51 protein-coding genes and 2 tRNA genes are annotated in these 51,050 nt (G+C 36.2%); 27 read left to right on the top strand and 26 right to left on the bottom strand.

Annotation, left to right across the window (positions count from 1 at the left end):
- Nucleotides 1-16: 16 nt before the first annotated feature.
- Complete coding sequence (locus tag IRZ80_RS18895) at nt 17-910, bottom strand: 1-aminocyclopropane-1-carboxylate deaminase/D-cysteine desulfhydrase (protein WP_194643586.1); 894 nt, start codon at nt 908-910, stop codon at nt 17-19.
- 125 nt (nt 911-1,035) lie between these two features.
- The gene (locus tag IRZ80_RS18890) at nt 1,036-1,362 is read right to left on the bottom strand and encodes a hypothetical protein (RefSeq protein WP_194643584.1); all 327 of its coding nucleotides are present in this window, start codon (nt 1,360-1,362) and stop codon (nt 1,036-1,038) included.
- A gap of 92 nt (nt 1,363-1,454) precedes the next feature.
- Here IRZ80_RS18890 and IRZ80_RS18885 point away from each other — a divergent pair, with 92 nt between their 5' ends.
- From IRZ80_RS18885 to IRZ80_RS18860, 6 genes are all read left to right on the top strand, one after another.
- Complete coding sequence (locus tag IRZ80_RS18885) at nt 1,455-1,631, top strand: DUF5522 domain-containing protein (RefSeq protein ID WP_194643582.1); 177 nt, start codon at nt 1,455-1,457, stop codon at nt 1,629-1,631.
- 296 nt (nt 1,632-1,927) lie between these two features.
- Complete coding sequence (locus IRZ80_RS18880; protein ID WP_194643580.1) at nt 1,928-3,946, top strand: urocanate hydratase; 2,019 nt, start codon at nt 1,928-1,930, stop codon at nt 3,944-3,946.
- Nucleotides 3,947-4,071: 125 nt separating this feature from the next.
- The gene (locus IRZ80_RS18875) at nt 4,072-4,614 is read left to right on the top strand and encodes a DUF4136 domain-containing protein (protein ID WP_194643578.1); all 543 of its coding nucleotides are present in this window, start codon (nt 4,072-4,074) and stop codon (nt 4,612-4,614) included.
- A 340-nt stretch (nt 4,615-4,954) separates the two neighbouring features.
- The gene (locus IRZ80_RS18870) at nt 4,955-5,374 is read left to right on the top strand and encodes a hypothetical protein (protein ID WP_194643576.1); all 420 of its coding nucleotides are present in this window, start codon (nt 4,955-4,957) and stop codon (nt 5,372-5,374) included.
- 33 nt (nt 5,375-5,407) lie between these two features.
- The gene (gene ilvA / locus IRZ80_RS18865) at nt 5,408-6,652 is read left to right on the top strand and encodes a threonine ammonia-lyase IlvA (protein ID WP_194643574.1); all 1,245 of its coding nucleotides are present in this window, start codon (nt 5,408-5,410) and stop codon (nt 6,650-6,652) included.
- Between the two features lie 74 nt (nt 6,653-6,726).
- The gene (locus IRZ80_RS18860; protein WP_194643572.1) at nt 6,727-7,119 is read left to right on the top strand and encodes a group III truncated hemoglobin; all 393 of its coding nucleotides are present in this window, start codon (nt 6,727-6,729) and stop codon (nt 7,117-7,119) included.
- 63 nt (nt 7,120-7,182) lie between these two features.
- Here IRZ80_RS18860 and IRZ80_RS18855 read toward each other — a convergent pair whose 3' ends face one another.
- Nucleotides 7,183-8,280, bottom strand: a complete 1,098-nt coding sequence (locus tag IRZ80_RS18855) for a polysaccharide lyase family 1 protein (protein ID WP_194643570.1) — start codon at nt 8,278-8,280, stop codon at nt 7,183-7,185.
- A 255-nt stretch (nt 8,281-8,535) separates the two neighbouring features.
- On the opposite strand from IRZ80_RS18855, the gene IRZ80_RS18850 reads away from it, so the two are divergent.
- The gene (locus IRZ80_RS18850) at nt 8,536-10,293 is read left to right on the top strand and encodes an aromatic amino acid hydroxylase (RefSeq protein WP_194643568.1); all 1,758 of its coding nucleotides are present in this window, start codon (nt 8,536-8,538) and stop codon (nt 10,291-10,293) included.
- Between the two features lie 128 nt (nt 10,294-10,421).
- On the opposite strand, the gene IRZ80_RS18845 is transcribed toward IRZ80_RS18850, so the two are convergent.
- The 5 genes from IRZ80_RS18845 to alaS all read right to left on the bottom strand — a co-directional run bounded on the left by IRZ80_RS18845 (nt 10,422) and on the right by alaS (nt 16,706).
- Nucleotides 10,422-11,051 carry a DUF4230 domain-containing protein gene (locus IRZ80_RS18845; RefSeq protein ID WP_194643566.1) on the bottom strand — a complete coding sequence of 210 codons (630 nt, stop codon included), beginning with the start codon at nt 11,049-11,051 and terminating at the stop codon, nt 10,422-10,424.
- Between the two features lie 73 nt (nt 11,052-11,124).
- Nucleotides 11,125-12,075 (bottom strand): GSCFA domain-containing protein, encoded by a 951-nt coding sequence (locus tag IRZ80_RS18840; protein WP_194643564.1) that lies wholly within the window; start codon nt 12,073-12,075, stop codon nt 11,125-11,127.
- A 111-nt stretch (nt 12,076-12,186) separates the two neighbouring features.
- Nucleotides 12,187-12,927, bottom strand: a complete 741-nt coding sequence (locus tag IRZ80_RS18835; protein ID WP_194643562.1) for a hypothetical protein — start codon at nt 12,925-12,927, stop codon at nt 12,187-12,189.
- 191 nt (nt 12,928-13,118) lie between these two features.
- Nucleotides 13,119-13,874, bottom strand: a complete 756-nt coding sequence (locus IRZ80_RS18830) for a hypothetical protein (RefSeq protein WP_194643560.1) — start codon at nt 13,872-13,874, stop codon at nt 13,119-13,121.
- A gap of 201 nt (nt 13,875-14,075) precedes the next feature.
- The gene (gene alaS / locus IRZ80_RS18825) at nt 14,076-16,706 is read right to left on the bottom strand and encodes an alanine--tRNA ligase (protein WP_194643558.1); all 2,631 of its coding nucleotides are present in this window, start codon (nt 16,704-16,706) and stop codon (nt 14,076-14,078) included.
- 330 nt (nt 16,707-17,036) lie between these two features.
- Here alaS and IRZ80_RS18820 point away from each other — a divergent pair, with 330 nt between their 5' ends.
- The 5 genes from IRZ80_RS18820 to IRZ80_RS18800 all read left to right on the top strand — a co-directional run bounded on the left by IRZ80_RS18820 (nt 17,037) and on the right by IRZ80_RS18800 (nt 20,469).
- Entirely contained in the window at nt 17,037-18,014 is a 978-nt protein-coding gene (locus IRZ80_RS18820; protein WP_194643556.1) for a M23 family metallopeptidase, read from the top strand.
- Nucleotides 18,015-18,108: 94 nt separating this feature from the next.
- Entirely contained in the window at nt 18,109-18,441 is a 333-nt protein-coding gene (locus IRZ80_RS18815) for a MerR family transcriptional regulator (RefSeq protein WP_194643554.1), read from the top strand.
- Between the two features lie 80 nt (nt 18,442-18,521).
- Nucleotides 18,522-19,109, top strand: coding sequence for a LemA family protein (locus IRZ80_RS18810; RefSeq protein WP_194643551.1), 588 nt, complete (start codon nt 18,522-18,524; stop codon nt 19,107-19,109).
- A 92-nt stretch (nt 19,110-19,201) separates the two neighbouring features.
- On the top strand, nt 19,202-19,639 hold the full coding sequence (locus tag IRZ80_RS18805; protein ID WP_194643550.1) for a TPM domain-containing protein: 438 nt from the start codon (nt 19,202-19,204) through the stop codon (nt 19,637-19,639).
- A complete protein-coding gene (locus tag IRZ80_RS18800; RefSeq protein WP_194643548.1) occupies nt 19,639-20,469 on the top strand; it encodes a TPM domain-containing protein in 831 nt (276 codons plus the stop codon). The genes IRZ80_RS18805 and IRZ80_RS18800 overlap by 1 nt, the downstream gene beginning before the upstream one ends.
- A gap of 72 nt (nt 20,470-20,541) precedes the next feature.
- Here IRZ80_RS18800 and IRZ80_RS18795 read toward each other — a convergent pair whose 3' ends face one another.
- A complete protein-coding gene (locus IRZ80_RS18795; RefSeq protein WP_194643546.1) occupies nt 20,542-20,688 on the bottom strand; it encodes a hypothetical protein in 147 nt (48 codons plus the stop codon).
- Between the two features lie 361 nt (nt 20,689-21,049).
- On the opposite strand from IRZ80_RS18795, the gene IRZ80_RS18790 reads away from it, so the two are divergent.
- From IRZ80_RS18790 to IRZ80_RS18750, 9 genes are all read left to right on the top strand, one after another.
- A complete protein-coding gene (locus IRZ80_RS18790; RefSeq protein ID WP_194643545.1) occupies nt 21,050-21,463 on the top strand; it encodes an RrF2 family transcriptional regulator in 414 nt (137 codons plus the stop codon).
- Nucleotides 21,464-21,719: 256 nt separating this feature from the next.
- Entirely contained in the window at nt 21,720-24,293 is a 2,574-nt protein-coding gene (locus tag IRZ80_RS18785; protein WP_194643543.1) for a TonB-dependent receptor, read from the top strand.
- Nucleotides 24,294-24,385: 92 nt separating this feature from the next.
- Nucleotides 24,386-25,333, top strand: coding sequence for a PstS family phosphate ABC transporter substrate-binding protein (locus IRZ80_RS18780; RefSeq protein ID WP_194643540.1), 948 nt, complete (start codon nt 24,386-24,388; stop codon nt 25,331-25,333).
- Between the two features lie 151 nt (nt 25,334-25,484).
- Nucleotides 25,485-26,498: a phosphate ABC transporter permease subunit PstC gene (gene pstC / locus IRZ80_RS18775; RefSeq protein ID WP_228520956.1), complete on the top strand. Its 1,014-nt coding sequence runs from the start codon at nt 25,485-25,487 to the stop codon at nt 26,496-26,498.
- A 4-nt stretch (nt 26,499-26,502) separates the two neighbouring features.
- Entirely contained in the window at nt 26,503-27,348 is an 846-nt protein-coding gene (gene pstA / locus IRZ80_RS18770) for a phosphate ABC transporter permease PstA (protein WP_194643539.1), read from the top strand.
- Nucleotides 27,345-28,106 carry a phosphate ABC transporter ATP-binding protein PstB gene (gene pstB, locus IRZ80_RS18765; RefSeq protein ID WP_194643537.1) on the top strand — a complete coding sequence of 254 codons (762 nt, stop codon included), beginning with the start codon at nt 27,345-27,347 and terminating at the stop codon, nt 28,104-28,106. Before pstA ends, pstB begins: the two co-directional genes overlap by 4 nt.
- A 70-nt stretch (nt 28,107-28,176) precedes the next feature.
- Nucleotides 28,177-28,932 carry a DUF2490 domain-containing protein gene (locus IRZ80_RS18760; protein ID WP_194643535.1) on the top strand — a complete coding sequence of 252 codons (756 nt, stop codon included), beginning with the start codon at nt 28,177-28,179 and terminating at the stop codon, nt 28,930-28,932.
- 90 nt (nt 28,933-29,022) lie between these two features.
- A complete protein-coding gene (locus IRZ80_RS18755; protein ID WP_194643533.1) occupies nt 29,023-30,192 on the top strand; it encodes a chromate transporter in 1,170 nt (389 codons plus the stop codon).
- Between the two features lie 110 nt (nt 30,193-30,302).
- Entirely contained in the window at nt 30,303-30,503 is a 201-nt protein-coding gene (locus tag IRZ80_RS18750; protein WP_194643530.1) for a hypothetical protein, read from the top strand.
- A 129-nt stretch (nt 30,504-30,632) separates the two neighbouring features.
- Here IRZ80_RS18750 and IRZ80_RS18745 read toward each other — a convergent pair whose 3' ends face one another.
- The 4 genes from IRZ80_RS18745 to der form a co-directional block, all read right to left on the bottom strand.
- Nucleotides 30,633-31,142, bottom strand: a complete 510-nt coding sequence (locus IRZ80_RS18745; protein ID WP_194643528.1) for a Spy/CpxP family protein refolding chaperone — start codon at nt 31,140-31,142, stop codon at nt 30,633-30,635.
- A gap of 120 nt (nt 31,143-31,262) precedes the next feature.
- The gene (locus tag IRZ80_RS18740; RefSeq protein WP_194643526.1) at nt 31,263-34,055 is read right to left on the bottom strand and encodes an outer membrane beta-barrel protein; all 2,793 of its coding nucleotides are present in this window, start codon (nt 34,053-34,055) and stop codon (nt 31,263-31,265) included.
- 218 nt (nt 34,056-34,273) lie between these two features.
- Nucleotides 34,274-35,167 carry a hypothetical protein gene (locus IRZ80_RS18735; protein ID WP_194643524.1) on the bottom strand — a complete coding sequence of 298 codons (894 nt, stop codon included), beginning with the start codon at nt 35,165-35,167 and terminating at the stop codon, nt 34,274-34,276.
- 280 nt (nt 35,168-35,447) lie between these two features.
- On the bottom strand, nt 35,448-36,758 hold the full coding sequence (der, locus tag IRZ80_RS18730; protein WP_194643522.1) for a ribosome biogenesis GTPase Der: 1,311 nt from the start codon (nt 36,756-36,758) through the stop codon (nt 35,448-35,450).
- Between the two features lie 72 nt (nt 36,759-36,830).
- Between der and IRZ80_RS18725 the strand changes: the two genes are divergently transcribed.
- Nucleotides 36,831-37,394: a hypothetical protein gene (locus tag IRZ80_RS18725; RefSeq protein WP_194643520.1), complete on the top strand. Its 564-nt coding sequence runs from the start codon at nt 36,831-36,833 to the stop codon at nt 37,392-37,394.
- A 166-nt stretch (nt 37,395-37,560) separates the two neighbouring features.
- Here IRZ80_RS18725 and era read toward each other — a convergent pair whose 3' ends face one another.
- Complete coding sequence (gene era / locus IRZ80_RS18720; RefSeq protein ID WP_194643518.1) at nt 37,561-38,442, bottom strand: GTPase Era; 882 nt, start codon at nt 38,440-38,442, stop codon at nt 37,561-37,563.
- A 117-nt stretch (nt 38,443-38,559) separates the two neighbouring features.
- On the opposite strand from era, the gene IRZ80_RS18715 reads away from it, so the two are divergent.
- Together IRZ80_RS18715 and IRZ80_RS18710 are read left to right on the top strand one after the other, a co-directional pair.
- Nucleotides 38,560-38,632, top strand: a tRNA-Met gene (locus tag IRZ80_RS18715).
- Nucleotides 38,633-38,667: 35 nt separating this feature from the next.
- Nucleotides 38,668-38,740 (top strand) — tRNA-Met (locus tag IRZ80_RS18710).
- On the opposite strand, the gene IRZ80_RS18705 is transcribed toward IRZ80_RS18710, so the two are convergent.
- The 6 genes from IRZ80_RS18705 to mobA all read right to left on the bottom strand — a co-directional run bounded on the left by IRZ80_RS18705 (nt 38,700) and on the right by mobA (nt 44,472).
- Nucleotides 38,700-40,256, bottom strand: a complete 1,557-nt coding sequence (locus tag IRZ80_RS18705; protein ID WP_194643590.1) for a recombinase family protein — start codon at nt 40,254-40,256, stop codon at nt 38,700-38,702. The genes IRZ80_RS18710 and IRZ80_RS18705 overlap by 41 nt on opposite strands.
- The gene (locus IRZ80_RS18700) at nt 40,253-40,423 is read right to left on the bottom strand and encodes a hypothetical protein (RefSeq protein ID WP_194643516.1); all 171 of its coding nucleotides are present in this window, start codon (nt 40,421-40,423) and stop codon (nt 40,253-40,255) included. The genes IRZ80_RS18705 and IRZ80_RS18700 overlap by 4 nt, the downstream gene beginning before the upstream one ends.
- Nucleotides 40,424-41,056: 633 nt before the next feature.
- On the bottom strand, nt 41,057-41,713 hold the full coding sequence (locus IRZ80_RS18695; protein ID WP_228520955.1) for a hypothetical protein: 657 nt from the start codon (nt 41,711-41,713) through the stop codon (nt 41,057-41,059).
- A gap of 4 nt (nt 41,714-41,717) precedes the next feature.
- Nucleotides 41,718-42,281 (bottom strand): hypothetical protein, encoded by a 564-nt coding sequence (locus IRZ80_RS18690; RefSeq protein WP_194643514.1) that lies wholly within the window; start codon nt 42,279-42,281, stop codon nt 41,718-41,720.
- 457 nt (nt 42,282-42,738) lie between these two features.
- Nucleotides 42,739-44,034: a conjugal transfer protein MobB gene (gene mobB, locus IRZ80_RS18685; RefSeq protein ID WP_194643512.1), complete on the bottom strand. Its 1,296-nt coding sequence runs from the start codon at nt 44,032-44,034 to the stop codon at nt 42,739-42,741.
- Nucleotides 44,035-44,472 (bottom strand): conjugal transfer protein MobA, encoded by a 438-nt coding sequence (gene mobA, locus IRZ80_RS18680; protein ID WP_194643510.1) that lies wholly within the window; start codon nt 44,470-44,472, stop codon nt 44,035-44,037.
- A gap of 158 nt (nt 44,473-44,630) precedes the next feature.
- Here mobA and IRZ80_RS18675 point away from each other — a divergent pair, with 158 nt between their 5' ends.
- Nucleotides 44,631-44,948 (top strand): DUF6922 domain-containing protein, encoded by a 318-nt coding sequence (locus IRZ80_RS18675; protein WP_194643508.1) that lies wholly within the window; start codon nt 44,631-44,633, stop codon nt 44,946-44,948.
- Nucleotides 44,949-44,953: 5 nt separating this feature from the next.
- Here the strand turns inward: IRZ80_RS18675 and IRZ80_RS18670 are convergent, their stop codons facing one another.
- The gene (locus tag IRZ80_RS18670) at nt 44,954-45,427 is read right to left on the bottom strand and encodes a hypothetical protein (RefSeq protein ID WP_194643506.1); all 474 of its coding nucleotides are present in this window, start codon (nt 45,425-45,427) and stop codon (nt 44,954-44,956) included.
- A gap of 992 nt (nt 45,428-46,419) precedes the next feature.
- Between IRZ80_RS18670 and IRZ80_RS18665 the strand changes: the two genes are divergently transcribed.
- Complete coding sequence (locus IRZ80_RS18665; protein WP_228520954.1) at nt 46,420-47,499, top strand: IS110 family transposase; 1,080 nt, start codon at nt 46,420-46,422, stop codon at nt 47,497-47,499.
- A 419-nt stretch (nt 47,500-47,918) separates the two neighbouring features.
- Here the strand turns inward: IRZ80_RS18665 and IRZ80_RS18660 are convergent, their stop codons facing one another.
- Genes IRZ80_RS18660 through IRZ80_RS18645 form a run of 4 tightly spaced genes read right to left on the bottom strand, consistent with a single transcriptional unit; the run spans nt 47,919 to nt 49,907 of the window.
- Complete coding sequence (locus tag IRZ80_RS18660) at nt 47,919-48,260, bottom strand: hypothetical protein (RefSeq protein WP_194643504.1); 342 nt, start codon at nt 48,258-48,260, stop codon at nt 47,919-47,921.
- Nucleotides 48,261-48,271: 11 nt separating this feature from the next.
- Entirely contained in the window at nt 48,272-48,652 is a 381-nt protein-coding gene (locus IRZ80_RS18655) for a hypothetical protein (protein ID WP_194643502.1), read from the bottom strand.
- An 11-nt stretch (nt 48,653-48,663) separates the two neighbouring features.
- Nucleotides 48,664-49,035 carry a hypothetical protein gene (locus IRZ80_RS18650; protein ID WP_194643500.1) on the bottom strand — a complete coding sequence of 124 codons (372 nt, stop codon included), beginning with the start codon at nt 49,033-49,035 and terminating at the stop codon, nt 48,664-48,666.
- Nucleotides 49,036-49,040: 5 nt separating this feature from the next.
- On the bottom strand, nt 49,041-49,907 hold the full coding sequence (locus IRZ80_RS18645) for a hypothetical protein (protein WP_194643498.1): 867 nt from the start codon (nt 49,905-49,907) through the stop codon (nt 49,041-49,043).
- 171 nt (nt 49,908-50,078) lie between these two features.
- On the opposite strand from IRZ80_RS18645, the gene IRZ80_RS18640 reads away from it, so the two are divergent.
- The gene (locus IRZ80_RS18640) at nt 50,079-50,492 is read left to right on the top strand and encodes a helix-turn-helix domain-containing protein (protein ID WP_194643496.1); all 414 of its coding nucleotides are present in this window, start codon (nt 50,079-50,081) and stop codon (nt 50,490-50,492) included.
- Between the two features lie 92 nt (nt 50,493-50,584).
- Here IRZ80_RS18640 and IRZ80_RS18635 read toward each other — a convergent pair.
- Nucleotides 50,585-51,050: transposase (locus tag IRZ80_RS18635; protein WP_194643494.1), on the bottom strand; the 466-nt coding region annotated here is incomplete at its 5' end.

Here is a 51,050-nt window from a genome sequence, read left to right as displayed (position 1 = left end):
TTGATTTTTGCCATTGTTATTGAAATTGAATTAATGTGCTGTTTTTCTTTTTCAAAAGCGTATTCATTCCCTGAATCCCTTGTAATCCTCCTGTATGAATCAGCAGAATTTTAGCATTATCAGGGAAATAGTTCTTATGAATCAAATCCATAACGCCAAAAACCATCTTTCCAGTATAAACGGGATCCAAAGGCACTTGAGTTACTTTGTAAAACCGATTAATAAACTGAACCAATTCTTCATTTACCTTTCCGTATCCGCCAAAATGATAATCAGTTACTAAATCCCAATTTTCGCTGCGGGCAAATTTACGAATTTCATCTTTTAAAAAGTCGCCTTTTAGCGCCGGAAATCCCAAAACTTTTTGGTGTGGCAATACGCTGTTGATAATCCCCGAAATGGTTCCGCCTGTCCCCACCGCCAAGCAGACATAATCAAAATTAGCATCTTCTTCGGTCAAAATTTCTTCACAGCCTTTTATCGCATATTCGTTAGTTCCGCCCTCTGGAACAAGATAAAATAAACCAAATTTCTGTTTCAAACCAGCAATAAAATCAAATTCGGTTTTGTGCCGATAAGCTTCTCTGGTTACAAACTCGAATTCCATGCCACATTCCTGTGCGAACTTTAGGGTTGGATTTTCAGTAATTTTATCTCTCAGTTCATCACCACGGATTATACCAATAGTTTTAAAACCTTGCTCTTTTCCCGCATAAGCCACCGCAGCAATATGGTTAGAATAAGCGCCGCCGAAAGTGAGCAAGGTTTCCTGATTTTCGGTTTTTGCCTGAAGCAGATTGTACTTCATTTTCCTGAATTTATTTCCAGAAATAAAAGGATGGAGCAGATCTTCTCTTTTTATTTCAAGAGAAATTCCATTGGGTAATTCAAGTGGAAGTATTTGATTCAAAATTTTATTTTTTTTGATTTATGAGATGAAGATTAACCGCAAGGTTCGCAAAGAGAAAACGCTAAGAACACAAAGCTTTGCGAACTTTGCGTAAAACTTTGTGAACCTTGCGGTTAAAAAAACTTTTATACATACTTTAAAAAACTAAAAAGAGTTCGGTTTTTCAAATAATCAACATGCTTTTCATTAGCATACGCTTCCCTTTCAAAACTGATATTTTTATATGCTAAATTAGTATTCCTGTACTGCAGCAAACGTACCGCATATTCGACAAAATACCAAACAAAAAAAGGCAGAACAAGCAGTTCCAGCTGTTGCCGAATGTGGATTCTTTCGTGGTTTACCAATACTTTATTTTCAGAATCGAAGCGGTGTTTTATAATCACAAACGGAAAGACCGTGAGACCGCGATATCCTTTTGGAATTAAATATTTGGCAACGATAATATACATTGATTATAAAATTTATAGATTTGTAGAAGCAATATAGCCAAATTCAAAGAAAAACACAATCGCCTTTCGGCAGATTTCAGCATAAAAACAGAATGACAGAACAAAATAATGAAAATAAATTAACTGAGGGCGAAGATTTTTATTATACGCCCGAAGGATACAAGTGCTTTACCGAAAAATATCATTTGAAACGTGGGTACTGCTGTAAAAGTGGCTGCCGTCATTGTCCATATGGATTTGATAAAAAGACTGGGGAGATTAGAAAATAGATTACAGATAGCTGAGTTTAGACCGCAGAAAATAATTTTTAAAATAGTTCAATAGTAACAATGGACATTCTTTCTTTAAAATATAAAATTAAAATTCACAAGTCCTACCATAGGTCGGATATACGGTATCCTTAGTTTATTGTTTTAATTTAAAAATGAGTATTCGAATTTTAGATTATTCGACTGTTCGAAGAAATCTAAAAAAGTACAACCAAAACAGATTAACAGATATGCTTATTGAATTGATAAAATTCTAATAATCCAGCAATCTGAAAATCTAAAAAATCTATTTAAAAATGACTTTTCAAGAACAGATACAACAAGGAATTCCTGCTATATTACCACAGCCAAAGCCGTATAAGGCGAATATTAACCACGCTCCCAAGCGAAAAGAAATTTTGACGGACGCCGAGAAAAAACTGGCACTTCGTAATGCTTTGCGCTATTTTGAACCGCAGCATCACGTGGAGTTAATTCCTGAATTTCGATACGAACTGGAAATGTACGGACGTATTTATATGTACCGTTTTCGTCCTGATTATAAAATGTATGCTCGCCCAATTTCGGAATATCCAGGGAAAAGCGAACAGGCAAAAGCCATTATGCTGATGATTCAGAACAATCTGGATTATGCGGTGGCACAGCATCCGCACGAATTGATTACGTATGGAGGGAATGGCGCAGTTTTTTCGAACTGGGCGCAATATTTATTGACGATGAAATACCTTTCGGAGATGACCGATGAGCAGACACTGACGATGTATTCCGGGCACCCGATGGGATTGTTTCCTTCACATAAAGAAGCTCCAAGAGTTGTGGTGACCAACGGAATGGTGATTCCGAATTATTCTCAGCCTGACGATTGGGAAAGAATGAACGCTTTGGGGGTTTCGCAATACGGGCAAATGACTGCAGGCAGTTATATGTACATAGGTCCGCAGGGAATTGTGCACGGAACGACCATCACGGTTCTGAACGGTTTCAGAAAAATAAAACGTTCTCCAAAAGGCGGATTATTTGTTACTTCGGGGCTTGGAGGGATGAGTGGCGCGCAACCCAAAGCGGGAAATATTGCAGGCTGTATAACGGTTTGCGCCGAAGTTAATGCCAAAATCACCCACATTCGCCACAGTCAGGGCTGGATTAATGAAGTTGTTGAGAATCTTGACGAATTGGTGCAAAGAGTGACTTTGGCGAAAGCCAATAACGAAACCGTTTCTATCGCCTACCTCGGAAATGTGGTGGACGTTTGGGAACGATTTGACGAGGAGAACCTGTATATCGATTTGGGTTCCGACCAGACTTCGCTTCACAATCCTTGGGCTGGCGGGTATTATCCAGTTGGCATTTCATTTGAAGAAGCCAATGATTTGATGGCTAATAATCCAGTTTTATTCAAAGAAAAAGTACAGGAAACTTTGCGTCGTCATACAACTGCTATTAACAAACATACTGCGAAAGGAACGTATTTCTTTGATTATGGAAATGCCTTTTTATTAGAAGCTTCCCGTGCGGGAGCGGATATTCTAAAAAAAGAAAACCTTTCTTCTCCCTGTCCTTCGGGGAGGACTGGGGTGGGGATTGATTTCAGATACCCGAGTTATGTTCAGGATATTATGGGACCAATGTGTTTTGATTACGGATTTGGTCCTTTCCGCTGGGTTTGTACTTCAGGAAAACCGGAAGATTTAGCTAAAACAGATGCAATTGCCTGTCAGGTTTTGGAAGAAATGGCCAAAACTGCTCCTGTAGAAATTCAGCAGCAAATGCAGGATAATATTCAGTGGATAAAAGGTGCTCAGGAAAATAAACTGGTTGTAGGTTCACAAGCCCGAATCTTATACGCTGATGCCGAAGGCCGTGTAAAAATTGCCGAAGCTTTCAATCAGGCGATTGCTAAAGGCGAAATTGGAGCAGTTGTCTTGGGGCGTGACCATCACGATGTTTCGGGAACTGATTCGCCTTACCGCGAAACTTCAAATATTTATGACGGTTCCCGATTCACAGCTGATATGGCCATTCATAATGTAATAGGCGACAGTTTTCGTGGTGCGACCTGGGTGTCTATTCACAATGGCGGCGGTGTAGGCTGGGGCGAAGTAATCAACGGCGGTTTCGGAATGGTCCTTGACGGTACTCCCGAAGCTTCGAGACGTTTGGCTTCTATGTTATTTTGGGATGTCAATAACGGAATTTCAAGACGAAGCTGGGCACGTAACGAAGGAGCTGTTTTTGCGATAAAAAGAGCTATGGAAGCAGAACCTTTATTGAAAGTTACACTGCCAAATCTGGTTGATGACAAACTATTAAACTAATCTCATTCCATAAATAATACAATTTGTTAAAAACTTTGTACAGTACAAATAAATCATCTAACTTTAAGACAGTAAACTTGGTACGGTTTTTGTGCCAGTTTATTCGAACATAAATCACATAAATCATGAAAACATTTAGATTCCTGCCCCTATTATTACTTTTCATAGTTGCCTCTTGTGACTCCGTACAAGTATATTCTGATTATGATAAATCAGCCGATTTTAAGCAGTACAAGACTTTCGCCTTTATGAAATCGGGTATAGATAAAGTTGAAATTTCCGATTTGGACAAAAAAAGAATTCTCAATGCTATTGATCAGCAATTGCAAGCCAAAGGATTTACCAAAAGTGATAATCCTGATTTATTAGTGAATATTTTCACTAAATCCCGCAAAGAAGTGAGTGTAAACCAATTCAACGCAGGCTGGGGTTATGGCTGGGGTTACGGCTGGAATCCGTATATGATGTATGGAGGCCACACGACCGTTAGCTCATCTACCGAAGGAACATTATACATTGACCTTATCGATGCCAAAAAGAAAGAATTGATCTGGCAGGGTGAGGGAACTGGAACACTTAGCAAAGATATGAATAGAAAAGATGAAATCGTTAACAATATCGTTGGTCAAATTTTAGCGCAATATCCACCAGCTGCAGCTAAAAAATAACAGTTTATTTTCTTAGTCCCTTCAAAAATGAATACATTTGCAGTATAAGCACAAAAAATGAAGAACTTAATTTACATCATCATTGTCATTATTATAATTATCATTCGATAATTATGGCGGGGTGTTATATAAAAGAGTAATCAATATACAATTTATAAAACCTCCCACGTCGGGAGGTTTTTTATTTTAAGCAAACATGAAAAATTCAGCAGTAATTATTAGCATCGTAATTATCATTATTCGTATCACATGACGAGTCAGGATTCTATTTTCTAATACAGCCTTTCTCAGTTCAAATGAAGAAAGGCTTTTTTTTATTCAAAAAACAAACTATTCAATAATGAAACAAGAATTTACAATAACACTTTTCAGTGAAAAACAGGAAGGCTTAATCAATAAAACAGCCTTTATTTTGACTCGGAGAAAAATAAACATAAACAGCTTCTCAGTATTTTTTTGTAAAACAGTAAATTTATATCGTTTTACGATTACGCTTATTGAAACCGAGAAGGCAGTTCAAAACATCGTATATCAAATGGAAAAAATAATTGAAGTTTTTAAATGTTATCTGCAGACCGAAACCGAACTTTCTACTCACCAGATTCTACTATTAAAGTTTCTGGATTCTGATGAAAAAGCAAAGCAGATCACATCAATTATAAATGCTGTTCCGATTATCCGGGAAAATGATTACTGCGTTTACACCAGTAAAACAGACAACGAAACAATCCAGCAATTAAACCTGATAAACTCTTTTTAATTCAAAAATTTTAAAATCCGAAATACAGCAAAAATGACTTTATTTACAGCAATACAGCAAGCACAAAAACAGCTTCAGGGCGTAATCTCTCCTACCCCGCTGATAGAAAACCTGAATTTATCCGAAGAGTTTTCATCAAGAATATTATTAAAACGTGAAGACCTGCAGGTAGTCCGTTCCTATAAAATAAGAGGCGCCTACAATAAAATGTCTACCCTGACCGATTCTGAAAAAAAACAGGGGGTCATCTGCGCCAGCGCAGGAAATCACGCTCAGGGAGTTGCTTATTCCTGTAATCTTTTAAAAATAATGGGTAAAATTTACATGCCCAAAACCACTCCCAAACAAAAAGTAAAACAAGTACAGCTGTTTGGCAAAAATTATGTTGAAATTGTACTAACAGGCGACACTTTTGATGATGCTTACGCAAAATCTGTAGAAGATGCCGCTCAAAACAACAAAGCTTTCATCCACCCTTTTGACGATTTAGAAGTGATCGCAGGACAAGGAACAGTTGGTTTAGAAATATTGGACGATTACCACGAGCCTATTGATTATGTTTTCATTCCAATTGGTGGCGGCGGACTGGCTTCCGGCTTATCAACCGTGTTCAAACAGCTGAGCCCAAATACAAAAATCATTGGAGTAGAACCCCAAGGTGCTCCGTCGATGAAAACCTCAATTGCTAATCACAAGAATATTCCATTAGACACTATCGATAAATTTGTCGATGGCGCAGCGGTAAAGCAGGTTGGCGACCTGACTTTTGACATCTGTCAAAAAAAACTGGATGATATTATTTTGGTTCCCGAAGGAAAAGTATGCACTACAATACTGCGCCTGTACAATGAAGAAGCCATGGTAGTCGAACCCGCAGGAGCATTAACTATAGCCGCACTGGATTTTTACAAGAAAGAAATAAAAGGAAAAACCGTAGTCTGCATTGTAAGCGGCAGCAACAATGACATTGAAAGAACCGCCGAAATAAAAGAACGCTCCCTGCTGTATGAAGGATTGATGCACTACTTTATGATTCAGTTTCCGCAGCGTCCCGGAGCTTTAAAGGAATTTGTAAACGACATTTTGGGACCTGATGATGATATTACTTATTTTCAGTTTGCCAAAAAAAACAGCCGTGAAGTAGGATCGGTAGTTGTGGGACTGGAATTGAAGAATCCAAATGACATTCACGCCATCAAAAACAATATGAATTCCAAAGGGTTTGAATATCGTTATCTTAATGAAAGACACGACTTGTTCACTCAATTGATCGGATAAATTAACAACTCTTTTTCTGCCGCATTTTTAATTATACCGTATCTTTGAAAGAGTATTTTTCACATTAAAACATCATGACAAACAAAGACATTTCAAATATAGAAGACATACAATTATTAGTCAATACATTTTATTCCAAAGTACAAAAAGACGATTTGATTGGTGCCATTTTCAACGAAAAAATCGGCGATCGCTGGACCGAACATCTGGAAAAAATGTACCGCTTTTGGCAGACTATTCTGCTCGAAGAACACACCTATTCCGGAAGTCCTTTTCCTCCTCACCGACAGCTTCCTGTCGAAAAACATCATTTTACCCGATGGATGGAAATTTTTTCCGAAACAGTTGATACTCTTTTTGCTGGTCCGCTTGCCGAAGAAGCTAAACTTAGAGCAAAAAATATGGCCGAAATGTTCAACTATAAAATTGAATATTTCAGGCATGAAGGAAAGCATCCGCTTTTATAAAATAAACGGCATTAATTTCAAAAAAAAATAATTTGAGATTAATGCCGTTTAAATTTAAAAAAACTACTTGGCACTTAATTTTCCAACGCCCGAATACCTTTCAACAATTTTTTCTACATCTGAAGTTTTATTGGTCAGTACTGAGGAATAATCATATGGAATAACTGCGGTACAAGCTGCAGGATAAGATTCTTTATTGTTACAATTGACCTCCTTGTTATCAATTATTTCTGCATTTCCTGAAATTTTACTATTCTTAGAATACACCGTGTTTTTGGAGTTTTCAAAATAATTTTTCTCAACACGTATGCAGGCATTCACACGGGAATTGACGATTCCTCCATAAATATCCTCACAATAGTTATTAAAGAAATGCGCCGTTGCTCCTCTATACAAAGGCACGCGCTCCTGAATCGTTTTGTAATAATTATGATGAAAAGTAATCTTTCGATCCGTAAACAAATCTTTATCAGAACTGCCAATTAAACTGCATTTATGGTGATCGTGAAAATAACACCATGAAATCGTTATGAAACCGCTGCTATCTTTTACATCAACCAAACCATCGTACAAATCCTGATTTTTTTGTTCGTATGGGTTTTCCTCAAAAAACTCGCAATGGTCAATCCAGATATTAGTACTGGCACCAGATATAGAAATTAAATCCCCTGAATTCACCAATATTTGAGGTCTTCCTTCGTCCCCCAGTTTACTGTATATTTTTGGAATATCTTCAGAACCAGCAGGAATTACTTTCCCCACGGAAACCAGCGAAAACCTAACATTTTGGACAATAATATTTTTGGCATCTTTAATCGTAAAACCTGCTCCGTCCAGAAAAGCTTTATTGCCAATACCAATAATACTTTTATTGGAAGCAATTTTGATAGAACCCGCATAATTTTTATCGACAATACTGCCTGTTCCTGTTATGGTACCCGCTACTTTGATTACATACTTCGTATTCTCAGTTTCTGCATATTTTTTCAGCTCTGCAAACGTAGTTACTGTTACTTCTTCGCCTCCTTGCCCGCCAGTAGTACCGCCATTTTCGGTGGCAAAACCAACAATTGAAAAATTTGGGTTTTGAGAATATGAACGTATTGTTACAGCAAATAAGAATAATGCTGAAATGATTACTTTGAAAATTTTATTATTCATAATTTACTATATGGTTTTATCAAAGAAAAAAAATGTAATCGATTACAAAAAACCAAAAGTATGATATTATTGAAAACGAAATGCTATTTTAACATTATTTACAGCATTTCGTTATTTTGAATTTAATTATCATACAATAACTGTTAACTAGAGACTGAATTCAAAACAGATTGTTACTAAAATAAAATAGTAAAGATAATTTCCAAAAAAACTTCTGAAAATTGTAATTTTGTAACATACTATATCGTTTTCGTTATGAACCCAAAAATCAAAAGTAATCCTTTATTGGATCGTTTACCAAAGCATTTGAAGCAATTTATCAAACCTCAGGATTACAGTGAATACACTCCTGTAAATCAGGCTGTATGGAGATATGTAATGCGGAAAAATGTGGATTATCTCTCAAAAGTGGCTCACAGTTCCTATCTGGAAGGTCTAAAAAAAACGGGGATTGAGGTAGATAACATTCCAAGTATGTACGGAATGAACCGCATTCTCAGTGAAATTGGCTGGGCTGCGGTAGCTGTGGACGGATTTATTCCGCCCAATGCTTTTATGGAATTTCAGGCGTATAATGTCTTGGTAATTGCTTCAGATATTCGTCAGCTTGAACATATCGAATACACTCCTGCTCCCGATATTATTCATGAAGGTGCTGGCCATGCTCCTATTATCGCGAATCCTGAATATGCTGAATATCTGCGCCGTTTTGGAGAAATTGGCTGTAAAGCTATCTCATCCCACAAAGATTACGAAATGTACGAAGCGATTCGGTTGCTTTCTATTTTGAAAGAAGCTGAAGGCACTCCGCAAAGCGAAATCGAAACTGCCGAAAAAGCGGTAGAAGATCTGCAAAACAATATGGATGAGTTATCTGAAATGGCTCAAATCCGAAACCTGCATTGGTGGACGGTAGAATATGGCTTAATAGGCACATTGGAAAACCCAAAAATATATGGTGCCGGTTTATTATCATCCATTGGCGAAAGTGCCTGGTGCATGACCGATAACGTGAAGAAAATCCCTTATGATTTTTCGGCTGTACATCAAAGCTTTGATATTACCAAATTACAGCCACAGCTCTATGTAACTCCCGATTTTGCTTATTTGAGCCTTATTCTCGAAGAATTTGCCAATACCATGGCTTTGCGCACAGGCGGATTATCAGGAATGGAAAAACTTATCCATTCCAAAGCTTTAGGAACTGCTGAATTGAGTACGGGTTTACAGATTTCGGGTGTATTTACGAATGTTATTGAACACGAAGGCAAACCGATTTATTTTCAAACCACAGGAAAAACGGCTCTAGCCTACCGCGAAAAAGAATTGGTCGGTCACGGAACCAGTACGCATCCGGATGGTTTTGGAAGCCCAATTGGCAAATTGAAAGGCATCAATCTAGCCATCGAAGATATGAGTCCTCGCGATTTAAAGGCATACGATATTTATGAAGGACAGACTGCCACACTGAAATTTGAAGGAGACATAAAAGTAGTTGGAGAAATCATTACCGGAAAGAGAAATCTACACGGGGAAATCATTTTAATCTGTTTCAAAAACTGTACGGTAACACACGGAGATACTGTCTTGTTCAGACCCGAATGGGGGAATTATGATATGGCGGTGGGCAAAAAACTGGTTTCAGCTTTCTCGGGTCCAGCCGATGTGAATAGTTTTGATTTGATTTCGCACGTTCCTTCGAGCAAGACTATTAAAGCGAAACAAACTGCCGAGAGAGATGATCTGGAAGTGTTATACCAAACGGTAAGAAGCATTCGGGAATCGAGTGATACAGGTGCTTCATTGGAACCTATTTTTACAAAACTCCAAAATAATCATCCGAACGACTGGTTACTTTCTGTAGAATTGGCTGAACTTCTGCACAATCGAAACGAAACAAACTTGATGGAGCAAGTACTTCTGCATTTGGAAAACTTAAAAAAACAACGTCCCGAACTTGAAAAATTGATTTCGAATGGATTAGAATTGATTTTTGAAAATGAGATTGTATAACACGGAAAATATTTGACTCCATTTAAACGCAAGGTTCGCAAAGTTTTACGCAAAGAGCGCAAAGCTTTGCAAACCTTGCGCTTTTTACAATCTTATTTTCTTTGCGATCATTGCGGTAAAATCAAATTCTACAACTTCAGATCCTGCTGAAGGTCTTTTTCGTTTGAGATTTCTTTACCGTTGTACTGCAGTTTCCAACCCATGGTATTCGTTAGAATCAAGATTTTGGAGAGTTCGCTTATCAGTCGGTTCTGTGCATTGGATTTCAACGATGATTTTTCTATTTTCTTGGCAAGATTGGCCTTTACCGATTTATTGATTTTATTATAATCATCTCCAGTAAAGGGATTCATCTGACTTTGTTCTACATCATAAAACTTGATGTCTGGACTTATCTTTATTTCTTCTTTTGGGATGCTTAGAATAGTGATGGTTTTATTAGCTTCGTCGATATCGTATTTCATTTGATGCAGATCGTACGATACCGTAACATCGGCATTGACAATCACAAGAGCTTTCTTCTCAAACGAAAGCATGTCCATCATGTATTTCTGCTGGTTTTTATAGGTCACCACTTCGGAGAAATGTCCTTCTGTTACTACCAATTTCCCAACATTGACAATTTGCTGTTGTATCAAATTGGTATTGTAATCTAATGAGGAATTGTCACTTTTTTTGAACTCACAAAATTTGAAAGCCAAAATTATTATGACTACAACTACAAATGCAGCTATTATTCTTTTAAGTAAGTTTTGCATTCCATTATATTGTTTAGTCCAATTTACTTCTTTTTTTTCAAAAGACAAATTAAGTATTTTTTAAATGAAGTCTTTAAAACTTTATGTGTGGAAATTTTTCTGCCAAAACATCAATTTTCTGATTCAGTTTTGATAAGAATTTAAGATGCTGTTCTGATTCTGGATTAAAACTTCGATGATTTAATCCTTTTTGAATTTCTGAAACTTCTTTCATTGTTTCGAAACTATTTTCAGCAATACAGCTTTCGCTAAAACGTTCCCAAATATAATCAATGGCGGTTTGGCTCGGATGCAGCATATCCGCGGCATAAAAACGATAATCCCGAAGTTCGTCCATCATGATTTCGTAGCTTGGAAAATAGTTTATTGTTTGTTGTTTATTGTTTATTATTTTATAAATCGCAGTAATCAAATTGGCTTTACTGACATGATTTTCAACAAAGCCGTCTTTGAGATGTCGCACTGGCGAAATGGTAAAAATAAAACCGCAGTTTGGGTTTCTTTTTTCGATTAAACCAAACGTATTTTGAATTGATTTTTCTATAATTTCAGCAGAAAGTAATTCTTTGGTAAACTGCTTTTGGGGTACTTTATGGCAGTTGGCAACTATGTCATTTTTTTCGATATTGCGATACACCCAAGAAGTTCCATACGTAATAATAACATGGCTTGCTTGCTGTAATTGTTTCTTGGTCTCCGCCAAAATTTGATTAAGATTCGCAACCAATTCCGTTTTATCCGAATGGCTCAAATCCGAATGCACCTCAAAACAATGCCAGCGCTCGTTATGAAAAAAAACATCTTCCTCGGTAAATAAAACTTCATTGACAACTCGATCAATAATTTTCTCAATAGAAACTGGATTGAAAATAATTCCGAATGGGTTTGTATTGCTTTGAAATTTAAAATAGTCGAATTTATTGCCCATATTTTCTGCAAAGCAAGAACCTAAAGAGACTATTTTGGAGTTGTAGTCTATTGGGTTTTGGTTTTTAGGAATGGGTATTGGGGTAGTGAAATTCATTATTTATATTTCCAGTAAATTTCGACAATTTTTAGAAATAAAAAAACCAGATACATTATGCATCTGGTTTTGTAAATATTATAAATCTAAAGCTAAGACTATTTACGTTATCTAGTAGAAATATTCTGTAGTAGCTGGGCTGTCACTTCCTTTATCAATACCCTTAGTAGGATAACCATTTTCATTATATGTAAAAGTAGTATTTTCCCATAAATTATTACCCACTGAATCTGTCAACATATTATGTATAATTCCATCACTAGCTTCACCATCAGTAAATGCAATTTTGTCAATTCCCAATACATTTTTCGCTGGATTATTTTTAGTATCATAAGTATATTTATGGCTTGGAGAATTTGTTGATATAATTTCACTTATTTCTCCATTTAAAAACTTAATAGTAGATGTCCCGCTTACAATGGTTTGTGAAGTACTATCACCTGAATATGACTTAACCGAAATTGTACCATCTGTATTATATGTATAAGTTTCTTTATATCCATGATCATCTTCATGTTCAACTCTTATAAAAGTTACTAGTTTTCCATCTCCATTATAAGTATATATATGTGTTTCTTCAACTGTTCCATCAGCACTTTTAGAATCCACTTTGGTAATCAAATCGCCTGTGTAGGTATAATAAAGATTTAAAAATCCAGTATCATCTATTACACTTACAATCTTATTACCAGTATATGTGAAATTAGTAGTAACTTTTTCACCATCGGAATCAGTTGCAATTGTTTTTTTTAACAATACCGAATTAGTAGATTCAGAATTGTTATCGTCACTAGAGCAGGAAGAAATTAGCACTAAAGTTAAAGCACTAAAAAGGCATAAAATTTTTTTCATTTTTTGAATTAAATTATATTAATATATTTTGCAAATATATAAGAAAATACAGCCGATAACCTAATTAAAATTTAACAATTTTAACAAAAAAAATCCCAAACACATTATTTACAACATATCTGGAATTCTTAATTATGTATTCTATTTATTACCAAACAAATAGAATTATTTGAATAAAATAAAGCTACAAATTAATATGTGTATTCAGTTATATATAGTATTGTTTTTCTATCGCTCGCATAGTTCATCACTTTTGTAGGATACCCATTATCACCATAAATGTAATTACCGATATAAACAAATAGATTTGATAAACTGCTACCACTAGTTATATTATTATTTCCAATACTAACCCCATTTAACAATAAGTTATAACCTAAAATATTTTTGAATGGAGCATTTTTATCATCATACTCATAAACCCTTGTGTCGCGATAAATAATGTTAAAAGTAAGCTCTTCTTCCTTAACGAGATTTCCATCTTTGTAAATTAAAACCCCTTGATGATCTTTTATTTCTACATTTGTTTTAGAATCTACCGAATAAAACATATAAGTTACTTCATTATCTGAAACATGCGTATAAACTGTTTTGTAAATTAACTGCCCATTCGGATATTCTGTAGAAAATTCTTCTCTTAAGGTTCTTGTTTTTAGTTTTCCATTTTCATAAGTATAAGAGACTTCAGCATCTTTAACCTCATTTCCTTTATAATCTATATCAAATTTTACTTGCTTAACTATAAAATTCCCATCATAAGTAAAAACAGTTTTTGAATATTCATCTACTGACGTTAAAATTTTATTTCCATCATAAGTCATTACCGTTCTTCTATTATGAGACGAAAATTCAGGATTAGGATAAGTTATAGTTACTGTTTTAGGCAATACCATATTAGTACTTGAATCCGATGATGAATCATCACTTGAACAAGATGAAATTAGCACTAAAATTAAAGCCAAAAGAAAGTTTGAAAATTTTTTCATTTTAAAAAATTACGTATTAATATTTTTACAAATATAAAAAAAACAAAAACTAATTACCTCTATTAAGCTTCTATAAAAAATCCCAAGCGAGCTATTACTATAACTCACTTGGGATGCATATTATGAAATCTATTTTATAACGAAAGGCTGCTTATAATAAAACTACTTCACAAACTCAACAGCTTTCTCCAAAGCTTCTCCAATTCCATCAGCATTTTTACCTCCTGCAGTAGCAAAGAAAGGCTGACCTCCTCCACCGCCTTGGATGTATTTCCCTAATTCACGAACTACTTGGCCTGCGTTTAGTTTTTTATCAGCAACTAATTCTTTAGAAATATAGCAAGACAACATTGGTTTTCCAGCATCGGCAGTAGCTAATACTAAAAATATATTGGTTCCTAAAGTTCCTAATTCATAAGCTAAATCTTTTGCTCCTTCCGGACTCAAATCAACTTGTTTGGCAAGGAAACGAATTCCGTTGATTTCCTGCAGTTCCTGAGCCAATTCTCCTTTCATATTTTTAGCTTTATCTTTCAATAAAACTTCCAATTGTTTTTTAAGCGAAGTATTTTCATCCTGCATTGCCTGAATGGCTTTTACAGGATCTACCGCATTTTTCAAAACTTCTTTTATTTCTGCAAAAGTAATCAGCTGCGATTCGAAGAAATCCTTTGCAGCTTCACTTGTAATCGCCTCAATACGTCTGATTCCTGATGCAACTGCACCTTCCGAAGTGATTTTGAAGTGCCAGATATCACTTGTATTTGGCACATGAGTACCTCCGCATAATTCCACTGAATCACCGAATTTAATCATTCGGACAACATCTCCATATTTTTCACCAAACAAAGCAATTGCACCTTCCTGCAACGCCTGATTTTTTGGAATTCCTCTTTTTTCTACCAAAGGCAGACTCTCACGGATTCTTGCATTCACAAAATCCTCTACTTCTTTCAGTTCATCATCGGTTACTTTAGAAAAATGCGAGAAGTCAAAACGCAAAGAAGCATTTCGAACCATTGATCCTTTTTGCTCAATATGTGTTCCCAATATTTTTCTCAGTCCTTGATGTAACAAGTGAGTAGCCGAGTGATTTGAAGATGTTTTTGCTCTTTGGATTTCATCTACAACAGCCACAAAACTATCGGTCAGATTATCCGGAAGCGATTGTGTAAGATGTATCGTTTGGTTGTTTTCTTTCTTGGTATCAATAATATAGATGATATCTCCGTTTGACGCTTCAAGATATCCTTTATCACCTGTTTGTCCTCCGCTTTCTCCATAAAATGGTGTAGCATTGAAAACCAGCTGATAAATTTCACCATCTTTCACGCTGTCAACTCTGCGGTATTTAGTGATTTTCACATTGTGTTTCAATCGGTCGTAACCCACAAATTCCTGAATATCATCTTCAGCCAGAACATTCCAGTCTCCAGCCGTTACTTTTGAAGCCGCACGGGAACGTTCTTTTTGCAATTGCAATTGCTCCTGGAATCCTTTTTCATCCAGTTCCAATCCTTTTTCAGAAAGAATCAAAGCTGTTAAATCAATTGGGAAACCGTAAGTATCGTACAATTCAAATGCTTTTTTACCATCGATTACTGAGCCCAAGTTCGTACTGATTACAGCATCCAGCAGCACCAATCCCTGATCCAAAGTCCTTAGGAAAGAACTTTCTTCCTCACGGATTACATTGGAGCATAACGCTTTTTGTGAACGAATTTCCGGGAATGAACCACTCATTTGTGCACTCAAAGTCTCAACCAATCGGTATATAAAAGGTTCTTTAGTATTCAGAAAAGTAAAACCGTAACGGATAGCACGACGTAAAATTCTACGGATTACATAACCAGCTCCGGTGTTAGATGGTAATTGGCCATCAGCAATAGCAAAAGCTACTGCACGAACGTGATCTGCAATTACACGAATCGCAATATTTATTTTTTCCTCGGCTTCGTCTTTTGCTTTGATAGTATATTTAGTGCCGGTAATCGTTTCGATTTCTCTGATTAGCGGTGTAAAAACATCAGTATCATAATTAGACTGAACTCCCTGCAAAACCATACAAAGGCGTTCAAATCCCATTCCTGTATCCACGTGCTGCGCAGGCAATTTTTCCAATGAACCATCGGCTTTACGGTTGAACTCCATAAATACGTTGTTCCAAATTTCCACCACATGCGGGTGATCAGCATTCACTAAAGATTTACCGGAAACCAAAGCTTTTTCTTCAGCAGAACGAATATCAACATGAATTTCAGAACAAGGTCCGCAAGGTCCTTGATCCCCCATTTCCCAGAAATTATCTTTCTTGTTTCCTAAAATAATTCGGTCTTCATCGATTAATGTTTTCCAGATGTCCCAAGCTTCCTGGTCAAAAGGCACATTCTCAGCAGGATTTCCTTCAAAAACCGAAACATATAATATGTCTTTCGGGATTTTATACACCTCGGTCAATAATTCCCAAGCCCAATGAATTGCCTCTTTTTTGAAATAATCACCAAATGACCAGTTCCCCAGCATTTCAAACATAGTGTGGTGATAGGTGTCAATCCCTACTTCCTCAAGATCATTATGTTTTCCAGAAACACGAAGACATTTTTGCGTATCGGCAATTCTGTTGCTTTTTGGAGTTCCAAGACCAAGAAAATATTCCTTAAACTGCGCCATCCCGGAGTTGTTAAACATCAATGTCGGATCGTCCTTAAGAACAATCGGAGCCGATGGAACAATTAAATGCCCTTTACTTTCAAAAAAATCTAAAAATTGTTTGCGTACGTCTTGTGATTTCATTTTTATTGTTTAATCGGTTATTTGTTAATTGTTTAATCGGTTGTTTCGTATTAACGAATAACCAAATCAACAAATCAACTTTTTTGCCCCAGATAGCAGTGGAAAGCTTCGAGATTTAGAAACTTATTTTTTCTTGAGATGGCAGAGCGACCAAAGGAAGCTCCTGCCGGCTCATTAGAAAAAAAAGTTTTCTAAACGAGAACTTGCAACGGATAGCTGGATTAGGCACATTATATTTATTATTAAAAAAAAGAGCCGAACATCTGAAACATTTATTAAATTTGTTCGACTTACCTTATACTAATTTGCAAAAATAGGGTATTTTAAAATATGGCGAAAGTAAAATATTATTACGATTCAGTAAATCTGGCCTATCGGAAAATAAAAATCAGAAAAAGAAGAAAAGTCGGCTATGCTGTTCTGTTTTTATTGTCCTCGGCATTGTTTGGATTTTTGACGTTCATAATACTATTGAATACTCCTTATTTTAACACTCCAAAAGACCGTTTACTGGAAAGACAAGTTGAAAATTTAAAATTGAATTACGCCATTTTAAACAAAAAAATGGATCAGATAGATGATGTCATTGAAGATATTGAAGACAGAGATAATAATTTATACCGAGTATATTTCAACACGGCGGCCATTCCGGAAGAAGAACGAAAAGCGGGTTACTCCAAAATAAATCGTTATGCGGCTCTGCAGGGATATGACAATTCAAGATTGGTAACCAGCACTACCGAAAGAGTCGATGCTTTGAGTAAAGAACTCGCGATTCAGTCCAAATCATTGGACGAAATTGTGAAATTAGCCAAAGCCAAAGGCAAACTGCTTTCAGCAATTCCTGCAATACAGCCTGTAAAAAATGAAAATTTAAAACGAATGGCCTCTGGTTTTGGATACAGAACAGACCCTTTTACCAAAGCAAGAAAAATGCATGAAGGCATGGATTTCACATCCAAATCGGGTACTCCAATTTATGCCACAGGCGATGGAGTCGTAGCAAGGGCAGACAACAGTGCTTCGGGATTTGGGAATCATATTGTAATCAGACACGGTTATGGTTACGAAACTCTTTATGCTCATTTGAGCAAATACAACTGCAGACCGGGAAAATCGGTTAAACGCGGTGATATTATTGGATATGTAGGCAGTACAGGACGTTCAGAAGCGCCGCACTTACATTATGAAGTGCACAAAAACGGAAAAGTGGTCAACCCTCTTAATTTTTATTACGGCAATATTTCGGCAGTGGAATACGTTGCCATTTCAAAAATAGCGAATCAGGAGAATCAATCGTTGGATTAGAATTATAGATTAAAGAAAATAGAATATAGACAAAAAATAATTAGCGATTAGTGATTAGCTAACAACTAAGGACTAACAACTAAAAAACTAAAGCATGCATATTGAACTTCCAAAAGACAAAAGATACTACAGTATAGGCGAAGTTGCCAAAGCATTTGGCGTAAACGCTTCTCTGATCCGTTTTTGGGATGGTGAATTTGATATTCTGAAACCAAAGAAAAACGCCAAGGGAAACAGAATGTTCACACCCGAAGACATCAAGAATTTAAAACTTATTTATCATTTGGTTAAAGAAAGAGGATTCACTTTGGAAGGTGCCAAAACCCATCTGAAAGAAGGCCAGAAGAAAACTATGGATAAATTTGAAATTATCAGTAAATTAGAAACCATAAAGACGCAGCTGATTAGTATTAAAAACGAACTTTGACAGTTTCAATGTCAATATCAAAAAACAACAAATACTTATACTTTTAAACACATAAATATTAAACTTTAAATTAGACAAACATGAAAAGATTTTTGCCTTGGATTATCGGAGCAGTTGTAATTATTGGAATATACAGCTGGGTTAAAGGAATAAACAATACAGCAGTTACTTTAAACCAGAACATTGAGGAGTCATGGGGTAATGTACAGACTGCTTATCAAAGAAGAAATGACCTTATCGGGAATTTAGTAAACACTGTAAAAGGTGCCGCCGATTTCGAAAAAAGCACTTTAACTGCGGTAATCGAAGCTCGTGCCAAAGCAACATCAGTAACTGTTGATCCAACTAATATTTCTCCAGAACAATTAGCCGCTTTTAATTCAGCGCAAAGCGGAGTAAGCAGTTCTTTGTCAAAATTACTTGTTTCTGTGGAAAAATATCCAGATTTAAAAGCTAATGAGAATTTCTTAAAACTGCAAGACGAATTGGCAAGTACGGAGAATCAGATTCTAACAGCAAGAACAAGATTTAATGAGGCTGTCAAACCTTATAACAATCATATCGCAACCTTTCCAAACTCAATATTTGCCGGCATGTTTGGATTCCAGAAAAAAGCATACTTTGAGGCGGTTGCTGGTGCTGAAAAACCTGTTGAAGTAAAATTCTAGAAAGATTTCAGATTTTTGATTAACGATTTTTGATTGTAGAATGAATACTTCTACAATCAAAAATCGTTAATCTTCATTCAAAAATAATTCCCATGTCAAAAGTAGAAGATTTTTTAAGCACAGAAGACGAACAAGAAATTGTTGAAGCTATTCGTATAGCCGAAAAAAATACTTCTGGCGAAATTAGAGTTCACATCGAAAAAACAACCGCACTGGATGCATATGACCGTGCGATGGAGGTTTTTCACGAATTGAGAATGGATGAAACTGAGCTGCAAAATGGTGTTTTAATCTATTTGGCTGTTGAAGATAAAACTTTTGTGATCTGCGGAGACAAAGGCATCAACGATATTGTTACCAATACTTTTTGGGACAGCACACGCGATGTCATGGCTGCTTATTTCAAATTGGGAAATTTCAAACAGGGATTAATCGACGGCATATTGAAAGCCGGAGATGAACTTAAAAAACATTTCCCATGGCAGGAAGGTGACACCAACGAATTATCAAACGAAATATCAAAAGGATAATGGAAAAAAGGCAAAAGGCAGAAGGCAGAAAGCAGACAACTGGATGGAAATTATTTCTTTATGTTTTCCTTTTCTTAAACAGTGGATTTTTATTTGCACAATTTACCATTCCTGAGAAACCTAGTTTTCAAACTTCAGTTTATGATTATGCAAATATTCTTAGTCCTGATGAAAAATCACAGCTCGAAGAAAAACTCATCAAATATTCTGATTCCACTACAACTCAAATTGTGGTTATAACGATAGAAAGCCTGAAAGGCGAAGATATTGGAATTTTAACTCCAAAATGGGGACAGACGTGGGGAATTGGCGGAACTGAAAAAGACGATAACGGCGTCCTTATTTTATTGGCAAAAGCCGAAAGAAAAATATGGATATCGCCAGGTTATGGATTAGAAGACCGGCTTACCGCAGGGATTGGCGGAGAAATCACAAGAAACATCATTATTCCCGAATTTAAAGCAGGAAGTTATTACCGCGGTCTGGACAAAGGAACCGATGCTATTATTGATGTTTTCAAAGGTAAATACAAGGGGGAACGAAAACAGACAAAAGGAAATGATTTTCCAGTTTTTCCAATTATTATAATAGTTATCATTGTTTTGATACTGCTATCGAAAAACAAAGGTGGCGGAAGCGGTAATTCCGGCAACCGTGGCGGCGGCGGTCCTAGCCTAATGGACGTTATCCTTCTCAGCAGTCTTGGAAGAGGCGGGGGAGGCGGTTTCGGCGGATCATCAGGTGGTGGCTTTGGTGGCGGAGGCGGAGGCTTTGGCGGTGGTTTCGGCGGAGGCGGATTCTCGGGCGGAGGCTCTGGCGGAAGCTGGTAAAACAATTTATACTTTCTTTTGGTACAAAATTATAAACAGAAATACCTTCATTATCTGAAGGCATTTCTGTTTTTAGAACCGCATCATTCCGTTTGATTTTCTCTCTTTACCAGCAAATTTTTCAATCTTATAGGTCAATGAGAACATGACGTAACGCTTTAATACTGTATTTTCCTCATCTCTAATTGTTGTCGGAGTTATCGTTCTTACAGCTCTCACATTTTGATTCAGGAGATCATTACAATGAACAATTAAAAATAGAATTAGAAAAGAGAATCAAAGAATAAGATAAAAATTCATTAAAGATAAAAAAGCTGTTTTCTAAGTTGATGACAGCTCTTTTTATTATTTACAACACTATGCCAAGCAGCGAGAACGAAATAATGTCTTATATTTTTGATCTATGTATAGTATAATTTTAATTATTTTAGTAATTACATGCTTCCAGCTAGTCTAAGTAATTAAGGAAGTGTTTCTGAAATTAAGTTTTTTATAATTTAAAAAAATAACTATATTTGGTTTATAATTACATCTTGAAATGCCATCCGAATTCATATTCAACTAAAACTTTTATCCAAGAATGCTGTCACACAAATCCAAATACGCCCTTAAAGCATTACTCTACTTAGCAGAGCAAGATGAAAATCATATTTCAAGAACCATCGAAATTGCTGAAGAAGCATCAATCCCTAAAAAATTTCTAGAACAGATTCTTTTGGATTTAAAAAGAGGCCATTTTGTAGGGAGTAAACAAGGAAAATTTGGCGGTTATTATCTTTTGAAAGACAAAGCAACGATTACTTTGGCCGATATTTATCGATTATTTGACGGAGCAATCGCACTTTTGCCTTGTGCCTCATTAAATTTTTACGAACGCTGTTCAGACTGCAAAAGTGAGTCGGAATGCTCACTGCGCCACGGATTGATTGCCATAAGAGAAGAAACCCTTAAAGCAATGCAGGGCATCACTATCGCCTCATTGATAAAAAAATAAAAAAATATATAATTAATTCTACTAATTTTATAGAATTAATTATATATTTGCATCAAAATTAATCAAGACTAACAATCAAATTTTAACTTATGCAGACTATTACCAGTAAAAAACGTGAAGTCAGGAAAAACATTGAAACAATAATTTTTTCAAATTTTGAAAAAAAAGCATCCATTTTGATGTGTATGTGTATATGCTAGAAAATAAAAAAAATTTAAATTTAAATTCTACTAATTACATATAATATATTAAAATAATGAAAAATACATTTATAAAAACAATTGCAGGCTTATTCTTTTTACTAATTTTCTCGAATTCATATGGTCAAAACCTTTTACAAGGAGCTGTAAAAACCGATGACGACTCTCCTATAGAAGGCGTTAATATCGTTGTAAAAGGAACTACTAATTCATCAACTACTGATGCTAATGGCAATTTCAGTATTGAATCCAAAACACTTCCATTTACAATCATTGTGCAATACTTAGGTTACACAACCAAAGAAATTAAAATAAACGAACTGCCAACTGCTGCTAAACCTTTACAGATAACTATTAGCACTGGTGAAGAAAAAGTATTATCTGAGGTAGTTGTAACATCCAGACGCCGAATAGAAAAAGCACAAGATATTCCTATCGCAGTATCTGTTGTTACAGGCAAGCAAGCTGTACAAACAGGCGCTTTTAACGTGAACCGTATCAAAGAATTGGTTCCATCGGTACAGCTTTATTCATCAAACCCAAGAAACACCGGGATTAATATTCGCGGTCTTGGATCACCATTTGGTCTAACTAATGATGGTATCGATCCAGGTGTTGGTTTCTATGTTGACGGTGTGTACTATGCCCGCCCTGCTGCAACTACTCTAGATTTTATCGATGTAGAAAGAATTGAAGTATTACGCGGGCCTCAAGGAACATTGTTTGGTAAAAACACAACTTCAGGTGCTTTTAACATCACTTCGCGCAAACCAAGCTTCAACTCAGGTGCAGACTTCGAAGTGAGTTATGGTAACTATGCATATCTTCAAGCTAAGGCATCGGTTACTGGAGCATTGAGTAAAAAAATTGCTGGCAGATTGTCATTTTCAGGTACCCAGCGTGATGGTATAATCGATAATGTTAAAACAGGAAAACCAACAAATACATTAAACAACCAAGGTATTAGAGGTCAATTGCTTTTTACTCCAACAGAAAACACAAATATTACGTTAGCAGGAGATATCACAACACAGCATAATGACGGATATGCTCAGGTAGTTGCAGGTGTTGCTCCAACAAATAGAGTTCCACAACGCCAATTTAATGCAATTATCGCTGATTTAAACTACCAATTGCCAAGCTTAAATGCTTTCGATCGTAAAATTGACCATGACACTCCATGGCGTTCAGGACAGGATTTGGGCGGAGGATCACTTAATGTGGACACGAAAATTGGAAACGGAACACTTACCTCAACAACTGCATGGAGATTCTGGACTTGGGATCCATCAAATGACAGGGATTTTACAGGATTACAGGTACTTGCAAAATCGCAAAATCCTTCCAGACAAACTCAATTTACTCAAGAGGTACGTTACGCAGGTCATATTACATCTAAATTAAGCGGTGTTGCCGGTGTGTTTTATATTGACCAGACATCAAAAACAAAAGGTACAGAAGAATCCGGTAACGCACAATGGAGATTTTCACAAGACTCATTTACCCCAGCAAATACGGCATTATGGAAAACTCCAGGTCTTTTTGAAGGATATGGAATAAAAACCAATGCTCAGATACATTCAACCAGTGCGGCAGTATTTGGTCAATTAGACTGGGCTGTAACAGATAAACTGCATGTATTACCTGGTTTAAGATACAATTATGACAAGAAAAATGCAGATTATGACCGTAAAACATACGGAGGACTTCAAACTACTGATCCTGCATTAATTGCACTGAAAAAGAAAGTGTATACAGATCAAAATTTCTCATCAGATAATGACGATACCGACTTCTCTGGAAACATAACTGTATCATACAAAGCATCAGATAAAATCAATGCTTATGGAACTTTTGCAAAAAGCTACAAACCTATTGGAGTGAATGTGGCAGGACTTCCTACTCCGCCAGCGGGACAAACTTTAGGAGATCTTGCAACAGTTAAGCCAGAAGATGTTACTCATTATGAATTTGGAATAAAAACTTCACCAGTTACAAATTCAATATTAAACTTGACATACTTTAACACCAACATCAAAGATTTCCAAACCAATGTTCAGGCTGCTGAATTGGGAGTAAACCGCGGTTATCTTGCAAATGCAGATGAAGTGAGTGTACAAGGTGTAGAACTAGATTTCAGTTTCATCTTAAATAAGCATTTCAACTTTTACGGAGCAGGAACTTATAGCGACGGTAAGTATGTTAAATTTACAAATGCACCGCTGCCTCTAGAAGAAACTGGATCTTCAGTGTCATTTAAAGATGTATCAGGTTCTAATTTACCTGGAGTATCAAAATGGGCAGGAAGTTTAAGCGGAGAATATACAAAAAGCGCAAAATTCTTTGCTAACGCAGGAAAATTCTTCATAGCTCTTGATGGTTATGCTCGTTCAGAATTTTCATCAAGCCCATCAGCTTCAAAATATTTGGTGGTTCCTGGTTATGCAATTTTCAACGGCCGTATCGGATTCCGTGCTTCTGAAGGATTATCAGTTCACTTTTGGGGACGCAACCTTTTGGATAAAGATTATTACGAGCAGTTATTACCCGCCGGAGGAAATTCAGGACAATATGCCGGTGTAATAGGAGATCAAAGAACATATGGAATTACGCTTCGTTACGCTCTTTAATACAGTAAAACAGAATTTAAAAGTTAGCACATTCATTATGTGCTAACTTTTTGCTATCAAAAAAACATTTTAATTAAATAAAAAAAGACAAGATGAAAACATACAAAAAAACATTAGTCTTCATAGCGACACTTATAATTACAAACATAACTCCCAATAAAATCTCCGCACAGGAATTATCAGGCAGCATAAATATTTCGGGAGCATTTGCTTTATATCCCATTACAGTAAAATGGGCTGAAGAATTCAAAAAAACACATCCAAAAGTTAAAATAGATATCCAGGCTGGAGGAGCCGGAAAAGGAATAACAGATGTTTTATCGAAAGTAACAGATATCGGATTGGTGTCTCGTGACTTAAATGATGCTGAATACAAAAAGAAAGCATTTGCCATTGCAGTAACTAAAGATGCCGTAATTCCGACCATAAGTGCAGCCAGTCCTTATAAAGCGGTTTTGTACAAAAGAGGAATAAAAAAAGAAGCTTTAAACAATATTTTTATAACAGGCAAATACAAAACATGGAATGCTTTAGGTTTCAAAAACACTGCTGCTATACATGTTTACACCCGTTCTGACGCTGCTGGTGCTGCCGAAACCTGGGCGCATTATTTTGGCAAAAAACAAGAAGACTTACAAGGTGTTGCCGTGTTTGGAGATCCAGGATTGGCAGAAGCTGTCAAAAGAGATCCTTCTGGATTGGGTTTTAATAATATTGTGTACATCTACGATACAAAAACCAACAAGCCTACTAATGGACTTGTACCGGTTCCTATCGATCTAAACAATAATGGAAAACTAGACCCAGACGAAAACTTTTACAATGATATTGATCAATTGATCGCAGCTATAGTTGCTGGAAAATATCCATCTCCTCCTGCAAGAGATTTGTATTTTGTTACCAATGGAAAACCAAATAACCCAATTGTAAAAGCTTTCCTTAAATTCATCCTTACAGATGGTCAAAAGTATGTTACAGAAGCTGGATATATCAAACTCTCAAAAGATAAATTAAAGAAAGAATTAGATAAGGTAAAATAAATATCTTTTAAACTCTTTTTTTAGGAGCAATACCATCAGGCATTTTTCATCAATATGGGTCCTGATCTACGTTCCAATCTTTTTGTTTTTAAAGCAAAAACAAAAAGGTTTTCTACTTCTATAAGGGCAAAAGATAAAAATCAGTACTATTATGCCAACATCAACAGATATAATCAGACTTAAGTCTGTAAAGAAAAAATCCACCCGAAAGCAGGTTTTGAAAGTAATGAGGAGCTTTCAAAAATTTTGCAGGGTGGCTTTCTATAATTCAATCAAAAACAAAAGATTACTCAAAGATAAATTTGTCAGCAAAACATTTCTGGCATTCACCCTGCTGTCTATCTCAATGGTGGTGTTAATTGCCATAGGTTTATTCTACAAATCCATACCGCTATTAAACAGTACTTCGCTTTCCAATTTATTATTCTCATCCGAGTGGAAACCTTTCAAAGAAGCTTTTGGTTTTTATTCATTTATAGTAGGCACACTTTGGGTAACTGCAATTTCTATTATTATTGCCTTGCCATTATCACTGCTTACAGGCATTTACCTTTCGGAATATGCGCATAAAAGAGTACGTAAATTAGTTTTACCATTGATCGAATTACTATCGGGTATTCCTCCTGTTCTTTATGGAGTTTGGGGAGTTTTGGTGATTGTTCCTTTAATTCAGGATACAATAGCGCCTCATTTTGTAGAATTCACAACGGGTTATTCCGTATTAGCAGGAGGAATCGTTCTGGCAATTATGATTTTCCCGCTTATCATTAGCATCATAATTGAGGTATTCGACAATATTCCTCAGGATTTACGAAATGCATCTTTATCTCTAGGTGCAACACAATGGCAAACTATTAAAAAAGTCGTACTTCGAAAATCTTTCGACGGAATAATCGCAGCTGTTGTCCTTGCTATTTCTAGAGCATTTGGTGAAACCATTGCCGTTTTAATGGTTTGCGGAAATCTGGCACAAATCCCCCAAAATCTATTCGACTCGGGGTATCCATTACCAGCTCTAATCGCTAATAATTATGGCGAAATGATGTCTATTCCCATGTACGATTCGGCACTTATGTTTGCAGCCTCGCTCCTATTTGTCATTATCTTTTTGTTTAATACCATTTCGAGAGTAATATTATACCGAATCGAAAAAAGAAATACCTAACAGAATGGAAGCAAGAAAAATAGAAGAAAATATATTCCGATTTCTGATGATTTTAAGTACCATAATCGTCAGCAGTACTTTATTTATGATAGTGTACACGCTTTTTTCGAAAGGAGCTGGATCGTTAAGCTGGGAAATGATTTCGAAAATTCCAGAAGGCGGTTTCTACATTGGCAAAGGCGGCGGGATTTTAAACGCAATAGTCGGATCTATCTATATTACATTAGGTTCAACTTTTTTAGGACTTATAATCAGTCTGCCAATTGTAATTTACATCAATGTATATGCCAAAAAAAATGCCCGATTAGCAACGATCACCCGATTAAGTTCAGACATTCTATTTGGTATTCCGTCAATTGTATATGGAGCATTTGGATTTACAATCATGGTGTATATGGGATTAAAAACATCATTACTGGCTGGAATTATTACGGTCACTTTAATGATAATTCCAATATTAGTCAGAGCTATTGACGAAGTGGTTCGTGTAGTCCCAGAAGATATGTCGAATGCCGTTTTTGCCCTTGGAGGCACTCGCTATGAATCTGCTAAAATCATTTTGAGACAATCAATCCCAGGAATTGTAACTGCGATACTGCTTTCTTTTGGGAGAGCCATTGGTGATGCTGCCTGCGTACTTTTTACCGCTGGATTTACAGATAGTATCCCAACTTCATTAGATCAGCCTGCGGCAACATTGCCACTGTCTATCTTTTTCCAGTTGAGCAGTCCCATACAGGAAGTTCAAAACCGAGCCTATGCTGCAGCGGTTATTTTAACCATTATTGTTTTAATCATCAACATTGCTGCGAAAACAGCAAGCAAAAATCTTTCAAAAAATAAAATATGAATATTCAGCCACATATAAGTATTCAGAATTTAAATGTTCACATTGGTGACAACCATATCCTAAAGAATATCAATCTAGATATTCCAGACAAGAAAGTAACCTCATTAATTGGTCCCTCAGGCTGTGGAAAAACAACTCTGCTAAAAACCATGAACCGATTACTCGACCGCCAGAATGATGTGCGTGTTGATGGAAAAGTTTTAGTCGATGGAGAAAATATTTACGACAAAAAGGCTGAAGTAACCCATATCCGAAAAAAAATGGGTCTGCTTTCGCAAAGACCTTTTCCCCTGCCGATGAATATTTATGACAATATTGCTTACGGACAGCGCATTCACGGAAATAATAAAAAAGCTGAACTGGACGAAATAGTCGAAAAATATCTCCGAGGCGTAAATCTTTGGGACGAAGTAAAAGACAGATTAAAGTCACCTGCAACCCGATTATCGATTGGTCAGCAGCAGCGGTTATGCTTAGCGAGAGGACTAGCCATTGAACCCGAAATAATTCTGGGAGACGAGCCGACCTCAGCATTAGATCCCATCTCAACCCAGGCTATTGAAGAATTATTTTTACAATTAAAAGACAAATACACTATCGTTTTGGTTACACATATTCTGCGTCAGGCCAGACGTGTTTCAGATTATATTGGTTTTGTTTACATGGGAGAGATTATAGAATTTGGACCAACAGAAGAAGTGCTTTTAAATCCAAAAGAAAAACTGACACAGGATTATGTAAAAGGTTTTTTGGTTTAGCAAAAAAAAATAAAACCTATTTAATACATAGAGTTTAATTACATTTGCCGAAAAAATTGAGATTCCTTTCATGAAAAGCATCAATATCTTTGGCCTTTTACTACTATGTATCATTGCTAATGCCCAGACCGAAAAAAATGTAGATCACCAAAGTCTGCTTTGGACACGTTATTTCAACCAATTGACAATAAACGACAAATGGTCATTACATACTGAATTTGACAATCGGGTATTTATAAATCCTTTCGAAGACAATTTGTTTTTGATTCGGATGCACGGACGGTACAAAATCAATAAAAACATAGATTTGGGAGCCGGTGCTTCTTATTTCTCTGTAGCCACTCAGGTGCCTGAAAACACTAATGATTTTAGAACACCAGAATACCGCATACAGCAGGACATCTCATGGAAGCACGACTATAGTAATTTCACTACGCATCAGCGGTTTCAAGTGGAGGAACGGTTTATACACAATGCAGACAAAACAGGCTTACTCCCAGGAATTGCTTTTACCTGGAGATTCAGGTACCGCCTGCAGGGTGAATATTCCTTCTGGCAAAAGGAAAAGCAGTATTTAAAAGCCATAGTGTATGATGAACTGATGATTAATGCTGGGCAAAGCATCGTAAAAAACACTTTTGACCAAAACCGGATTTACGCCGCTATGCAGTACGGCATCAATAAAAATATTGCATTAGAATTAGGTTATTTAAACAGTTTTCAGCAGCGGGCAAGCGGTGTTGATTATTTTGACAGAGATATTATCAGGTTTACCTTTTATCATAAAATAAAACTTACCCAAAAACACAAGACATTCACCAATTAAGGTTTTTAAAAAGTTAAACCCAAAACTGATTGTTTTTTTGATTGTTAGTTTTTATGAATAAGGTAACTAACAAGATTTAAGACAACAATTATGAGTATTGAAAAATTAAATTACACCTTACTGGATTTAATAAAATATTTTCTAAAGTTAGGAACTACTGGTTTTGGCGGGCCTGTTGCTTTGGTTGGTTACATGCACCGCGACTTAGTTGAGAATAAAAAATGGATTAACGATTCCGACTTCAAGGAAGGATTAGCACTCTCACAGCTGGCTCCCGGCCCATTGGCTGCACAACTGGGAATTTATATTGGATTTGTACACTTTGGCGTTTTAGGAGCTACACTTTCCGGATTAGCATTTGTCATTCCTTCTTTTATAATGGTTGTTTTATTAGGAATCACTTATCAGGCTTATGGCGGTCTGCCCTGGATGCAGGCAATTTTTTACGGAATCAGTGCTGCAGTAATTGGAATTATTGCTGTGAGTTCTTACAAACTCACTGTGAAATCTATCAGTAAATTTGAAATTCCGGCTATCAAAAACAGCTGGTTACTGTGGATATTTTATATTACCGCTATCGTGCTTACTGCAGTGACTCAAAATGAAGAACTGCTGCTATTTATCGCCTTGGGACTCATCTATATGATTGTAAAAGCACCTCCGGAATGGATCAGACGTCCTAAAACTGCTTCCTTCTTTTTACTTTCTACAGTAGGTCTCTCAACTATTGATCTGGGAAAACTAGGCGACCTTGCCTGGTTTTTTATCAAAGCTGGTGCCTTTGTTTTTGGCAGCGGACTGGCCATTGTTCCTTTCCTGCACTCGGGTATTGTCGCTGAACACCATTGGCTCACCGAAAATCAGTTTGTCGATGCTGTGGCTGTGGCCATGATTACTCCGGGTCCGGTAGTAATCACTGTAGGCTTCATTGGTTATTTAGTGGCTGGATTTACCGGTGCCTGCATTGCGGCTTTAGGTGTTTTTCTTCCCTGCTATTTATTTACGGTTATTCCTGCTCCTTATTTTAAAAAGATTTCCCAGAACAAAAGCATCAAAGCATTTGTCGACGGAATAACTGCAGGAGTAATTGGCGCATTAGTGGGTGCTGTAATTGTAATCGCCATCCGGACAATTATAGACATACCAACTGCCTTAATTGCTGCAGGAACCGCACTTATTTTGATTTATGTAAAAAAAATACAAGAACCTCATATTATCGTTATAGCAGCAATTTTAGGAATTTTACTGAAGCTATTTTAATCAGTAAGAAAAGAAATCATTAAATAAGCATTATTATTTTATGAATTATTTATTTTCGAATTAACAAAATTCACAATACAATAACGTAACTTTATGTAAAAGATATAGTTATGAAAAATTATGTGATTAAATTGGTGTGGTTTACCACAATCTATGTCATGGTTTTTACAGCAATATATCAAGCTGATTTATTTCTGTCACTTCCAGTCATAATGTCAATGTATCTTTTGGGTTTGGGTGTGGCACTCAGTATGGTTTTCTCTGCTTTTTATGAAGAGGAACACAAAACCTCAAAAAAAATGGAGCATTGAAAAATAATTCTAAAAAATATTTTTCATAACAGCCAAAACACATTTCAGAACACATTAGGTAAGAAAAGTCCTAAACATAAAAATTTATGTTTAGGACTTTTCTTGTCTAAAAAACCAACATGATTAGAATTAGTTTTCTTCTCTATTACCGCCGTTATTGTCTCCAAAACCGCCGCCGTTATCTCCATTACCATTATCTCTATCTCTGTTTCCCCAATTACCTCTCGCCTCTCTCATTCTTTCCATATTGGCTTTCTCAATGTCTTTCATTTTTTTAAACTGCTCCGGAGTCAAAATGGCTTGTAGTTTAGCATCCGCAGCTTTTCTGTCTTCTTGCCTTTTTGCTCTTAAAGCATCTCTTTCAGAAGCCGACAATTCTTTTGAATTATTTCCCATTCGTTCTGCTCTAAAAGCTTCCATCTTGGCATTTTGCTCTGCAAGAATTAGCTTTATCTGTTCTTGCTGCTGAGGATTCAGACTTAACTCTTTAGTCAGTTTATCCAGCTGTGCCTGACCTCTTTGTTCAGGAGTCTGCTTTTCTCTTTTCGGCTTATTTGATTTATCTTCTGACTTTGTCTGCTCTTGGGCAAAAGAAGAAGCACTAATAACTAATAAAGCAGCAATAATTAACTTTTTCATATTCATTTATATTGAAGATTAAAACTATAAGACTATTTTGTTTTAAAATGGTTTAACCCATAATTCCTTAATATTTTATTAAAAAAACCAATTTAAAAACAATCAGCAGTATTCATGAAATTAATCCATATTCATACCCTCTCTTCTGAAACCGCCGTAACCGCCGCCAGGAGGCTGACGTCTATCTCTTGGTCCGCCGAAAGTTCCAAGTTTATATGTTAAAGAAAACATTGCGTATCTTTTCAATACTGTATTCTCTTCATCACGAATCGTCGTTGCAGATATTGTTCTGGATGCACTTTGATTCTGATTTAAAACATCATAAACTTTTACTTTCAAAGTCATTTTCTTTTCGAAAAAACCATACGACAAACTGGTGTTCCATAAATAAAAATCTTTTTTGAAATCACCTGAAATATTCGAATTGTAATTATAACCAAAATCGTTTCCAAAAATCCAGTTCTTTGGCCAATAATTAGTAGTCTGCAAGTTTATTCTATGCACCACATTTGAACTGGCTTTTATTGACGAATTGCTATATGCTGATTCGTTATAAGACAAGCCGTAAGAAGGTGAAACACTAAGCAGTTCGCCATAATCATAGGAAACATAGACATTTGGTGAAACTCCAAATGATTTTGCACTATATAAAACAGCATTTGTAAATCTTTTATCCAAAGAATAACTACCGTTTAAACGCAGACCATATCGTACAACGTGAGCGTCCATTTTGATACTCTGACCCCAGTTTCCGCCAAGATTAGTTCTATACGTTCCTGTAACATTTTGATAGGTAGTTGTCCTTTGTCCAGAAACCGCATCATAAATAGACGAAGCAACCACTGCACTATCATAAAAATCCCCACTTGCAAATATGTTATATCCAGAACGGGTACGCATATCAAAATTTCTGTAATTAATATTTACACTATTGACTTTATTAAGATTCAATTCTGGATTTCCTATTACAGTATTCAAAGGATTTGCCAGATTGGCTACTGGCATTAATTGTGTTGCCGAAGGAAGACTGCTTGAATAATTGTATCTAAAAATGATGAATTTTGACTTATCAAATTTATATCTCACTTGTGCATTCCCGTAAGGCAGCACATATTGCTGATTCAAATCAGTGGCATTGTTCAGGTAAAGTGAATGATTATTGTAATCAACTATAGAAGTTTTGGAATTCAAAGTAAAAGTAAAATTGTTTTTTTCCAAAGTAAGTCCCAATTTTGGACTAATCGAGTTTTGACTTGAGGTAATATAATTTGTCTGCAGATTATTTAAAATTGAATACGTTTGAGCTGCATTATCATAATCATAGGTTTTCGCATCATTCACTTCGCTGTCCCATCCCAATTCTGTACCAATACGAATTCGCAGTGAATCAGTTATTGGTTCCGTAAATTCAATTTCGGCCGAATAAGAGTCTGCTGTATTATTGCTTTTTCCATTTTGATGACGCTCATCATTCTGTCTGTTACCTTGTTTAAAAACAGTTTTCGACTCATTTATTGCATCCGAATCGCTATTGGAATTAGTATTACTGAAAACAAAACTCAGGTTACGGGCTTTTCTTTCAAAAGCTTTATTAAAATTTATGGTATTCCCAAAATTAGCAGATGCATTTTCTTTGTATGAAGTCCCGTTACTTTCATTTAAAGATACCCCATTTTGATCTGTAGCTGCACTAGAAGATTCTGAGTTGCTGTTGGTACGGGATTTACTGATATTTGGTGTAACAACCAGTCTTGTTGTTGGATCTATTTTATATTCAAACTCAAAATTAGCCTTATTTTCTGTGCCTTCATTCCTCGTTTTTGAAGTTGAGTCGGTAAAATTAGTGCTGGTTGATGATAAAAATTCTGTCTGCTTGGATTTCGATTGATTTTCATTAATCGTATTCTTAAAATCATAGCCAGCCGTTGTGTTAAAAACTTTCGCCCACTCATCCGAATAATTAAAACTTACCAGATTAGTTGTCGTAATTCCTTTTCCAGATGCCGTGGCTCTAGTTGCCTGCTTGCTGTTTCGTCCGCCTCCCATATTATCAAACACTTCGTCCATAGCAAAACCGGTCGAATTGATATTATTAGCAGAACCCAGTAAACTTATTTTTTGTTTATTATTAAAATAGTTCAAAATAAAACTATTTTCATAACGGTCGTCAGTTCCATAACCGCCCATTATTTTACCAAAAAGACCTTTATTTTTCTTTTCATCAATAGTAAAATTGATACTGGAATCATCCGAACTGGCTTCTTGTTTAGACAGTTCTTCTTTTTTAGTTTTAAAATCAGAAATCTGAACTTTATTAATCATATCGGCTGGCATATTTTTCAGCAATATAGCACCATCCTTACCAAAGAAAGATTTCCCGTTAACCAAAAACTGAGTTACTTCCTTTCCATTAGCCGTAACTTTTCCATCTGTATCAACCTCTACTCCAGGCAGCTGTTTCAGCAAAGTCTCAACATTGGCATCAGGACGCACTTTATATGAGGCTGCATTAAACTCTAGAGTATCTTTTTTTATTTTAATAGGAGGTGCGTCATTTTTTACAACTACTTCTTTTAATGCAGTTTCATTTTGGGCTAAATATAATTTTCCAAAATCTTTATTTTCCAAAAGTTTATTCTGCTCTTCTGTGTATGTCTGATAGCCCATAAAATTTATCTTCAAGAAAACTGGCTTATCGTATTTTTTGGTATTTATTTTGAATTCCCCATTTTTATCAGTAGTCGTATATTCAACAACTGTTGAATCTTTGACATTAGAGAAATAAACCATAGCCGATTCCAATGGTTTTTGAGTATTTATATCATAGACAGTTCCTTTGATAGTAATGTTATTTTGAGCATTAGCTGCAAAAAAGAAAAACACAAACAGTAAAGCGGCGTAAATTTTAGACATATAATATTTTATTAAACAATATGACTAAGACATTGAACTTTACAAAAGGTTTAATTACCATTTAAACATTTATTTAACAAATCTTCTGTTTAGCATATAAACACCCCGAAAACAAAGCCGTTTTACCCATAAAAAGGCATAAAAAAATCCCGATTGCTCGGGATTTTTATTTTTATTTCTTTCTCCTTAATTAAAACGTTGCAACTTCAATAGTATAATTAAATTTGCTTTACAGTTGGTTCTGAAGATTTAAAATCGGGAACTAATATTGTTGTTTGTAATTTATTAGCAGCAGGTATTTGATCAGAAAGTATTGTGTATATAGTATTGGTACTTTCACCATTTGTTATATCTACCACAACTCCATATTCAGCAACTTTTTCACCCTTATCATCAAAAATAGTAATGATATGTTTTAGTGGTGCACCTCGATAAGTGTAATAACCATCAAGATGTGTTACTCCGTTATGAGTTTTATCAACATCAACAAATCCTGTACCACTTCCTCCATCGTATTTAGTTTGTACTTTTACTTTATAATTCCAACCCTTTAATTCATCTGATAATTGAAACACAGATATTACACGGCCATTAGTTGGCAATAATGTAAAGGAAACAGGAGTATTTATACCAGCTTTTACATCTATTGTTTGTACATTGGTTATATAATTAACAGCAACCGATTTTGCAGCCCATTTTATAAACAAATCATTCACAGATAGCGTACTAGATTCACCAGCCCAAAAACCATAAACATATTCTTCTCCATTGGTACCAGAATTAGCAGTAACACTAAATTTTGAAATGCCAGTACTAAAATTTCTTATTTCAAATCCATCAGAAGCACTAACATTGTTATCGGAAACGATATTAAAATTAAAAATACTTGGAAGTTTAGCGACATCAACTGGAGTAGCTTTAATTACAACTGAATTAACAGTAACCGGAAGTGTTCCACGTTTTACATCTTTTCCTGTTAGACTAGTCCTTTCTGAATTAAGATTAATATTCATTGATGTTTCCTGACTAACAGCCTCATCTTGTACAGTAGCTCCATCCGAACAACTTATAACACTCAACAACAACATACCGCCCAATACAATTTTTCTCATAACTATCTCTTTTATTTTTAAAGCAAATTTCCGACAAAATAACATTAAATACAAATTATAAAGCATAAATTAATACTATTATTATTTCAATTTCTCTACTACATAAATTATAAAAATCCCCTCTTAATTTACGCTACCTCCAAATTATCTCATTCAAAATAGACAGTTTAATAAAATAAAAATCGCTCCGGGGAGCGATTTTCTAATCAAAAGATTATTTCTTAGCTTGACCATACACAATTTGGAAGTAAAACTTTAAATAGTGAAACTATCAATTTTTCTATTTTTCTCTAATATAAATATCTATTGGCACTCCTGCGAAATCCCAGTTTTCTCTAATCTTGTTTTCAAGGTAACGTTTGTAAGGTTCCTTAACATACTGTGGCATATTAGCAAAAAACACAAACTGAGGCGTTGCTGTTGGCAGCTGCATACAATATTTAATTTTCACATACTTCCCTTTTGTTGCTGGAGGCGGATACGCTTCAATTACTTTCAGCATAAACTCATTGAATTTTGAAGTAGCAATACGCTGCTGTCTGTTTTCATAAACCTTAACAGTTGCTTCCAAAGCTTTTAGCAGACGCTGTTTAGTCAACGCCGAAACAAAAAGAATAGGCACATCTGTAAATGGCATTAATTCTTTTTTGATTTTCTCTTCATAATCTCGGGTTGACATAGTGTCTTTTTCAACCAGATCCCATTTGTTGACCAAGATTACAAGACCTTTACGGTTTTTCTCGGCCAGCCAAAAAATACTTTGATCCTGTCCTTCAAATCCGCGGGTTGCGTCAATCACTAATATACAGATATCGGCATGCTCAATCGCACGCACTGAACGCATTACAGAGTAAAACTCCAAATCCTCTTTCACTTTGGCTTTACGGCGGATTCCCGCTGTATCCACCAAGTTGAATTCGAAACCAAAACGGTCAAATTTTGTATCAATCGCATCACGTGTAGTTCCCGCAATATCGGTAACCATGAAACGGTCTTTACCGATAAGCGCATTGATAAAACTCGATTTTCCTGCATTTGGACGTCCTACCACTGCAAAACGAGGCAAAACAACTTCTTCTTTTACTGGCTCTGGTTTTACAGGAAAAGCTTCAATCAGAGCATCCAATAAATCACCTGTTCCGCTTCCTGAAATACTGGCGAAAGTAAAATAATCTCCCAATCCCAAGTTGTAAAACTCCACAGCATCTTTCTCACGCATCGCATTGTCCACCTTATTGACAGCAAGCAAAACCGGTTTGGTCACCTTTCGCAATAATTTGGCAACCGTTTCATCCATTGGGGTAATCCCCTCTTCAACATCTACAACAAAAATGATAACATCAGCCTCATCGATGGCCAATTCTACCTGTTTACGAATTTCTCCCTCAAAAACATCATCCGATCCGCGCACATATCCACCGGTATCAATCACAGAAAACTCTTTTCCGTTCCACTCGCTTTTACCATAGTTTCTATCGCGGGTAACCCCAGACACTGAATCTACAATAGCTTCTCTTCTTTGTATCAGCCTATTAAAAAGGGTTGATTTCCCCACATTAGGTCTTCCTACTATCGCAACAATATTACTCATAATCTAAATTAGATATTAATTTTTCCGAACACTGCTTTCCAGTTTCAGCCTGCAAAGGTAGTGTATAAAAGCATGAATATCAATTTTTTTGGTATATTCGCCAGATTAGATTCCCTTAACCACTTCATTTTTAATTTTATGGATACCAATAATGAGATCCGTCTGCGCTTGCGCTTCTACAAAGAAGTTGACCAAAACATCGATTCCCTGCGTCAAAAATTCATTCAGTTTACCACGACAAAATCCCCAGATTTCATTCTGAAAATAAAAGAATACCATATTTGGATCAATATAAAAGGCTCTAAAAAAGCCTATTGGTCTCCTCATCTTCATATTGAAATGGAGTCCAAAGGCGAAAACCGAACCAACATCCGGGGACTTTTTGGCCCCGATCCCGGTTTGTGGACTTTTTTTATGTTTCTGCATTTTATGATAGCGGGAACATTTATCATTTTTTGCGGTATCGCCTACTCCGATTATGTACTTAAAAGATCCACTTCGGGTGATTTTGTTGTGATGTCGCTGATGATTTTTGCTTGGTTTCTGCTCTACGTCATAGCCAAACAAATACGAAGCAACGGCGAAAAACAAATGAATGATATCGAAAAAGTCTTTTTGGAAATTATTGAGACTTAACCGCAAAGCACGCAAAGAATTAAGCAAAGTTCGCTAAGCTTTGCGTACATAGCGATTCCTTTGCGAACCTTGCGGTTAAAAAAAATCAGCATTAGGAAAACCCCCAAATACTGATTTTAAATTATTATTTTCTCCCGTACGGGGACGGACAAGTCGCGACCTGTCCCTACGAATTATACCCAAAACGCTTCAGCATATTCGCATTGCTTCTCCAGTTTTTATTCACTTTCACATACAATTCAATATGGATTTGTTTGCCAAAGAATTTCTCCAGATCCACACGGGCATCCATTCCCACTTTTTTCAAAGCAGCACCTTTGTGACCGATTACAATTCCTTTTTGAGTCTCACGTTCTACCATAATCAAAGAACGAATACGAATGATGTTATCATCTTCGAAGAATTCCTCCGTTACGATTTCTACTGCGTAAGGAATCTCTTTACTGTAGTTCAATAGAATTTTTTCACGGATGGTTTCGTTTACGAAGAAACGTTCCGGTTTATCCGTTAATTGATCTTTTGGGTAATAGGCAGGTGATTCCGGCAACAGCGAAATAATTCTTTGAAACACTTCTGGCACGTTAAAATTCTGCAATGCCGATATTGGATAAATCTCTGCATTTGGTACTTTCTCTGTCCAAAAAGCCACTTGCGCTTCCAACTGCTCTTGATTAGAATTATCAATTTTATTCAGCAACAGCAACACCGGAATTTTCGAATGGATAATTTTATTAAAAAAAGCTTCATCTTTCAAATCCTGTTCTCCTATTTCGACCATATAAATCAATATATCAGCATCTTCAAAGGCAGATTTCACAAAGTTCATCATTGATTCCTGCATTTCGTAGGCTGGTTTGATGATACCAGGTGTGTCGGACAAAATCAACTGAAAATCTTCACCATTTACGATTCCAAGAATCCTGTGGCGAGTTGTTTGCGCTTTCGAAGTAATAATTGACAATCTTTCACCAACAAAGGCGTTCATTAGCGTTGATTTTCCAACGTTTGGATTCCCTATGATGTTTACAAAACCTGCTTTATGTGACATTTCTATTATAATTTATGGTGCAAAGGTAGTCATATCAAGCCAATACACGAAATAAAACATTTTTTAAAGTTTCTATTGGATTTGTCAAAATTCAGCGTATCTTTGCACCCGAAACATCGCGGGATAGAGCAGTAGGCAGCTCGTCGGGCTCATAACCCGAAGGTCACAGGTTCGAGTCCTGTTCCCGCTACTAAGGTAGCCTTATTGAGATTACAAAACGCACATCGCGGGATAGAGCAGTAGGCAGCTCGTCGGGCTCATAACCCGAAGGTCACAGGTTCGAGTCCTGTTCCCGCTACTTGACGGGATAAAGAAGACAAATCTTTCTTTATCCCGTTTTTATTTTCAAACAAAGCCCTGTTAATCATATAGATTAGCTCCAAAACTTCATTCACTCGAGCGGTTCGAAACGTATTTTTTACGATAGTGAAATTTTCTGGAAATATCGAACCAATTAGCTCCCTACACCCTATCCAACCCCCGTCTTTATAGCATTGATTCAATTCAAGAAGCCTTAAAACGCCTTTACTAAGTAGATCCTTTACATCTTGACTACTCTCACTTATATTTGATAGCTTTTGTTCAAGTTTAAGGGTTTCATTTTTGTAATTCGAATTCATTTCACTGTAATCCAATACATCAATTTGTTGTTTTGACAATAAATCTCTGATGTATGCAATTCTCTTTTTATAGTCATTAATTTCTTCAACTAGCTTTATTTTATAATCAATATTCACTTTGTCACTCTCTTTATAAGCCTCAATAATTAAATTTTTGTAGACATTTCCTATTTCAGCTATCGGTATATACATTTTAAGATTATCCATAAAAACAGTATTTGCACTATCTGCATTAATCCTAAATCTACATCCAGCAGAACAATGATAGTAAGCATAATAATTATTTCTTCCCTTAGAAATACTTCCAGTTAGTATTTTATTACATTCAGGGCACATAAAAAATCCTCTCAAAGGAAAAGGTTCTTTCGTAACAATTTTTGGGCGAAAGTTTCTTCCTCTGCCATCTAATACCTCTTGCACTTCATTAAAAAGAGTTTCCGTAATCAAAGCCTTATGCTGTCCTGTAACATATTTTGCTTCTTCATCCTTATATTTAGGCACCGTGATTTTTCCACAGTAGACAGGATTTCTAATTAATCTCCAAAAATTATTTCTTGAACATTTTAATCCTTTCTTCTTTGCTTTAAAAAATATTTGTTCTGTATTAAATACACCTTTTGCAAGCTCTACAAACGCCCATTTAATAATAGAAGCTTCCGGCTCATCAAAGGCAATGTATTTTGCGCCATCCTCACGAATTCTGTTAATATACCCTGCTGGAGCTAACCCCATGTAACGACCTTCTTTTCTCGCTCTTCTCATTCCATGAAAAGTATTTAAAGCTCGTCTGTCATTCTCCACTTCTGGAGCGGCTAAATAAAAGGCCAGCATCATCTTATTTTCAGGAATTGATAAATCTAAAGGCTGTTCTATTCCTTGTGGCTCAACACCAAGTTTTCTAAGTATATTTATCATTTGATATGCATCGCCAGCGTTTCTGCTAAATCGATCCCATTTTGTGAACAGAACTAAATCAGTTTTGTTTTTATTTTTTCTTAACTTTTCCAGTAGTTTATTCCATTGTGGTCTAATAAATGTTTTAGCGGAATGATCCTCATAAATCACATCCCTTATCGTGATGTCATTGATTTGGCAATATTTTCTTAAAACCTCTTCTTGATTTCTTTGAGAATATCCTCTGTCTGCTTGTTCGTCGGTACTCACCCGTACATATAAATCTGCTATTTTTTTCATTGTTTTGTTTTTAAATAATTAGAAACCGTAATACTCGCTAGCTTTCGTAAAAACTCTAAAATCAATCTCGCTTGCTCAAGGGTGACTTCTACTCCTTCATCTTTCAGCATTTTAAATGTTTTTTCAGCTGTCATTTTTCCTCTTTCATTCTCATCATCATTTCTCATTTTTTAAATCCCTCTTCATTAAAAAATACCATTAATGGTCTTTTTGTTCAACAATCATTTATTTTTGCTATAAAGAAATAAAAACAAAAGCAGAATGCTGTTGTGGTGACCTTCTGAGGCATTCAAAGGCATTGTTTGACTGTTTTGCTAAAAAAATGTTCTTCTTTGAATAACTGTTTTATCTCGTATTCATTTATTGAGTTGTATAGGTAAATAAGTGCGATTGAATATTCCTACATGCTTGCTTTCCTGCTTTTATACTTTTCTGGATTCATTCCATCTTGCATACCTGCGTTCTTGCATACTTACTTACTGCATTCCCGCTTTTATACTTGTATGCTTTTCTGCATTCATTCCATCTTGCAGACTTACCTGTATTTCTGTAAGCATGTATATACATATCACGAAATAAAAAAGTGCTTAATTAGGTAAATAGACTAATTTTCAGTGGTAGTTTTGGTTTTGCCATTAATAAAACTGTATTCATAAATCATCTTTTACGCTGGAAATGAATTTTTTCTAAATGATTTTATTAAAAACAGGTTATAAAAAATCTTGTAGAAAATTGAAAAGTCTTAAGCTATTTTTCCCTGCTAACTTTAATCCGCCTTTTGGGGCGGATTCTAGTGTTCATCAGAACAATGGCATTTTGTAACTCGAAGCGAGCACGAAAAGCACCATCCTGTTTTGTTCTTCTCCGACAATCCCGTTCTGCTCCAAGAGCTTGTTTATATTTTCCAGCAATTGGGGTTTTGAAAGAAATTCGACTGCTTTCTCATGTGCCTGCGGTGTAAGTTCCTTCTCGGAGTAGCGATCCGTTACGGGATTTATTTCCGCATCAAAGAGTGCTTCCCGATGCTCTTCAAGCAAGTTAGTCAGCTGTAGAAAGTCTGTTTCGAGTTCCTGAAAGTCAAAACCCTGTTTTTCGGAGAGTTCTCCGCACTGGCTCTGCACACTGCCAAAATCAAAAAGGTCAACTTTAAGCCTGTGTTTTTTCTGCGTGGTATGTGCCACAATTTGTAATGACACCCTGAGGTTTCCCAAATCCATAGGCAGGTTGCCTACAACGAAAAACACTCCTGCGATTCCTGTATAGCTGATTTTGTAGCCATTTACAATCTGCAGGTTACTGCCTGATTTTTCTGTTTTTGCACTTTTTAAAAGATTCGATATTCCGTCTGTTCCATAATTGACCCACATGTCATTCAGACTATGCCCTTCGGGAAGTTCCACTATCGATAGTGGAACATCGGGTCTGATCTCCTGCATTTGTAATCTGATCTTTTCCATTTTCTCACCGCTTAAAGATTATTATTTCTTCCAATTCATATAATGACCTGATAACTTCCAAATGCTGTTCCAGCAGTTCCCCGTCATGCAGGGCAATGACTGCTTCCCTCTGATCCAGTATTCTACTTTGTATTAAGCTGGCGCAGTCAATGACTGTGGGTGCTAAATACAATTTCTTGGTCAGCGGATGCGGATAGGCGGGATAGATTCCCTCGCTGTTCAGGTACTGCTCTTTCTGCTCGTCCAGATCAAAACGCAGGGCATAATAATTCACTATGCTGTTGTCCTGACTCAGAAGGGGAAAAATAAGCCCATACCGTCCAAAGACAGTATAGGCTGTAAAGGAATCGTCCCTGACTCCGGCATCGCTTTTTGTAATCACGCCCAGTTTTTCAAACTGGTCTTTTGATTTCAGTGTTTTGCGATGATGAAACTGTCCCGAATTAAAACCGATCCGAAGATCTGAATATTCCAGCCCGATATTTTTTAGGTATTCCCTCGGCTTTACAGCCTTGGCACTTCTGATGCCTGTTTCAAAAGACCGGAAAAGTGATTCTAAACTTTCCATACTATTTTAATGATTTCTATTATTTTGGAGGTATGACGGCCAAGGCCATGAGCAGTACTGCATTATATCAAAGAAAGAATCAAAGTCTTCCGGTAAATATAAAGATGCGTTTTTGAAGTTGTTGCATTATAGGCACTGCTGGCACTATTTGTCTGTTGATGGCGTAATGCCCAAGACAATTTATTTTTCAGGGCTGGGTACAGCCCGGCAATCTTGCAGATAGGTATCGTTTAAATGAGCCAGCCAAAACTGGCGTTCAAAACTCTGGAGAACCGCAGGGCGGAGGCCTGATGGGATAAATTAAGGAGATGGTTTGGTACATAACCGGAGAATTGTATTTTTAATGGCAGGCAATTAAAAAAATCCCAATAATGTATCCTATCAATTCTTTATATACGGTACATTAAAAATCGTGTTTCATACATTTGATGCAGATAATACCTGCCTGAAAATACACTTAAAGCTTTGGTTTCCTGCGCTTATCTTTCCGCTTTAACTGATTGGCAAATGCAGTTTCCTCAAAATCTTCTCCCTGTGCTTGGGGCAATATGCCTCCAAAGGCTTCAATAAGATTGCTTTCCTGCCCGCTGTACGGCGTGTCTTCTTTCGCTAAAAAGTCGGACTGGTTATGTGGCTGGCTGATCTGGTTACCTGTAGGAATAATTTTCTGCAAAGCAGTTTCTTCTTTTTTTGGCAGATCTGCCTTATTGCCATTATTCCACCAGTCATTGAATGCATTGGCGGAAAGGTTTTTGGCGAGCTCTGATCCGTTACAGACACAGCGGGATTGGTGGTCGATAAAAGTGATGCCGTAAATACGCCCATCGGCATTTCGGCGTACCACGACATTTATCCCTTGTTCCAATAGTTTTTTCTTAAATTCCGATTCGTTCAAAGCAGTCTGCATTGCCGATTCGATCCTGCCTTTGAGTGCTCCCTTAGCCGGCCTGTCTTTTAGTTTTATCCTGCTCTGCCCATAGTGGGATTCAAGTTGTGCCAATCCGGCACTTTTTCCAAACAGCGAAGCCTTGAAGGGACTGCTTGCCTTTTCTCCCTTATCATTCAGCGCAAAATAGACCAGTCCCTGCTTTGGGATTCCGTTATATTCGCCCCTGACTTCTTCGGCTGTAATCTTGAAAAGGGAAAGCAGGGCATTATACGCCCCGAAAGTCTGAAACTGGTAGTATTTGGGAAGATGGCGGATTACCGAAGCCATTTGGCTTTTTATATCGCCTTCTTTGTAATTTATGGGTTTGAATACGGGGCTCTGTGAGTTTTCTTTTTTTTCAACAGCCGATATCAGTCCGTATTCTTTTTCGAGTGTCCGGCACACCACCATAGAGTGTCTTTTTTCAAATTTGTCTGATATTTTCCTGCCGTCTTCGTCCACGCAGACCGATACGATATGGATATGGGTGCGGTCAATATCAGTGTGCTTGAATACTACAAAAGGCTGGTCTGCGTAGCCCATCTGCTTCATATACTCCTGTGCCATGTTTTCAAAATCAGTATCGCTTACTTTATCTTTAGGGTCGGGATTGAGCGAGATATGAAGTATTGGTTTTTCCGTGTTTCGGTTGGCCAGCAGGTGCAGTTCAAAAGAACGGGATATCTGCTGTAGGGAATAGCTACCGTCAGGAGCTTCGATAATCTTCTGGGTAAACAAAACCCGCGCATTCTGTTTTTCAACTTTTTGATAGTTGTAGTTCAATGCACCGTATAGGCTGTTGCCTCTTGAGATTTTAGCTATCATTTAATGGGTTTCTTTCAGGTGCTTTTCTTCAAATTCCGCTGTAAGCTGTATTATCTTTTGTGACAGAAAGGCAAGCTCTGCCGTCTGTTTTTCCAGTTTGTACAGATATGACAGGGCTTTCTTTTCGGAAAAATTACTATTAAGCATTTTTACAACCTGATTGTAATTTACCCCCACAGCCCTGAACTGTCCGAATAAGGCGGTCAGGCGCACATAATAATCGATTGCCGTCTTGTCAACCTTTATCGTTGTGATGCCCTTTTGGAAAATGCACGCTGTAATAAAGTGTGCCATTACATTCATGCCGGACGCATCGAACAAGGATAGAAATCGGGCATTTTCTTCCGCATTCAGGCTGATGGAATAGCGATGGACGGCGGGATCTTTTTTAGGATGCCTGCCTCCTTTGTGCGAGTTCTTTTTTTCTTCATTTTCCATGACCCCAATTCCTCATAATTATTTAAAAAACATTTTATTTTATTATCAGCAGTGAAACTAAAAGTGGAAGTATTTGGCCTGTTATTTCTTAATAGAAAAGGCCGTTTTTTCAAGGACAAATCGTTGCATAACCCACAGAAAATCGTTAAATTTATAGTATGAAAAAGACAAAAAAACAAAAAGAAATTCCCAATCTTCATCCCAAATTCTTTTGGGAATTTATATTTGAAAAAATTAATTGGGAACGTTCATATAAAATGGTAATTGCCCGCATTATAGAGCGTGGCAGTCAGGATGAAATTGACGAAATCGTCCGTTTTTATGGACGGGAAAAAGTGATTACTGCTGTCCGTGACGAGATTTACTTTCTTCCCAACTATGCCATTGAAGATGCCCTTACATTCTTTCCCGAACTTAAAAAGGAAGAGATGTACTGCTACCTGAACCGCAAGGATAAACCGTATCACTGGATTTAGTATAACTACATTCCCAAACGGGTTTTTCTTGGTTTATTTAATTCATCGTCTTGACCCTGTTCCGTCTTCACTGGAATATTAAGAGGCTGGTTTTTACGCTGTCTCAGGGATTCTTTTTCACTTGGGCTTAAATTGTTCCCGCTGTTGTTCACATGACGAAAAACCGTTTTAACAGGGCCGATTATATCCACAGGCTTTTCAGGCTTCTGTGCAGGCTTATTTTGACCTTCCTCAGTTTTAATAACCAGCAGTTTGCCTAACAGTCTGCCCAGCCCGGTTTTTCTTGGATTTTTAAGCTGTCTGAGGAAATTCGAGAAGAAATTGCTTAAGATGTTTCCACCCCTGTCTACCTGCATAAATGGAGCTTTTGTCCTATCATCCTTTTTTTTAATTTCCTTCATTTTTTCCTCTTCAGGTCTATGCGGTATCGGTTTTTTCTTTTTCTTCTCCGTTTTGTCTTTATGCTTATCTTTTTTCATCGTTTCATTTTTACGGCGAAAGGTAATCATAAGGGCTTTTTATTCTTCATTTTGGCACCCTAAGGCATTGATTGGCGTTATATGTCCAGATTTAGAGTGGCAGGGGTTATATTCTGCCAAAAGAATATAATAAAAAGAAAAGCAAGGTAGGACGTGCTGGATCAGCCTGTCCAAAAGACTACGGCATAATGTTTTGCTCGTCCCTCACAAACCACCCTTCGGGACTTATTCCGTTTCCTTTTGGCCTGCCTGGATCCCGTCCTGTAAAATTGCTTTCTTTTTCTTTTTTCCGTTTTTCTGTTTCTTTTGAAATATATTTATGTTGTCAGGTATGGATATACATGTGTATCTGAAATCCTATTTACTTATTTACATAAGGGAGCATTCATGGCTATGCGTAAAAGGATACCTATGCAAAAGAGTAAAATTGTAAAAACGTATGTACACACATACAGCCATACATGCGCATTTACTTATGGGATTAAATACATCTGTAAATCTGCCCGTCCGCACAGAATTGCATTTATACGCAAATAGGCATGAGAATATGTATTTAAATTTTAATGTACACATTTGTATATTTCCAATTCGGCAGAGAATTGCAGTTAAGTTTCTCTGGAATTTATAGGGGGTAAACCCATTACAGTCAGGACTGCCAATACTATCCTGTTTCTGCACAGTCTTATCAAAGCTGATTTTGATCAAAGCAATCACAATACATAACATTCCTAAATATCCGCTAAACAAAAAAAAGGGCATCAAGCCCTTTCAATTAAAACCATCGGTAAGAATATTTTCGAAAGAAAATGGCAAGTTGTGTTTTGAGATGCTTGAAATGAATTCAGCATCTCAAAACAACTTGCCCCTGCAGGGGGCTGGAAAACGTCTCCAAAGTCGCTATGTTTGTCAAATGTTGAAGAGAAAAGGCATAAGCCTTTATTTGGTTTTATAAATTTGATATAGAATACTAAATACCAAATAAACAATGACTTATGCAAGAACTAATGATCAAGATTACAGAAAACGAACAAAAAATTTTTGTTGGAATAGATGTACATCTAAAAAGCTGGACAGTGACAATCTTAACAGAGAACATTGTTCATAAAACCTTTACGCAGCCTCCTAGTGCGGCTGTTTTAGCGGATTATCTCAGAAGAAATTTTCCCGATTGTGAATACTATTCTGCTTATGAAGCAGGATTTAGTGGATTTTGGGCACACTATCAATTACTGGAACTGGGAATAAACAGTATTGTGATTAACGCTGCTGATGTTCCAACTTCGCAAAAAGAACTCTTTCAAAAGAACGACCCCATTGACAGTAGAAAAATTGCAAGAGCCTTAAGAGCGGGACAGCTTAATGCAATTCACGTCTTGAAAATAAAAACTTTAGAAGACCGTTCTCTGGTGAGAACAAGGGATATGTTAGTAAAGGATCTGGTAAGATTGAAATGCAGGGTTAAATCTTTTCTTCACTTTTACGGAATAGACATGCCCGAACAGTTCAAGAGCCCTTATACACACTGGACTAAACGTTTTATCCAATGGTTAAGGGAAGATGTACAACTATCTTCACCATACGGTATAGATTCTTTAGGGTTTCTTGTTTCCGAGGTGGAAAGTCTACGAAAACTATTGCTTGAGGTAAACAGAAAAATCAGAGATCTAAGCGAAGAAGAACGCTATAGTAAACAGTTTGGGTTATTGGTAAGTATCCCTGGAATTGGCACAATTAGCGCAATTACTTTACTAACTCAAATTGAGGATATAGCACGTTTTAAAAATACTGATTCATTTGCTTCTTATATTGGATTAGTACCCAACTTTTATTCGAGCGGAGAAAAAGAAAGTATAGGACAAATTACATTCAGAGGGCAAAAAATATTGAAAAGAATACTGGTAGAATGTGCATGGATGACTATCCGGTTTGATCCTGCATTATCCATATCCTATAATGAATATTGTAGACGGATGCAGCCAAATAAAGCCATCATAAGAATTGCACGAAAATTATTAAACAGAATTTATTATGTTTTGAAAAATGAAAGAATATATGCCTGTGGAATTAAGTAATAAGAGCTATAAAAACAACAAATATGAGGTGACCGCTTAATCCCCGACTGTAACTAGATTACTATCCGAAGTTTGCGGCCCTCAACTATAAAAATTGAAAAAGCGAAATGTAGCATTTAATGTCTACTGATAGAAGGTTGTTTTTATAGTAATTATTTATGAGTGAAAGGTTTTTTTAGCCATTGAGCGATACTTGTAATAAATAAAAAAAGGGGATGATAAATCATCCCCTTAGAATAATGTTACAGTGTAACGCAGGAAGTCTATTGCTAACAAGTTGCTCCTCAGCAGAGCCTGTTTCCTCTTCAACTCCTTAATACAAAGGAAATTATTTTTTGATATAATTAAAAATAACTGGAGAAAAACTTTGATTACAACATAGAAGTCGGCGTTTTATTAAAATTACAATTTGAAACAGGCTAATTGGAATCACTCTTATTTTTTTCATTTAAATGTTTTAGGTAAAGCATATCCAGTAACTCTGTCTCTTCCAATGGGATCAGCATTTCTATTATTCTTAAAAGACTTCCAACATATCTTTCAGTATTTATATTACTTTCAGTACTGACTTCAATTCCGTCCAAAGCAAATTTTGCTGTTTTAAGCAAATCCATTATCATGCAAAACAGGTCTCTATATCCTTCCACATTTAATTCAATAGTGTGTATATCATTTCTTGTTTCTTCTACTGGCTTGAGCAATACAAAATAATGCTCAGGGTTCTCTATGAACTCATTTAATTTGATTTTATCTTTTTCCATAATCTTTATTTTTAAGTTGATGTTTTATTATCTTCAGGAATTTTATCAGCTTTTTTATCCTTATCAAATTTCAGTACATATTTATGCATAGCGTCGAGCGCTTCTCCTTCGGTACAGGGGAGTAACTGCACTGCCATCTCCAAAAGACTTATGAGATGAACTGTGGGATTTATAATCTGCCCTGAATTTTGACTTCCTTCATTATAAAGGGTATGCAGACAAATCTTTAATAAATCCTTTATTGAACCAAGCAAGTCGGAATACCTCTCAAAAGTTATATTGGCATTAAATAGATAATCTTTTTTATTATCAGGTTTCAAAGTAGTAAAGTAAGCGTAAGTCGTAATTTCTTCAATGAAATCTGCCAGTCCTATATCTTTTTCATTTTTCATAATATCATAATTTATACATTATCCGTTTCTTCATTTTTATTTTCTTGATCATTCAGCATCTCCAAATACAGCCTGTGCAGGTTATCCAGTCCTTCAGCCTCACTGCAGGGCAAGAGCTGTACAGCAACTTCCAAAACACTCACAAGATGGGAGGTGGGATCTTGGATTTGTCCTGAATTTTCCAGCCCGTCATTATACAGCGTATGCAGGGCTATTTGAAGTAGATCCTGTACCGTATAGAACAATTGTGTGTAACGGGCAAATTTTATATCGGCGTAATAAATGCCGTTTCGGTTTTTCTGCGGGTTCAGGGTTCTGAAAAAGAAACTCTCTTTCAGCTCATTTACTAAATCTTCAATTTTTTTATTATTATTCGTTTCCATAATTTCTAATTATCGGTTTTCTCAGGCTCATTTTCAACTTCATTTTGTCGGTTTATTTCATTTTGTATCAAAATTTCCGCTTGCTCTTTGAATTTTTTGCACCTTTCTTCCACTATCTGATAATATAAATAATCAACATCGTTAGTCTTACTAAAACGCAACGTGTTGGGCTGTTGCTTAAGAAGTTTAAATATGGATTTGTCTTCCTTGGTTTGGCGGGGAAAGAAATCTGCAGTTATGGTCGTAAAGTATTCCCAGAGATTAAATAAATACTCCAATGCAAAATGATTGGGAGTATAGCCTATAAAGACACGGATCAAAGACAAACAGATTTGCTCCACTATTTGATGAAGAGCGGACATTTTTACTTCATCCGAACTAGAAGCATCATCATCATTATATACCCAGCCCCAGATTGTAGCAATATTATTATTCCTCCATGCTATATAATGCGATGTAGATTTTAAATTCCTTTTTGGAGTTTCACTAATATTTAAATAAGGAGGCTTGTTAATATCTTGAAATAACAGCTCTGCGTTCTGCATGATCTGCCAAAAGAAAAACTGCTGGTCTTGGCAGAGGTCTTTAAGACTCTGTACGTGGTGTATAAGAACAGTAGCGGTCAAAGACCCTTTAGTCTTTGTTTTTATCTTATCACTTATATCACTGCCCACATTTTCTTTGGTCTCCTGTACAAAAACTAAGAGGTATAAATGACTATGTTCTTTTTGCAGCTCTTTATCAGGATAAATTTTCCTGCTCGAACTATAACCTGTTTCCTGCCTGCCAAAACAATAAATAGCAGATGTTTTAATGTGGTCTGTAATTACTTCCTTCAACTCCTTTTGCTGTGAAAATTCAATTGCATTCATAATTTTAAATTTTTAGTTAATAATTATTTGAAAAATTGTATTTTTGTTTAACACACAGCAAGTAAGTGATTCCTTGTACAGTACCGTATCAATTTACCCCGTATCGTACACGACTATTTCTATATCATACAGGGGACTTACTTTTTTATTCTTAATTATTATCTTTGAGCGATGAGTACATTAACAAAACCAAATCACATAGGACGAAAAATCAGTCGTATTCGTGAATTAAAAGACATGAAACAGGAAGCTTTAGCGCAGGCTTTAGGAACAAACCAGCAGGCTGTTTCTATTATGGAAAACAGCGAGACGATAGAAGAAGAAAAACTTATGGAAGTAGCAAAAGCTCTGGGAGTAAGCGTGGAAGCAATTAAGAATTTTTCAGAAGAAGGTGTGTTTAATTATTTCAATACCTTTAATGATAATGTAGTTACAACTGGAAGTATTTTTGCAAACAATTGTACATTTAATCCTTTAGATAAACTAGTTGAAGTTTATGAAGATAACAAGAAACTTTACGAGCGACTATTGCAAGCCGAAAAAGATAAAGTAGAATATTTGGAAAAATTACTAAAAGCGAAATAGGCTTTTATAAAAGATATCATGGCTATCCGAAAGTTTTACTGAATACTCATAAAACACCTTGTACTCCTTGTAAATAGGTGTTTATTTTTTTATTATGCTGAAAATAAGTCAAAGCTGAAATTTAATTTTGGTTCTGATCTTATTTTTTTAGCTCCATCTCCGACTTGATTGCAGACATAATATAAACTCAGATAATACACTAAACAGATTCTAATTTTCTCAACCAGATTTGAGAATGATTTCGTCTTTTTAGATACCGTCCTGTTAATTAATTCAAGCAATAAATAACAGATTAACGCGATGTAAATTTGCGATTTGACCGCATTTTCACTTGTACCCAAGAATGTTTTTATTTGTAAGTTTTGTTTCATTGCCTTGAAAAACAATTCTATATCCCATCTCTTTTTATATAAATCGGCTATGGTCCTGGCTGACCATTCTAAATTGTTGGTTATTATTTCGATAACCTTATTTTCGTCTTGCTTATAAACGTGGACTAATCTTAGTTTTTGCTCGTTAATACCTGTTGCTATAGCTTTATTACTGATTAGGAAAATA

The sequence above is a fragment of the Flavobacterium sp. HJJ genome, from assembly GCF_015351475.1.
Taxonomy (GTDB): Bacteria; Bacteroidota; Bacteroidia; order Flavobacteriales; family Flavobacteriaceae; genus Flavobacterium; species Flavobacterium marginilacus.
The sequence above is the reverse complement of the archived record's forward strand: the minus strand, read 5'-3'. Positions and strand labels throughout refer to the sequence as shown.

Excerpts from the sequence above, each read along its gene's own strand:
- IRZ80_RS18860 (WP_194643572.1), top strand. The coding sequence starts at position 6,727 with ATGACAAACAAAGACATTTCAAATATAGAAGACATACAATTATTAGTC.
- IRZ80_RS18675 (WP_194643508.1), top strand. The coding sequence starts at position 44,631 with ATGAAAAAGACAAAAAAACAAAAAGAAATTCCCAATCTTCATCCCAAA.
- IRZ80_RS18660 (WP_194643504.1), bottom strand. The coding sequence starts at position 48,260 with ATGGAAAAAGATAAAATCAAATTAAATGAGTTCATAGAGAACCCTGAG.
- IRZ80_RS18735 (WP_194643524.1), bottom strand. The coding sequence starts at position 35,167 with ATGAGAAAAATTGTATTGGGCGGTATGTTGTTGTTGAGTGTTATAAGT.
- IRZ80_RS18840 (WP_194643564.1), bottom strand. The coding sequence starts at position 12,075 with ATGAATTTCACTACCCCAATACCCATTCCTAAAAACCAAAACCCAATA.
- IRZ80_RS18725 (WP_194643520.1), top strand. The coding sequence starts at position 36,831 with ATGAATATCAATTTTTTTGGTATATTCGCCAGATTAGATTCCCTTAAC.
- IRZ80_RS18745 (WP_194643528.1), bottom strand. The coding sequence starts at position 31,142 with ATGAAAAAGTTAATTATTGCTGCTTTATTAGTTATTAGTGCTTCTTCT.
- IRZ80_RS18665 (WP_228520954.1), top strand. The coding sequence starts at position 46,420 with ATGCAAGAACTAATGATCAAGATTACAGAAAACGAACAAAAAATTTTT.
- IRZ80_RS18655 (WP_194643502.1), bottom strand. The coding sequence starts at position 48,652 with ATGAAAAATGAAAAAGATATAGGACTGGCAGATTTCATTGAAGAAATT.
- IRZ80_RS18875 (WP_194643578.1), top strand. The coding sequence starts at position 4,072 with ATGAAAACATTTAGATTCCTGCCCCTATTATTACTTTTCATAGTTGCC.
- pstC (WP_228520956.1), top strand. The coding sequence starts at position 25,485 with ATGCCAACATCAACAGATATAATCAGACTTAAGTCTGTAAAGAAAAAA.
- IRZ80_RS18890 (WP_194643584.1), bottom strand. The coding sequence starts at position 1,362 with ATGTATATTATCGTTGCCAAATATTTAATTCCAAAAGGATATCGCGGT.
- IRZ80_RS18705 (WP_194643590.1), bottom strand. The coding sequence starts at position 40,256 with ATGAAAAAAATAGCAGATTTATATGTACGGGTGAGTACCGACGAACAA.
- IRZ80_RS18790 (WP_194643545.1), top strand. The coding sequence starts at position 21,050 with ATGCTGTCACACAAATCCAAATACGCCCTTAAAGCATTACTCTACTTA.
- IRZ80_RS18780 (WP_194643540.1), top strand. The coding sequence starts at position 24,386 with ATGAAAACATACAAAAAAACATTAGTCTTCATAGCGACACTTATAATT.
- IRZ80_RS18645 (WP_194643498.1), bottom strand. The coding sequence starts at position 49,907 with ATGAATGCAATTGAATTTTCACAGCAAAAGGAGTTGAAGGAAGTAATT.
- pstA (WP_194643539.1), top strand. The coding sequence starts at position 26,503 with ATGGAAGCAAGAAAAATAGAAGAAAATATATTCCGATTTCTGATGATT.
- IRZ80_RS18750 (WP_194643530.1), top strand. The coding sequence starts at position 30,303 with ATGAAAAATTATGTGATTAAATTGGTGTGGTTTACCACAATCTATGTC.
- IRZ80_RS18870 (WP_194643576.1), top strand. The coding sequence starts at position 4,955 with ATGAAACAAGAATTTACAATAACACTTTTCAGTGAAAAACAGGAAGGC.
- der (WP_194643522.1), bottom strand. The coding sequence starts at position 36,758 with ATGAGTAATATTGTTGCGATAGTAGGAAGACCTAATGTGGGGAAATCA.
- IRZ80_RS18885 (WP_194643582.1), top strand. The coding sequence starts at position 1,455 with ATGACAGAACAAAATAATGAAAATAAATTAACTGAGGGCGAAGATTTT.
- era (WP_194643518.1), bottom strand. The coding sequence starts at position 38,442 with ATGTCACATAAAGCAGGTTTTGTAAACATCATAGGGAATCCAAACGTT.
- IRZ80_RS18785 (WP_194643543.1), top strand. The coding sequence starts at position 21,720 with ATGAAAAATACATTTATAAAAACAATTGCAGGCTTATTCTTTTTACTA.
- IRZ80_RS18810 (WP_194643551.1), top strand. The coding sequence starts at position 18,522 with ATGAAAAGATTTTTGCCTTGGATTATCGGAGCAGTTGTAATTATTGGA.
- IRZ80_RS18755 (WP_194643533.1), top strand. The coding sequence starts at position 29,023 with ATGAGTATTGAAAAATTAAATTACACCTTACTGGATTTAATAAAATAT.
- IRZ80_RS18695 (WP_228520955.1), bottom strand. The coding sequence starts at position 41,713 with ATGGAAAAGATCAGATTACAAATGCAGGAGATCAGACCCGATGTTCCA.
- mobB (WP_194643512.1), bottom strand. The coding sequence starts at position 44,034 with ATGATAGCTAAAATCTCAAGAGGCAACAGCCTATACGGTGCATTGAAC.
- IRZ80_RS18700 (WP_194643516.1), bottom strand. The coding sequence starts at position 40,423 with ATGAGAAATGATGATGAGAATGAAAGAGGAAAAATGACAGCTGAAAAA.
- alaS (WP_194643558.1), bottom strand. The coding sequence starts at position 16,706 with ATGAAATCACAAGACGTACGCAAACAATTTTTAGATTTTTTTGAAAGT.
- IRZ80_RS18800 (WP_194643548.1), top strand. The coding sequence starts at position 19,639 with ATGGAAAAAAGGCAAAAGGCAGAAGGCAGAAAGCAGACAACTGGATGG.
- ilvA (WP_194643574.1), top strand. The coding sequence starts at position 5,408 with ATGACTTTATTTACAGCAATACAGCAAGCACAAAAACAGCTTCAGGGC.
- IRZ80_RS18670 (WP_194643506.1), bottom strand. The coding sequence starts at position 45,427 with ATGAAAAAAGATAAGCATAAAGACAAAACGGAGAAGAAAAAGAAAAAA.
- IRZ80_RS18690 (WP_194643514.1), bottom strand. The coding sequence starts at position 42,281 with ATGGAAAGTTTAGAATCACTTTTCCGGTCTTTTGAAACAGGCATCAGA.
- IRZ80_RS18850 (WP_194643568.1), top strand. The coding sequence starts at position 8,536 with ATGAACCCAAAAATCAAAAGTAATCCTTTATTGGATCGTTTACCAAAG.
- IRZ80_RS18760 (WP_194643535.1), top strand. The coding sequence starts at position 28,177 with ATGAAAAGCATCAATATCTTTGGCCTTTTACTACTATGTATCATTGCT.
- IRZ80_RS18845 (WP_194643566.1), bottom strand. The coding sequence starts at position 11,051 with ATGCAAAACTTACTTAAAAGAATAATAGCTGCATTTGTAGTTGTAGTC.
- IRZ80_RS18820 (WP_194643556.1), top strand. The coding sequence starts at position 17,037 with ATGGCGAAAGTAAAATATTATTACGATTCAGTAAATCTGGCCTATCGG.
- IRZ80_RS18855 (WP_194643570.1), bottom strand. The coding sequence starts at position 8,280 with ATGAATAATAAAATTTTCAAAGTAATCATTTCAGCATTATTCTTATTT.
- IRZ80_RS18740 (WP_194643526.1), bottom strand. The coding sequence starts at position 34,055 with ATGTCTAAAATTTACGCCGCTTTACTGTTTGTGTTTTTCTTTTTTGCA.
- mobA (WP_194643510.1), bottom strand. The coding sequence starts at position 44,472 with ATGGAAAATGAAGAAAAAAAGAACTCGCACAAAGGAGGCAGGCATCCT.
- pstB (WP_194643537.1), top strand. The coding sequence starts at position 27,345 with ATGAATATTCAGCCACATATAAGTATTCAGAATTTAAATGTTCACATT.
- IRZ80_RS18835 (WP_194643562.1), bottom strand. The coding sequence starts at position 12,927 with ATGAAAAAAATTTTATGCCTTTTTAGTGCTTTAACTTTAGTGCTAATT.
- IRZ80_RS18815 (WP_194643554.1), top strand. The coding sequence starts at position 18,109 with ATGCATATTGAACTTCCAAAAGACAAAAGATACTACAGTATAGGCGAA.
- IRZ80_RS18880 (WP_194643580.1), top strand. The coding sequence starts at position 1,928 with ATGACTTTTCAAGAACAGATACAACAAGGAATTCCTGCTATATTACCA.
- IRZ80_RS18650 (WP_194643500.1), bottom strand. The coding sequence starts at position 49,035 with ATGGAAACGAATAATAATAAAAAAATTGAAGATTTAGTAAATGAGCTG.
- IRZ80_RS18640 (WP_194643496.1), top strand. The coding sequence starts at position 50,079 with ATGAGTACATTAACAAAACCAAATCACATAGGACGAAAAATCAGTCGT.
- IRZ80_RS18805 (WP_194643550.1), top strand. The coding sequence starts at position 19,202 with ATGTCAAAAGTAGAAGATTTTTTAAGCACAGAAGACGAACAAGAAATT.